The sequence below is a fragment of the Methanomethylovorans hollandica DSM 15978 genome, from assembly GCF_000328665.1.
In the GTDB taxonomy this organism is placed as follows: domain Archaea; phylum Halobacteriota; class Methanosarcinia; order Methanosarcinales; family Methanosarcinaceae; genus Methanomethylovorans; species Methanomethylovorans hollandica.
In genome coordinates, this window is record NC_019977.1 from 1840781 (window position 1) to 1898451 (window position 57671).

At 43.1% G+C, this 57671-nt stretch carries 56 protein-coding genes and 1 tRNA gene (2 of these 57 running past the window's edge); 42 read left to right on the top strand and 15 right to left on the bottom strand.

What is annotated here, in order from left to right; genetic code table 11:
- The 9 genes from glmM to hisS all read right to left on the bottom strand — a co-directional run.
- On the bottom strand, window positions 1–475 hold the beginning of the coding sequence (gene glmM, locus METHO_RS08860; RefSeq protein WP_015325193.1) for a phosphoglucosamine mutase. 824 nt of this gene lie to the left of the window's left edge; only the first 475 of its 1299 coding nucleotides appear in the window; the start codon lies at window positions 473–475; the stop codon falls past the left edge of the window.
- Window positions 476–493: 18 nt separating this feature from the next.
- Window positions 494–2323 (bottom strand): glutamine--fructose-6-phosphate transaminase (isomerizing), encoded by a 1830-nt coding sequence (gene glmS, locus METHO_RS08865; RefSeq protein ID WP_015325194.1) that lies wholly within the window; start codon window positions 2321–2323, stop codon window positions 494–496.
- 10 nt (window positions 2324–2333) lie between these two features.
- Window positions 2334–3548 (bottom strand): bifunctional sugar-1-phosphate nucleotidylyltransferase/acetyltransferase, encoded by a 1215-nt coding sequence (glmU, locus tag METHO_RS08870; RefSeq protein ID WP_015325195.1) that lies wholly within the window; start codon window positions 3546–3548, stop codon window positions 2334–2336.
- A gap of 224 nt (window positions 3549–3772) precedes the next feature.
- Window positions 3773–4231, bottom strand: coding sequence for a 30S ribosomal protein S15 (locus tag METHO_RS08875; RefSeq protein WP_015325196.1), 459 nt, complete (start codon window positions 4229–4231; stop codon window positions 3773–3775).
- 163 nt (window positions 4232–4394) lie between these two features.
- Entirely contained in the window at window positions 4395–5600 is a 1206-nt protein-coding gene (locus METHO_RS08880; RefSeq protein ID WP_015325197.1) for a DUF7284 family protein, read from the bottom strand.
- A gap of 1 nt (window position 5601) precedes the next feature.
- Window positions 5602–6102 carry a hypothetical protein gene (locus METHO_RS08885; protein ID WP_015325198.1) on the bottom strand — a complete coding sequence of 167 codons (501 nt, stop codon included), beginning with the start codon at window positions 6100–6102 and terminating at the stop codon, window positions 5602–5604.
- Window positions 6083–6682, bottom strand: a complete 600-nt coding sequence (locus METHO_RS08890) for a hypothetical protein (protein ID WP_015325199.1) — start codon at window positions 6680–6682, stop codon at window positions 6083–6085. The genes METHO_RS08885 and METHO_RS08890 overlap by 20 nt, the downstream gene beginning before the upstream one ends.
- Before the next feature lie 28 nt (window positions 6683–6710).
- Window positions 6711–7199, bottom strand: a complete 489-nt coding sequence (locus METHO_RS08895; protein ID WP_015325200.1) for a hypothetical protein — start codon at window positions 7197–7199, stop codon at window positions 6711–6713.
- The gene (gene hisS / locus METHO_RS08900; RefSeq protein ID WP_015325201.1) at window positions 7196–8437 is read right to left on the bottom strand and encodes a histidine--tRNA ligase; all 1242 of its coding nucleotides are present in this window, start codon (window positions 8435–8437) and stop codon (window positions 7196–7198) included. The genes METHO_RS08895 and hisS overlap by 4 nt, the downstream gene beginning before the upstream one ends.
- A 148-nt stretch (window positions 8438–8585) precedes the next feature.
- Between hisS and METHO_RS08905 the strand changes: the two genes are divergently transcribed.
- Complete coding sequence (locus METHO_RS08905; RefSeq protein ID WP_015325202.1) at window positions 8586–9890, top strand: TrpB-like pyridoxal phosphate-dependent enzyme; 1305 nt, start codon at window positions 8586–8588, stop codon at window positions 9888–9890.
- 81 nt (window positions 9891–9971) lie between these two features.
- On the opposite strand, the gene METHO_RS08910 is transcribed toward METHO_RS08905, so the two are convergent.
- The gene (locus METHO_RS08910) at window positions 9972–10943 is read right to left on the bottom strand and encodes a mechanosensitive ion channel family protein (protein ID WP_015325203.1); all 972 of its coding nucleotides are present in this window, start codon (window positions 10941–10943) and stop codon (window positions 9972–9974) included.
- A 138-nt stretch (window positions 10944–11081) separates the two neighbouring features.
- Between METHO_RS08910 and METHO_RS08915 the strand changes: the two genes are divergently transcribed.
- From METHO_RS08915 to ahbC, 6 genes are all read left to right on the top strand, one after another.
- Complete coding sequence (locus METHO_RS08915; RefSeq protein WP_015325204.1) at window positions 11082–13286, top strand: ATP-dependent DNA helicase; 2205 nt, start codon at window positions 11082–11084, stop codon at window positions 13284–13286.
- A 24-nt stretch (window positions 13287–13310) separates the two neighbouring features.
- A complete protein-coding gene (gene hisD, locus METHO_RS08920) occupies window positions 13311–14591 on the top strand; it encodes a histidinol dehydrogenase (protein ID WP_015325205.1) in 1281 nt (426 codons plus the stop codon).
- A gap of 101 nt (window positions 14592–14692) precedes the next feature.
- Entirely contained in the window at window positions 14693–15094 is a 402-nt protein-coding gene (locus METHO_RS08925) for a DUF1699 family protein (RefSeq protein ID WP_015325206.1), read from the top strand.
- 156 nt (window positions 15095–15250) lie between these two features.
- On the top strand, window positions 15251–16015 hold the full coding sequence (cobA, locus tag METHO_RS08930; RefSeq protein WP_048831132.1) for a uroporphyrinogen-III C-methyltransferase: 765 nt from the start codon (window positions 15251–15253) through the stop codon (window positions 16013–16015).
- Between the two features lie 5 nt (window positions 16016–16020).
- A complete protein-coding gene (locus METHO_RS08935) occupies window positions 16021–16824 on the top strand; it encodes a uroporphyrinogen-III synthase (protein WP_015325208.1) in 804 nt (267 codons plus the stop codon).
- Between the two features lie 115 nt (window positions 16825–16939).
- Window positions 16940–18139 (top strand): 12,18-didecarboxysiroheme deacetylase, encoded by a 1200-nt coding sequence (ahbC, locus tag METHO_RS08940; protein ID WP_015325209.1) that lies wholly within the window; start codon window positions 16940–16942, stop codon window positions 18137–18139.
- Between the two features lie 142 nt (window positions 18140–18281).
- Here the strand turns inward: ahbC and METHO_RS08945 are convergent, their stop codons facing one another.
- Window positions 18282–18632, bottom strand: coding sequence for a desulfoferrodoxin family protein (locus tag METHO_RS08945; RefSeq protein WP_015325210.1), 351 nt, complete (start codon window positions 18630–18632; stop codon window positions 18282–18284).
- A 540-nt stretch (window positions 18633–19172) separates the two neighbouring features.
- On the opposite strand from METHO_RS08945, the gene METHO_RS08950 reads away from it, so the two are divergent.
- The 31 genes from METHO_RS08950 to METHO_RS09090 all read left to right on the top strand — a co-directional run bounded on the left by METHO_RS08950 (window position 19173) and on the right by METHO_RS09090 (window position 45091).
- On the top strand, window positions 19173–21773 hold the full coding sequence (locus METHO_RS08950; RefSeq protein WP_015325211.1) for a valine--tRNA ligase: 2601 nt from the start codon (window positions 19173–19175) through the stop codon (window positions 21771–21773).
- Window positions 21774–21860: 87 nt separating this feature from the next.
- The gene (locus METHO_RS08955; protein WP_015325212.1) at window positions 21861–22346 is read left to right on the top strand and encodes an RNA-binding protein; all 486 of its coding nucleotides are present in this window, start codon (window positions 21861–21863) and stop codon (window positions 22344–22346) included.
- Window positions 22347–22478: 132 nt separating this feature from the next.
- Window positions 22479–22859 (top strand): cell division protein SepF, encoded by a 381-nt coding sequence (locus METHO_RS08960; RefSeq protein WP_015325213.1) that lies wholly within the window; start codon window positions 22479–22481, stop codon window positions 22857–22859.
- Entirely contained in the window at window positions 22856–23491 is a 636-nt protein-coding gene (locus tag METHO_RS08965) for a ZPR1 zinc finger domain-containing protein (RefSeq protein ID WP_015325214.1), read from the top strand. Before METHO_RS08960 ends, METHO_RS08965 begins: the two co-directional genes overlap by 4 nt.
- Before the next feature lie 75 nt (window positions 23492–23566).
- Window positions 23567–24292, top strand: coding sequence for a redoxin domain-containing protein (locus METHO_RS08970; RefSeq protein ID WP_048831306.1), 726 nt, complete (start codon window positions 23567–23569; stop codon window positions 24290–24292).
- A 106-nt stretch (window positions 24293–24398) separates the two neighbouring features.
- Entirely contained in the window at window positions 24399–25835 is a 1437-nt protein-coding gene (gene proS / locus METHO_RS08975; RefSeq protein WP_015325216.1) for a proline--tRNA ligase, read from the top strand.
- 39 nt (window positions 25836–25874) lie between these two features.
- The gene (gene cobT, locus METHO_RS08980; protein WP_015325217.1) at window positions 25875–26939 is read left to right on the top strand and encodes a nicotinate mononucleotide-dependent phosphoribosyltransferase CobT; all 1065 of its coding nucleotides are present in this window, start codon (window positions 25875–25877) and stop codon (window positions 26937–26939) included.
- 464 nt (window positions 26940–27403) lie between these two features.
- Window positions 27404–27591 (top strand) — tRNA-Trp (locus METHO_RS13745).
- A gap of 117 nt (window positions 27592–27708) precedes the next feature.
- Window positions 27709–27918 carry a hypothetical protein gene (locus METHO_RS08985; protein WP_015325218.1) on the top strand — a complete coding sequence of 70 codons (210 nt, stop codon included), beginning with the start codon at window positions 27709–27711 and terminating at the stop codon, window positions 27916–27918.
- Window positions 27905–28912, top strand: a complete 1008-nt coding sequence (locus METHO_RS13145) for a response regulator (protein WP_015325219.1) — start codon at window positions 27905–27907, stop codon at window positions 28910–28912. The genes METHO_RS08985 and METHO_RS13145 overlap by 14 nt, the downstream gene beginning before the upstream one ends.
- A 161-nt stretch (window positions 28913–29073) precedes the next feature.
- Entirely contained in the window at window positions 29074–29664 is a 591-nt protein-coding gene (locus tag METHO_RS08995) for a 50S ribosomal protein L15e (RefSeq protein WP_015325220.1), read from the top strand.
- Window positions 29665–29684: 20 nt separating this feature from the next.
- On the top strand, window positions 29685–30116 hold the full coding sequence (locus METHO_RS09000) for an RNA-binding protein (RefSeq protein ID WP_281162807.1): 432 nt from the start codon (window positions 29685–29687) through the stop codon (window positions 30114–30116).
- A complete protein-coding gene (gene rnp3 / locus METHO_RS09005; RefSeq protein WP_015325222.1) occupies window positions 30109–30846 on the top strand; it encodes a ribonuclease P protein component 3 in 738 nt (245 codons plus the stop codon). The genes METHO_RS09000 and rnp3 overlap by 8 nt, the downstream gene beginning before the upstream one ends.
- Window positions 30843–31211, top strand: coding sequence for an Rpp14/Pop5 family protein (locus METHO_RS09010; RefSeq protein ID WP_015325223.1), 369 nt, complete (start codon window positions 30843–30845; stop codon window positions 31209–31211). The genes rnp3 and METHO_RS09010 overlap by 4 nt, the downstream gene beginning before the upstream one ends.
- Window positions 31212–31274: 63 nt before the next feature.
- Window positions 31275–32060: an archaeal proteasome endopeptidase complex subunit alpha gene (psmA, locus tag METHO_RS09015; RefSeq protein WP_015325224.1), complete on the top strand. Its 786-nt coding sequence runs from the start codon at window positions 31275–31277 to the stop codon at window positions 32058–32060.
- 60 nt (window positions 32061–32120) lie between these two features.
- The gene (locus METHO_RS09020; RefSeq protein WP_015325225.1) at window positions 32121–32813 is read left to right on the top strand and encodes a ribosome assembly factor SBDS; all 693 of its coding nucleotides are present in this window, start codon (window positions 32121–32123) and stop codon (window positions 32811–32813) included.
- An 11-nt stretch (window positions 32814–32824) separates the two neighbouring features.
- Window positions 32825–33637, top strand: coding sequence for an exosome complex RNA-binding protein Rrp4 (rrp4, locus tag METHO_RS09025; protein ID WP_015325226.1), 813 nt, complete (start codon window positions 32825–32827; stop codon window positions 33635–33637).
- A gap of 64 nt (window positions 33638–33701) precedes the next feature.
- The gene (gene rrp41 / locus METHO_RS09030; RefSeq protein ID WP_015325227.1) at window positions 33702–34685 is read left to right on the top strand and encodes an exosome complex exonuclease Rrp41; all 984 of its coding nucleotides are present in this window, start codon (window positions 33702–33704) and stop codon (window positions 34683–34685) included.
- A complete protein-coding gene (rrp42, locus tag METHO_RS09035) occupies window positions 34666–35457 on the top strand; it encodes an exosome complex protein Rrp42 (protein WP_048831134.1) in 792 nt (263 codons plus the stop codon). The genes rrp41 and rrp42 overlap by 20 nt, the downstream gene beginning before the upstream one ends.
- 62 nt (window positions 35458–35519) lie before the next feature.
- Complete coding sequence (locus tag METHO_RS09040) at window positions 35520–35807, top strand: 50S ribosomal protein L37ae (RefSeq protein WP_015325229.1); 288 nt, start codon at window positions 35520–35522, stop codon at window positions 35805–35807.
- 12 nt (window positions 35808–35819) lie between these two features.
- On the top strand, window positions 35820–35957 hold the full coding sequence (locus tag METHO_RS13350) for a DNA-directed RNA polymerase subunit P (protein WP_015325230.1): 138 nt from the start codon (window positions 35820–35822) through the stop codon (window positions 35955–35957).
- 104 nt (window positions 35958–36061) lie between these two features.
- The gene (locus tag METHO_RS09045) at window positions 36062–36418 is read left to right on the top strand and encodes a hypothetical protein (RefSeq protein WP_172635195.1); all 357 of its coding nucleotides are present in this window, start codon (window positions 36062–36064) and stop codon (window positions 36416–36418) included.
- Window positions 36419–36426: 8 nt separating this feature from the next.
- Window positions 36427–36678, top strand: a complete 252-nt coding sequence (locus tag METHO_RS09050) for a KEOPS complex subunit Pcc1 (protein WP_015325232.1) — start codon at window positions 36427–36429, stop codon at window positions 36676–36678.
- Between the two features lie 48 nt (window positions 36679–36726).
- Entirely contained in the window at window positions 36727–37080 is a 354-nt protein-coding gene (locus METHO_RS09055) for a prefoldin subunit beta (protein ID WP_015325233.1), read from the top strand.
- Between the two features lie 85 nt (window positions 37081–37165).
- Window positions 37166–38140, top strand: a complete 975-nt coding sequence (locus METHO_RS09060) for a DHH family phosphoesterase (RefSeq protein WP_015325234.1) — start codon at window positions 37166–37168, stop codon at window positions 38138–38140.
- A gap of 28 nt (window positions 38141–38168) precedes the next feature.
- Window positions 38169–39473: a phenylacetate--CoA ligase family protein gene (locus tag METHO_RS09065; protein WP_015325235.1), complete on the top strand. Its 1305-nt coding sequence runs from the start codon at window positions 38169–38171 to the stop codon at window positions 39471–39473.
- A 41-nt stretch (window positions 39474–39514) separates the two neighbouring features.
- Window positions 39515–39952 (top strand): ACT domain-containing protein, encoded by a 438-nt coding sequence (locus METHO_RS09070; protein ID WP_015325236.1) that lies wholly within the window; start codon window positions 39515–39517, stop codon window positions 39950–39952.
- Window positions 39953–40044: 92 nt separating this feature from the next.
- A complete protein-coding gene (locus tag METHO_RS09075) occupies window positions 40045–40401 on the top strand; it encodes a DUF2103 domain-containing protein (protein ID WP_015325237.1) in 357 nt (118 codons plus the stop codon).
- 16 nt (window positions 40402–40417) lie between these two features.
- Window positions 40418–41404, top strand: a complete 987-nt coding sequence (locus tag METHO_RS09080) for a methanogenesis marker 12 protein (RefSeq protein ID WP_015325238.1) — start codon at window positions 40418–40420, stop codon at window positions 41402–41404.
- A 133-nt stretch (window positions 41405–41537) separates the two neighbouring features.
- Window positions 41538–43916, top strand: coding sequence for a glycosyltransferase family 4 protein (locus METHO_RS09085; RefSeq protein WP_015325239.1), 2379 nt, complete (start codon window positions 41538–41540; stop codon window positions 43914–43916).
- Complete coding sequence (locus METHO_RS09090; protein WP_015325240.1) at window positions 43913–45091, top strand: glycosyltransferase family 4 protein; 1179 nt, start codon at window positions 43913–43915, stop codon at window positions 45089–45091. Before METHO_RS09085 ends, METHO_RS09090 begins: the two co-directional genes overlap by 4 nt.
- A 106-nt stretch (window positions 45092–45197) precedes the next feature.
- Here the strand turns inward: METHO_RS09090 and METHO_RS09095 are convergent, their stop codons facing one another.
- Window positions 45198–47852, bottom strand: coding sequence for a hypothetical protein (locus tag METHO_RS09095; protein ID WP_015325241.1), 2655 nt, complete (start codon window positions 47850–47852; stop codon window positions 45198–45200).
- Window positions 47853–48373: 521 nt separating this feature from the next.
- On the opposite strand from METHO_RS09095, the gene METHO_RS09100 reads away from it, so the two are divergent.
- Genes METHO_RS09100 through METHO_RS09110 form a run of 3 tightly spaced genes read left to right on the top strand, consistent with a single transcriptional unit; the run spans window position 48374 to window position 51063 of the window.
- A complete protein-coding gene (locus tag METHO_RS09100; RefSeq protein ID WP_015325242.1) occupies window positions 48374–48952 on the top strand; it encodes a helix-turn-helix domain-containing protein in 579 nt (192 codons plus the stop codon).
- A gap of 15 nt (window positions 48953–48967) precedes the next feature.
- Entirely contained in the window at window positions 48968–49378 is a 411-nt protein-coding gene (locus tag METHO_RS09105; protein WP_015325243.1) for an acyl-CoA thioesterase, read from the top strand.
- Between the two features lie 32 nt (window positions 49379–49410).
- Window positions 49411–51063 carry an AMP-binding protein gene (locus tag METHO_RS09110; protein WP_015325244.1) on the top strand — a complete coding sequence of 551 codons (1653 nt, stop codon included), beginning with the start codon at window positions 49411–49413 and terminating at the stop codon, window positions 51061–51063.
- Between the two features lie 18 nt (window positions 51064–51081).
- Here METHO_RS09110 and METHO_RS09115 read toward each other — a convergent pair whose 3' ends face one another.
- From METHO_RS09115 to mprF, 3 genes are all read right to left on the bottom strand, one after another.
- Window positions 51082–53040, bottom strand: a complete 1959-nt coding sequence (locus METHO_RS09115; RefSeq protein ID WP_015325245.1) for a DUF2341 domain-containing protein — start codon at window positions 53038–53040, stop codon at window positions 51082–51084.
- Window positions 53041–53443: 403 nt separating this feature from the next.
- Entirely contained in the window at window positions 53444–53836 is a 393-nt protein-coding gene (locus METHO_RS09120; RefSeq protein WP_015325246.1) for a thioredoxin family protein, read from the bottom strand.
- A gap of 176 nt (window positions 53837–54012) precedes the next feature.
- The gene (gene mprF / locus METHO_RS09125; protein ID WP_015325247.1) at window positions 54013–56586 is read right to left on the bottom strand and encodes a bifunctional lysylphosphatidylglycerol flippase/synthetase MprF; all 2574 of its coding nucleotides are present in this window, start codon (window positions 56584–56586) and stop codon (window positions 54013–54015) included.
- Between the two features lie 189 nt (window positions 56587–56775).
- Between mprF and METHO_RS09130 the strand changes: the two genes are divergently transcribed.
- On the top strand, window positions 56776–57671 hold the beginning of the coding sequence (locus tag METHO_RS09130; RefSeq protein WP_015325248.1) for a DEAD/DEAH box helicase. It continues 1909 nt past the right edge of the window; 896 of the gene's 2805 nt are visible here — the first part of the coding sequence; the start codon lies at window positions 56776–56778; its stop codon lies beyond the right edge, outside the window.

Genomic DNA, 57671 nt, shown 5'->3' on the forward strand with positions numbered 1-57671 from the left:
CTGGCTTCACATTGCTCAGGATAAGTTCAACATGATCTTTTATGGCTGAACTGTCTGAAGTGATGTCACCTATTTCGTTCCATGGCACAGCCGCGAAATCTTTCTCCTCTATTATGCGTTCGATCTCTTCCTGCTGTACGGAATCAAATGCCATACCATCAGGGTTCCATAACTTGATGCCCACATACGGAGCAGGATTATGAGAAGCGGTGATCATTACCCCACAATCATATTTCCGTGAAGCGTAGGCAAGTGTGGGAGTTGTGACAACTCCGATCCTGACAACATCACAACCTGCAGACACAAGTCCCGAGATCAGTGCATGCTCGATCATTTCGCTGGATACTCTGGGATCCCTCCCGATAACTGCGGATCTGTTGGACTTGCCAAGTGCTAACCCAACTTCAAGGGCAAGATCAACTGTTATTTCTTTATTAGCAAGTCCCCTAATACCGGATGAACCAAATAACTTCATAATACAAACCTCTTAAGATCATTCTACTGTAACGCTTTTCGCAAGGTTCCTAGGCTTATCAATGGAGCAACCCCTCGCATAGGCTGTATAATATGCCAGCAACTGCAATACTACAGATGAAAGCACCGGAGCTAATAGTTCATGACAATCTGGGATCCTTAGTACTGTGTCAACATATTTATCGATCTCAGTATCACTCTGATTTGCCACAGCTATAACTTCAGCACTCCTTGCCTTAACCTCTTTTATATTGCTAAGCACTTTGTCATACGTGTGTCCTTTTGTTGCAATGGCCACTACGGGTGTTTCACTACTGAGAAGGGCCAGAGGCCCATGTTTAAGTTCACCCGCCGCATATCCTTCGGCATGTATATAAGAGATTTCCTTAAGTTTCAGGGCACCCTCCAGTGAAACTGGATAATTAAGATGCCTGCCGATGAAAAAATAGTCCTGGACATTTGCATAGTGTTCAGCACATGCCTTTATCGCATCCTTATTATTGAGGATCTTTTGTACCTGACCTGGTAATTGTTTGATACCCACTAATATCTCCCGCGCTGTTTCAGGAGACAAACGACCCCTCACAGTGCCCATATGGATTGCCATCAGATAGAGAACTATAAGCTGAGCTGTGAAGGTTTTTGTAGCAGCGACCCCGATCTCAGGGCCTGCACGTGTGAAGAGCACACTATCGGTTTCTCTGGTAATGGTACTTCCCACTACATTGGTTATAGCAGCTGCCTTGCATCCGTAGGACCTGGAACTCCTTATAGCTGCAAGTGTATCAGCTGTTTCTCCGGATTGGGTTATGGCAAGAGTGAATACCTGTCCACAAAGCACCGGTTCCCCATATCTGAATTCAGATGCCGTTTCAATATCAGTGTGTATACCTGCGAGGCGTTCGAACAGATATTTGCCAACACAGCCCGCATTCCATGATGTGCCACAGGCAATTATCGTCACCCTTTGCAAACTCCTGAGTTGGTCCTCATCCATCTTCAGTTCATCCAGTATGACCTTTCCTTCAAGTTCAAATATCTTGCCTGCATATGTATCCTGGATGGATGTGGGCTGCTCATGTATTTCCTTGAGCATGAAATGTTCATAACCTGCTTTTTCAGCAGCTTCTTCATTCCACTCAATAGTGTCAATTTGCTTTTCTATCTGCTGACCATCGTTATTATAGAACTTCACTCCTGCAGGACTGATCAGCACAAGTTCCTTATCATTGACATATACAGCGTTTCTTGTGTACCTGAGAAACGCAGTTACATCCGATGCTGCATAATAGCCGTGATCTCCAAGACCGATGACCAAAGGACTGTCCTTACGGGCAAGCACGATGTGTTCCGGCTCATCGGTACATAGAACTGCAACAGCATAAGATCCCTCCATTTCCGTCATAATATGCCTTACAGCATCCAGTAAACTGAGTTTAGCATCCTCCTTCATTGTTCTGTGCAGCAAATGCGCTATGACCTCAGTATCTGTTTCGGATAAGAACTCATAACCTTGCGTCAGCAGTTTTTCCTTCAGGTGCATATAGTTCTCAATGATACCGTTATGCACCACTGCGATATTTGATGAAAGATGAGGATGAGCATTCTTGGTGTCGGGCTTCCCGTGAGTGGCCCAGCGGGTATGACCGATCCCAATGTGTCCTGTAAAATCTACGGGAATTATTTTTTCCAGCTCAGAGATCTTACCCACGGTCTTGTATGTTTCCAGATCACTATTTAGGATGGTAACCCCTGCGGAGTCATAACCTCTGTATTCAAGTTTCTTGAGAGAATCAACAATAATTTCAACAGCATTCTCCGCACCCACATAACCTACTATACCACACATCACCATCACCTCAGAGCACCAGGGTACCCCGGTGCAACGCCTTATCCACCACATTACCTGATCCTATGTGACAGTTGATGGATATTATGACACCTGCTTTTACAAGGACTCTGTGGCCTACATCAGTATCATCACCGATGATCGTACCCAATTTTTCAGCCCGTTGTAATTCTCCGTTCATTATTATACTCAGATTTGTATCTGTCTCTGTAATGAAATACGGACCTATATGACAATTACTGCCAATGACAGAATCGGAGACATAACCGTGAGAACCCATACGTACATCATTCATTATAATACTGTTCCGTATATTCGTGAAAGCACCCACTGATACATTATTGCCGATGGAGGTAGAGGGCAATATAACAGCATTCGGTCCGATATCACAATTCTCTCCTATCAGAACAGGTCCTACTATATAACATCCTGACCTGACAATAGTATTCTTACCGATAGATACATTTCCTTTAATGTGGGCCCCATCTTCCATTGCACCGGATGGGACATTTTTTTCTATCTTTCCAAGGGTAACAGAATTAAGCCTCAGAAGATCCCATGCATACACTGCATCCAGCCACCACGATCTTGTCGTAGCCATGGATACTTCTGTTCCACTCTCAATCATCTTCTGGAGGGTATCGGTTATGGCATATTCACCTTTCAGAGAAAGAGGGGTGTCTCCAATGTAATCAAATACCTTGGAGCTGAAATAATAGATTCCGGTGTTTACAAGGTGAATGGCCTCAGCAACCGGGTTTTCCAGAATCTCCAATACCTTGTGATCTTCTGCCCTCAAAACCCCATACCCGCTCACGTGTTCTGTTTTAACGGCAAGTATGGTTGCATCTCCGCGTTTTGATCTTATCAGATCACTGATAACCTTCGGTTCTATGAAGTTATCACCATTCAGAGCAAGGAATTCATGTTCACCGGCAAGTTCGTTTTTTGCCTGTTCTATAGCATGTGCTGTACCAAGTTGTGTCTTTTGCTCAACATATCGGATGTTGACCCCGAAATCCACACCATCTCTGAAATAGTCCATTATGCGCTCTTTCTCATAACCAACTATCAACAGGATGTCCTTAATGTCGTTTTGTTCAAGGGAGCTGATAACATGTTCAAGAATTGGCCTGTCAGCAACAGGCAACATTACTTTTGAACGAGTAAGAGTAAGGGGGCGGCATCGAAGGCCTTCTCCCGCTGCAAGAATGACCGCTTTCATGCACTATAGTGGGCACTATAACAATTTATATTTTACCTTCGACATTATATTAAAAATAAGATATTTTTTAAAATTAATTAATTCTTTTGGACCTTTGACGACCTGAAATATAGCGGAATGAGAATGACATCAAAAATTTATTTTCTAAAGGATAGAAATGAAATAAAGACGGAAAATAAAAAAAATTACCGACAGGCTCCAGCCTATCGGAATGAGTTTGGTATTTATCTTGTGATAAGCATTTCTGCCGTTTCAGGCTTGTATTTCCAGTCATTTGGAAGTACCTTAGTGGACTGGTAGTACTTAACAAGTCTACGAATCTTGGATTCGACATTATGCAGGGAACGGGTGTTATGATTGTCCGAATGATTGTGGACCACATGTTTCCTCAGACCTATTGCTTTTACAACTAGATTGTACAGGTCTTCCGGAACTGGTGGTTCCTGATCATTTTCCCTGAGAATGGCAGTGATCTTTTTCCCAGTAGCAAGCTTGACATCTGGCATTCCATATTTGTCCCTAAGGACCATGCCAATGAGGCTTGTGCTCATACCCTGCTTCCACATTTCCAGCACAACTTTTGTAATCTCGTCTGTGCTCATAGTACACCATGCAGGTGCTTCAGAGCGCATTGGCCTTTTAGAACCGGATTGACCTTTTCTCCGGGTATGCATTTTTGCCATTGAATTCCTCCTAATAATTGCAAATGAGTATTTGATGTAAATTATGTAAATTTTGTTGATCTCAATAAAGGCTATTTGAACGTTATGGAGATATAGCCTATAATTGTCCTTGGCGAGGCGAGGTAAATGAAGCAGCATAGCATATAAGATTTGTGATAGGGATTTACCATATCACAAGGGTAACCTCAGCTGCCGGAGGTTGTACATGCATATAAATAGAATATAATTGCTTATCCCTAAGCTCAAGCAAAGTAATAAGATCGTCCGTTTGCATCATTACCTGTATAGTATCATTGATCTCCTCGGACATAGCGTCTGAAATATAAGAATATACATCATTTGTATGTTTTTCCTGAATCCGGCTTGCAGCCAAGTTCACATTTGCTTCCGTAAGCATTGTGATATTTGTTGAATTCAAACACATATTTCCGGTTAAATTTGCAGCGTTAATCAATATATCAGTAGCTATAGCCTTTCCAATAACTGTCCCACCAGAAGGCATTCCCATCAAAGAAGCACCCATTGATACAAAATTTATATGTCCTGTGCTTATTTTTTGCAGAGAATCTTCAGGAAAGTACATCTCTACAATCGAAGCAGAAGCATTTGACGCTGCGAAGTATATGCACTCCTCGAACATGGAACGCAACTCATACTCTTTATTAGAAGAATTGACTGCAAGTTCAAATTTAAGATCATCTGCAGGAGATGATATATCTGCTAAGCTCACGGAATGACCATATGGCACAGATATTAGCGCACTCTGCCTGAAGGACCTTCCAGGAGGAACAGCACCCACGGAAATCTGACCCGAAGGCCCGCACCCAGGAACCGGCTGCCAGTTAGCTTCCAGCTTGTAATTGTATCTGCCACCTATTCTTCTGTTCAGATGTTCTTCAAGTGCGTTTTCTATAGCTTGCGAGTATCCGGCACTGAACGAGTGTAGATAATAGTACTTCCCATTTGCCTCAGTACGCAGTGAGAACAACATACCTTCTGCGATCAGGTCGGCAAAGGTCCTAGAGGTATGTTCCTTTGCAAAGATATTATTGTACTTATAAAGATGCATTGTACTTTCAGCAGGTATGATAATAGTAGCCGTAAATGCAGATGGCATTATTGTGTACTCAAAACCTTCTACCCTGCTATCCAGAAGAGATTGCAGCAACTGTCCATCATATCTGTATGCTGCAACATCCTGTAAAGCCTCATTATGCCCCGAAGAAAGCATAACAGGCATCAGCACTACTGCTGAAAGGGATATCATCAAAAGGAAGACCATTACATCAATGGTTGATGAAATTGCACTTCTATCGGAAATCATTTGCCTGTGCACCGGGTTTTTACACTGCATTGATTTAGACTTCATATTAAACATCCCACCGCTCTTTGAACAGTTTCACCGTCAGTGTACCAGGAACCTGCTGCATTGGGTTAAGTTCCAGTGTGACGGGCACGGAAGCAGCTATCTGCCGCATGGAGGAAGAAGCTGATAAAGTCCTGCGGATATGCCAGACGTATTCACCGTCCTCAGTTGAAATATCTGCCTGGAAATGAACATTTGGAGAAAAACTATCAAAGAACAGTCTCAAAGTCTGCGGGTCAGATCGCGGACCACTCAGCTCATCCAGTTTCTCAGCAGACATGAGGTCCTGTCTGCTGCCCTGAAGCATCTGGGAGCGAGCAATGCTCTGTGCGATCAGAGAGGCCTGCCCATAGTTCTCCAGTGCGAAAGCACTGTCCTGTTGTGCAATGTATGTTTTCGATACCACACAAGCAAAAATCACAAAACCCAGTACCAATAACGCCGTAGCGAAAATATCGTTCTGTGGTTCAAGTATAGCCCTGTCGTCATTGATAAACCAGTACATATCCTATCTTTTCCACATTTATATTGTTATTAAAATATATAAATGTTTTTTGGATGTAGAACTGCTCACTGGCATTAAAAGTGACCTCATCGGCCCCCCTTGATGTTAAATATCTGACTATATCCATATGTTCTGAACTAATGGGTTCCATTATACTACCATTAGCACCATATTCTGATCTAAGATCATTGTACAGGATGGAAGGCGAATAAGGATATACTCTGAAAGCAGGGGTTCTTGCTGATATCATTGATCGGCCATCAATAATAGTATCAATGACCACATATTCACCGGATATTGAAATTTCAAATTGTTGTTCCTGAAGATGGGAAAAATGCCCTGCATTGAACGTATAGGTGATATTCGTCTCATAGGGACTGCTTCCAACCTTATCTATATAGGATAAGAATTCTGAAGAATGCATATCCAGCTCCTTCTGACGATCCATTTGTTCCATGCTTACTGCAAAATGATATACAGCAGCAATAACCACCACACTTGCAAGTATAAGTGCTGTTTTTGAAAGAACGAAATCCATCCATGCCCTATTATCATGGATAAAAACTGACAAAGCCTTCATTTTGATCCTTGACTAAAATTTTTGCCACCTATTCAGATATCCTCACAAAAAGCATCCCATCTGCAGGATTTACAATGGTTTCCATGAACAAAAAATGTTCACCCGGGGGAAGAACGATCACACCATCCATTAGATCATTGCTGTAAGCTGCCTTGGACTCCCTTACTATGAATTTCCCATCATGTTCCAGAAAATAGTTCTTTGCATCAAGAGGCCATGATGACTCACATCCGGGCATGGACCCCATGACCACCCGATATCCTGCCGGTACATTCACTTCCATTGTAACATTGCTACCCGGACCACCAAGGTACAAAATTGACGCAGTGGCATCCAGCTCGGATATCTCTGATCCCAGATCGCTTATTCTCATATGGGCCAGGAAACCTGAAGTTGCTGTAGCTAACAGTGCCATGACTACCATCATTATAATGGATGCTACCACAAACCGCATGGGTAAGGAGACAGCAGCAGTTCTATCCGCTGCCAGAACATGCAAAGTCCTTGAGTGCCTCAATTGCTTTCACCGGTCAGCTTTAAAATGATCTCATCCAGAGTAAGGGATTCCTGAACCCCGCTTTCCATATCTTTCAAAGTCAAAACACCCTGGGACACTTCCCTGTCACCTAATATGAGTGCATAGCGGGCACCTATATTGTTAGCATACGATAGCTGAGCCTTGAAATTCCTGTTCATGATATCCATATACACAGGCACATACTCCCTTAGCTTACATGCCACTGGGATAGCATTGATGCGTGTGCTTTGCGTGGTGATCATGACGACGGTCTTTTGCGATACAAGTTCAATGTTATATATTTCCATGATCCTGTCAAAACCCAGACCAAAACCGGTAGATGGAACATCGCCCCCTCCGAAAAGCTGGATCAGTTTATATGAACCGCCACCGCATACCTGCTTTTGTGCACCCAGGCCCTCGGCATATATCTCAAAGACCATACCTGTATAGTAATCAAGACCTCTGGAAATGCCGAAATCAATAGTGTAATCGATATCATACGCATCTAAAAGAGTAAGTATCTGCTGGAAAGTATCTATTTCAGGAATTGGACCGAGCAGGTTGCTGGCCTTGGAAATAGCTTCACTGCCGGTAAGGGAAATGAGTCCAAAGAGTTTCATGCGCAGGTCTGTCGGCGCATTGATCTCCTCCAGATAATAGTCCAGCCCCATATCATCTTTCTTGTCTACCAGACGCATTATCTTACCTTGCTTCTCAACTTCCAGAGAACTCAGTACATGACGTATGATCCCCAGATAGCCTACATGCAGATCACCCTTAATGCCAGCAACCTCAAGCATAGCAGTTGCCAGGGATATCACCTCTGCATCCGCATCAGGGCCTTCGGAACCGATAAGTTCCACACCGAACTGCCAGAACTCTCTGAACCTGCCTTTCTGCGGCCTCTCATATCTGAAACAATTTTCAAAATAGAACAGTTTCAAGGGACGCGGTAAGGCCTGCATCTCATTTACGAACATTCTCATCACAGGTGCCGTGAGTTCAGGGCGCAAGGTCATCTCACGATCCCCTTTATCCTTGAAATTGTAAAGTTCGCCTACCACACCTTCACCTGACTTCAGTGTAAAAAGCTCCAGGTGCTCAAAAGTGGGTGTAACTACCTCTTGGTAACCCCATCTGCCAACTACCTCCCTTAGCCGGTTTTCCAGATATCTTCTGCGGACCATTTCTTGCGGAAGGAAATCTCTTGTTCCTCTTGGTTTTTGTATCGTCATCGGATCAACCTGATGTTTTTACTGTTTCGATTAGTTATATATTTAAGGACATATTTGAGAACACTGGGAGTAAAACCAAAAATGATATATATATAATCATCGATATGCACATTATTGTACACACTAATACATTTTTCTGAGGATCACTATGGAACATACGAAGATACTACTTGACGAAAACGAGATGCCGACTCATTGGTATAATATACTTGCAGATTTTCCTGAACCCCTTGCACCCCCGCTTAACCCTGCAACCAGGGAACCCATCAAACCATCGGAACTTGAACCGATATTCGCAAAAGAGTTGATCAAACAGGAAATGAGCCCTGAAAGGTATATCGACATCCCGCAGGAAATACTTGAAATATACAAGCTCTGGAGACCATCACCCCTGCACAGGGCACACAGACTTGAAAAGGTGCTTGGTACACCTGCTAAGATATACTATAAGGATGAAAGTGTAAGCCCTGCGGGCAGCCACAAACCCAATACAGCCATTGCCCAGGCATACTACAATATGAAAGAAGGTACCGAAAAGATCACTACTGAGACCGGTGCCGGCCAGTGGGGTAGTGCATTATCCCTTTCGTGCAACTATTTTGACATTGAGTGTAAAGTTTTTATGGTACGTTCCAGCTTCTATCAGAAACCATATAGGAAATCCCTGATAAACCTCTGGGGTGCTAGCGTTATCCCTTCGCCAAGCCCTGAAACACAGTTCGGAAGAATGATCCTTGAAAAATATCCAGATACCAACGGAAGTCTGGGTATAGCCATAAGTGAAGCCATAGAAGTTGCAGCACTTAACGACAACACCAAATATGCCCTGGGAAGTGTCCTTAACCACACATGCCTTCACCAGACGATAGTAGGTCTTGAAACACAGAAGCAATTCGAAAAGACGGAAGACTATCCAGACATCGTCATAGGGTGCTGCGGTGGAGGAAGTAACCTGGCAGGAGTAAGTCTGCCTTACATCAGAGACAACATCGCCGGTAAAACAGATACAAGGATCATAGCAGTAGAACCATCGGCATGCCCCAGCCTGACAGAAGGCAGGTTCGATTATGATTTCGGTGACATGGCACAGATGACTCCACTGCTTAAGATGTACACTCTTGGCTCTGAGTTCATACCTCCTGCCATTCACGCTGGCGGTCTCAGATATCATGGCGCTTCACCAATTGTCAGCAAACTGGTCGCTGATGGCATGATGGAAGCAAGGTCCTATCATCAGGTAGAGATATTCGATGCAGCTGTAACCTTTGCACGCAGTGAAGGAATAGCTCCTGCTCCTGAATCAGCCCATGCGATAAAATGTGCAATAGATGAAGCCCTCAAATGTAAGGAAACCGGTGAAGAGAAAACCATACTGTTCAACCTGAGCGGTCATGGACACTTTGACATGGCATCTTACGATATGTATTTCAGTGGTAAGCTGACAAATGAATAAACATATAGCAGAAAAATGACCTGCCAGAAAGGCAGGCCCTGCTTTTTTAAGATACCGTTTTTTCAGCTACCGTTTAATTGTCTAATTGTCCTGAGAGGCGTGAAAAGAAGGATTTGTAGGAGTTTCGCTCTTAAGCCTTGCATTTTCACCCATGTCTTTCTTGTACACAATAGTGCGATATGGGAATGGTATTTCCACACCTTCTGCATCGAATCGCTTCTTAATGGATTCCCTGATCTCACACCCTGTAGTGTAGCACAATTTACGATCAGCACACCAGAATAGCAGACGCATGTTAACAGCATGCTCGCCTAGTTCGGTCACCAGCACCTGGATGGCTTCATTTTTCTGGATAGTTGGATCGTATTTCACAAGTTCGACATGCGTAAGTACATTGACATGCCTCCTTGCTTCCTCTGTAATGATCTTACGCGCAAGATCGATATCAGAGTCATAACTTATACCTATATCAACAGGCCAGTTCACTGTGGGATCCTCTATGGACCAGTTGATTATAGCTTCATCCCCAATGACACTGTTAGGAATTATCACACGCCTATTGTCCCACGTCCTTAGAACAGTATGACGAAGAGTGATATCTGTGATCTTGCCGTACTCGTGCATTACATTCACTCTGTCTCCAACCCTGAATGGACGGAATACAGCAAGAGAAATACCTGCTATAATATTGCCAAGAGTGCTCTGGGCTGCAAGACCCACAACGATACCTGCAAAACCTGCTCCTGCCAGCAGAGCCAGTGAAACCTTCTCCAAGAAAGGAATACTGGATACCACAATGATTAAACCTATCAAATAGACAACAGCCACACTGATGTGTCTTAAAAGGTTATAGGATGTCTGGTCTACGTTCATCTTTTTGTTCATTGCACGCAATTCTGCATCCATGAGCTTATCTACCAGCTTTGCGGCAACGAATGTAAAGACAGCAACCGCTAAAATAAAAATTATCTCGGCGAGGTTTACAGGTATTAACCCATTAAAATCTGATAACAACATAGAAGATGCAGATGAGATATTGCCTAAAGCAGACATGTGTATCTGGTTTCCCGTTAAATGTGAACGTTTCTTATATACTGATAACTGATCAATATAAGCTGATCCCTTGATTGACTAAAAAGCTTAAAAAAGCAACTTTTATTAGACATCAGACCATCTTTCAAGTGGTTCCTCATGCAGATCAAAGAAATAAGCCTGCCGGAAAAAGTCATCGGCTTTTACCTGGACTCCGGAATCGAACATTTGTATCCCCCTCAGGGAGAAGCTATTGATAAAGGCCTTCTTGAGGGAAAGAACATGGTAGCTGCAATACCCACAGCCTCCGGAAAAACCCTCATAGCTGAGCTTGCAATGCTGAGCTCCATCACAAAAGGGGGAAAAGCATTGTACATTGTGCCATTAAGGGCATTGGCATCCGAAAAGATGGACCGTTTTTTGAAGTTCAGACAGATCGGCATCCAAACCGGCATATCCACCGGGGATTTTGAAGCAAGGGATGAGTGGCTTGGTGCCAATGACATAATAATTGCAACCTCAGAGAAAGCAGATTCCCTGTTGCGCAACGAAACATCCTGGATGCAGGACATCACCGTAATAGTGGTGGATGAGGTACATCTGCTGGATTCACCCAATAGAGGCCCCACTCTGGAAGTCACTATTGCTAAATTGAGAAAACTTAATCCTAAAGCTCAGATAATTGCATTATCTGCAACAGTAGGTAATGCACAAGAGATAGCAGACTGGCTGAAAGGCGGGCTTGTATTGAGCGAATGGAGACCTACAGACCTGAGGGAAGGCGTGTACTATGCGGATACGATAAATTATATCGGTGCTCAGAAAGCTGTTGCTATCACATCCTCCGACGACGGGGTAAACATTGTCATAGATACACTGGAAGAAGGAGGGCAATGCCTTGTATTCGAAAGCAGCCGCAAGAATTGCGTGGGTTTTGCAAAGAAGCTGGACAGACACGTTGATAAATTGCTCAGCAAACAGGAGCGCAGTGTCCTTGACAAGATCGTAGACGCAGTAATCGAAACGTCAGAAACAGAAGCTTCCAAAGTACTTGCACAATGTATCAGAAATGGTGTGGCATTTCACCATGCGGGATTGAACTCAGCCCATCGCAGGCTTGTGGAGGACGGGTTCCGGGAAAACATGATCAAAGTTATATGCAGCACGCCTACCCTTGCAGCCGGGCTGAACCTGCCTGCACGCAGAGTTGTTATCCGCAGCTATAAGAGATATGATTCCAACTTTGGAATGCAGCCTATACCTGTCCTTGAATATAAACAAATGGCAGGCAGAGCGGGTAGACCTCATCTTGACCCTTACGGAGAATCTGTGCTTATAGCCCGTTCATATGATGAAATGGAAGCACTTTTTGGGAACTATGTCAATGCCAAGGCAGAAGATGTCTGGTCAAAACTTGGTACAGAGAATGCATTGCGTACCCATGTTCTTTCCACAATTGTCAATGGTTTCGCTTCCAGTGAAGAGGGACTTATGGAGTTCATGAGCGCAACATTTTTTGCACATCAGCAGGAGGCACGTAATCTGCAGGAACTGGTAGAACAAAGCATAGCATTCCTGCTTGAGCATGGTATGCTGCAGCAAGAAGGTCGCCTTCGGGCCACACGGCTTGGAAAACTGGTGTCCATGCTGTACATTGATCCACTATCAGCTGCCACCATACTGCAAGGTTTAGAGAAAGCTGGGAAACTCACAGACCTTACTTTGATGCATCTTGTATGTAGTACCCCCGACATGAAACAGCTTTACATGCGCAGCTCTGATTATACCATGATCAATGAATTTGCAACTGTCCATAAGGATGAGTTTGCCAGAATGCCCAGCCCTTTTAAGTCCATAGAATATGAATGGTTCCTGGGAGAAGTTAAAACTGCCTTGTTCATGATCAAATGGATAGATGAGATACCAATGGACGAGATCACAGCACAGTTCAACGTTGGTGAAGGAGATATACACGCTTTTGCCGATATAGCACAATGGCTCATGCATGCTACGGCCAAACTTGCGGAAACCATGGAATTTCCAGGAACAGAAAAAGCCTATGAATTGGAAAAACGTATCCAATATGGAGCTAATGCTCAATTACTCGAACTGGTAAGCATTCGTGATGTGGGCAGGGTGCGTGCCCGAAAGTTGTATAACGCCGGACTTACGTCAGTAGAAGCGCTAAAGAATGCTGGTGTTGAAAGAATAGGCCAACTGATAGGGCCAAAGACAGCAGAGAGGATAATGCACAATATCATGGGTTCATATCAGACGGGGAAAATAAAAGGGAATGGCTTTGCAGAAGCAGTGTACAGACCTATGGAAAGACTACAAAGAACCTTTAGTGATTTTGATGATTGAACTATAATTCTAAGGAGATGCAGCATGCTTTACGGTAGATTATCAGAGTTTAAAGAAAAGGAGATAAAGGCACTCATTGAACGCGGAGGCGAGCTGGCAAATGTAAGTGGCACTGTTTCCTCGATCCTTGCAGATGTGCTCAGCAAAGGAGATGTAGCTCTTCGCGAATATACTCAGCGTTTTGATGGTGCAATGATCGATGCCATCGAAGTATCCAGGGATGAGATAGAAAACGCATACAACAGTACAGATCAGGAACTTATTAAACATCTGGAAATAGCTGCAAACAATATCCGCAAGTTCCATGAAGCACAGATGCCTGAAAAGATGTGGTTCATGCAGCTTTCCCCTGGAATAGAGCTGGGACAAAAGGCAACTGCCCTTGCAAGTGTGGGAGCCTATGTTCCCGGAGGCAGGGCCTCATACCCATCCACCGCACTTATGACAATAATACCTGCAAAGGTTGCAGGCGTCAGAAAGGTTGTAATGTGTACGCCTCCGGGCCCTGATGGAAAGGTTAATCCCCTCACGCTGGCAGCAGCAAAAGTAGCAGGTGCGGATCATGTGTACCGCGTGGGAGGTGTGCAGGCTATTGCTGCAATGGCTTATGGGACAGATAGTGTGATGAAGGTGGATAAGATCGTGGGTCCCGGGAATGTGTATGTGACATCCGCCAAGATGCAGATCAGAGACAGGGCTGAAATAGATTTCCCTGCGGGGCCAAGTGAGGTGCTGATAATTGCTGATGAGTCTGCGTATCCTGCAATGGTCGCAGCGGACATGATAGCCCAGGCAGAGCATGACCCTCAGGCAGTATCTGTATTGGTGACAAACTCTGAAACCCTTGCCTCGAAGGTCAAAGAAGAAGTGCTGAAACAGGCACAAAGCACTATAAGAGGAGAGATAGTAGGTTCATCACTGAAGAATGCAGCAATACTGATAGCTGAATCCATTGAACAGTGCATAGATTTCTCAAACAGCTTCGCTCCTGAACATCTTGAAATAATCACTAATGACGATGAGACTGTACTTCAGAAGATAGAGCACGCAGGTTCGATCTTTATGGGCAACTATGCCCCTGTTCCTGTAGGTGATTATGCATCCGGTACGAATCATGTATTACCCACTGCAGGATATGCTAGAATGTACTCAGGCCTCAACATAATGCATTTTCTCAAGATTTCCAGTATCCAGCGCATCAACAAGGAAGGACTTGCAACGATCATGGACACCGTAATATCTCTTGCTGAGAAAGAAGGGCTGCAGGCCCATGCCGATGCCATACGTATACGCTTTTCCAGTTAAGGTCTAAAATAGGATATGTTTCAATCGACAATTATTTAATAGGTGACTACATAATTTGTTTAATAAGTTCTTTTTGAAATCAAATCGGTGGGGGGCCACCTATGAAAATAAGAGTCGTAAGTTCAAGAGAAGAGATAAATGAACTCAATCCGAATGAGAAAGTGATACACCTTGCTTTTCGCCCGTCGAACAAGGATATATTCAACCTTGTTCAAACCTGCACCAAAGTAGAGGTCATCCAGATACCAAGCTCTTACAGAAGAACAGTTTCCAAGTCCATAGAGATGTTCATGCAAATGCAGAACATTAAACTGGTGGAAGGAGATGTATGGGGTCACAGGAAGGATATCAACGAGTATTATAGCATATCACCTGCCATAATAGAGAAAATAAAAGAAATGAAGGCTGATGGCAGATCTGATGCCGAGATAGCCGATAAAATCGAAAGGGAAGGCAAACTTAACCGGGAAATGATATTCTACATACTCGGAAAGCAAAAGTAGACTTATTAGAAACAGCTCTATTAAGGCTATTGCGTGTCATCCTATTTTCGCAAATGCTACTTTTTTTCTTTTTGATGACAGTTTTAGGGCATCTCAACGATGCCTATAAATAACTTTATCACTTCATCTTTTGAAAACACGACAGGTTTTGCGATAATGACCGACAACTATGGAAAAGTATATCTTGTAGGTTCGGGTCCCGGAGATCCCGAACTGCTTACTCTGAAGGCAAGAAGGCTCATAGATAGTGCAGATGTGGTCATATATGACCAGCTTCCTGGTGAAGCGATACTGTCTTCGATTCCTCAAAAAGCCGAGAAGATTGATGCAGGAAAGTATGCCGGAGATCATACACTATCTCAGGACAGGATCAATGAACTTATAGTAGAGAAGGCAAAAGAAGGCAAAATGATTGTCCGCCTCAAGGGTGGAGATCCATATGTTTTCGGAAGAGGAGGAGAGGAGGGGCAGGAATTAGTGAAGGCAGGCATTGGTTTTGAGATCGTGCCTGGTATAACCTCTGCCATATCCGCACCTGCCTATGCGGGCATTCCTGTGACACACAGAGATCATGCCTCCATGGTTACGTTTATAACCGGTCATGAAGACCCCACCAAAGAAGAAAGCGGGCTGGACTGGGAAACACTTGCAAAGTTCCCTGGCACCATTGTTATCCTTATGGGTGTCAAAATGCTGGAACGCAATGTAAATGAACTTATGAGGCACGGTAAAGACCCATCCACACCAATTGCACTAATAGAGAGAGGAACCCGTCCTGACCAGAGAGTAACAGTGGGCACTCTTGAGAACATTGTTGCCCTCAAGAAAGAAAGGAAGGTAAAGACACCTGCGATCACTATAATAGGTGATGTGGTCAAATTGCACGATGAACTTGGAGAGCAGTTTCCGGGAAGGAGTTAATGGATATGGCTGACGAAAACAAACCTGTTCTGGCCATTATGCGGCCATCTGTATATAAGGAAGAATCAGTGAAGCTTGCAAGGTCCATGGGATTTGATGTAATGGCTGTTCCCATGATCGAGCTTACGGGAACGCAAGATTCTTCCTTCAAACCTTTTTTTGAGCAGATAGCAAAAAAAGAAGCCGACTACGTGATATTCACAAGTGCCAATGGGCTTGATTACACATTGCAGAAAATACCATACGTTATGCGTGATATGTTCATAGAAGCTTTGAATAATACCAATGTAGTAGCTATAGGACCTACTACAAAGAAATCTCTGGAAGAGAAAGGCATTAAGGTCATGGGCATGCCCGGAGTGTACAGTTCAAAGGGACTTATAGAATACCTTTGCAAGGATGTAAAGAATAAGAACATAGGCATGGCACGTAGTGTCTTTGGCTCAACTGTGCTCACAGAGGGACTTACCCGCTGTGGCGCAAATGTGCTGGAAACAAAAGTTTATAGCCTTTTTAGGCCTGATGGCGAGGAGCAAAAAGACCTGATAAGAACTGCTCTGGATGGCAAGATCACAGCTTTTGCCTTTACCAGTTCCATGATGGTGCATAATTTCTTTGAGGTGGCCAAAGAGCTCGAAGCCGGAGATGCGATCGTGCAGGCACTCAGTGAGTCAATCGTAGCAGCTATTGGCTTGCCTACAGCAGAAACATTGCGTGGCTACGATGTGAATGTTTCTGTTATCCCTGACGAGTATACGTTCGAAGAGATATTAAAGAAGATTAAGGACATGCTTTTGGCATGTTCCTGAAAAACCTATTTATATCATTTTTTCTTTTTCTCATGCAAATTTCGGATAAAACATAGAAATGCCCGGAAGGCAGCATTTGCGTACCTGATTCTACTTATTAAGCGGAACGATTATCATGATAGGTATTTCAAAACTATATTGTGGGACTGTGGAACCATCAGATGCTTTAAGATACGGCAGGGATTCTAAGAAACTCCCTTCTCATCTTTTGCAGTTCTCTATCGACAAAAAACCTGTTGTCGTCTGGAATGTGACCAGACGCTGCAACCTCAAATGTGTACACTGTTATGCACATTCTAAAAATATTGATTACAAGAACGAACTGACTACAGAAGAAGGTAAGGCACTCATAGATGACCTTGCGGATTTTGGCTCTCCCGTGATCTTATTTTCTGGAGGGGAACCCCTCATGCGCAAAGATCTGCCTGAGCTAGCCGCATACGCCAGGTCCAAAGGAAGAAGAGCAGTCATCTCCACGAATGGGACCCTCATCGATAAAGAAATGGCAAAGAAATTAAAAGAGATCGGTCTTTCTTATGTGGGTATCTCACTTGATGGTATGAGAGAAACGAATGATAAGTTCAGAGGACGTGCAGGCGCTTTTGATGCCGCTCTTGAAGGACTGCGCAACTGCAGGGCCGAAGGTATCAAGGTCGGCCTCAGGTTCACCATCAATAAGCATAATGTGAAGGATATCCCTGCCATATTCGACCTTATAGAAAAAGAGAACATACCTCGTATATGTTTCTACCATCTGGTATATGCAGGCAGGGGTTCGGATATGGTAGAAGAAGACCTTAGCCTTGAAGAGAGCCGGGAAGTAGTTGACCTTATAATGAAGAGGACCCGGCAGTTACATGAGAAGGGGTTGCCTGTGGAAGTGCTCACAGTTGACAATCACTGCGATGGGCCGTACATTTATCTGAAGATGCTTGAAGAAGATCCGGAGAGAGCTGCAGAAGTATACTCACTGCTACAGATGAACCAGGGGAACTCTACGGGCATAGGCATAGGTTGTGTTTCATGGGACGGATCGGTACATCCTGACCAGTTCTGGAGGCATTACACTTTTGGAAATGTCCGGGAAAGAAAGTTCAGTGAGATCTGGAGAGATACGACCGATGAGCTGATGGCAGGCCTTAAGGACCGCAAGCCTCTGATAAAACAACATGCAGATAGATGTGCAAAGTGCAAATGGCTGGATGTATGTAATGCTAATTTCAGGGTTAGAGCCGAAGCTGTGCACGACAATGTATGGGCAGATGACCCTGCCTGTTACCTCACAGACAAGGAAATAGGCTATCAGAGTCAATAAGAACACAATTGACCTTATTAATAACTTGCAGACAAAGGAATCACCTGTCTGCTTATCTTTAGATTATAATGAGTACTGACAGGCCTATAAAAGCATGGCCTCCGGAGAGGCCATAAGCATCTGAAAAAAGTTAATGAAAAATTTAAACTTCGATGCAGTTCTGCCAGACACCATGTATATTGCAGTATTCAAGAGCACAGAAGGCCTTGAAATTATCAATGTTGTTGATGTGGAAACTGGCTATTGGCTCTGAGTGCACGGGCTCGAAGTTCATCCGTCCAAAATCAATGGTCTTTCCATCTTTTGTGATGCCGAAAAGCTCCACCCATTCAATATGATGTTCCACTGTGTTGGGATGAGGTACTTCCTTACCCACAACAACCCTTACAAAATCAGCGCCTGTTGACCCGTGCCCTCTTATGAGCTCTATGGCCGGAACATGTTTCTCTTTGCCTTCTACTTCTTTTCCTTTAAGTATTTCTCCGAATTGCATTATTTCACCTCTATATTTATGCTGTTAATCATTATTCTGTCAAGCTCTTGTCTGCTGATGCTGTGAACACTGGAACAGAGAGAGATATTATCAAGCATGAAAGATTCGCTCCACTCAGAATACGATGATCTCATATCCTTGCTATACTTACCTGCTCATACTTGGATGCCCGAACATCTCATCACAAAGGCGAAGACCCTGTTCTTTGGCGCTTTCAAGGCTATCATCTTCTAGGTGCATGCACTGCAAACACAGTCATATCTATAGCATTCATCAGTGCGTGAGCAAAGCACATAGGCTCATCATTGAAAGCGAAAATTGCTATTTTTTTGCCCATATTGCTTCCTCCGATACAGTGTACTGGCCACCCCTGATGAGATTAAGCAGATTGATATAAAGGATTAACGGTGTTCCTGACCCCTATGCGGAATATAGAGCATGTTGCCAGGATGTTGCGTCAACCAGATATATTTAAATAATGAAAAACCCACTGTTACGGATACCGTACAATCACTACATCATATTTATCGGAGAGTTGCAATGACAGTTCCAAAGGAATATATCCCTCATGAGGTCGAACCAAAGTGGAAGGAAGCATGGGACATGTCCATGTACCATTTTGACTGGGAAGATCATAATAGACCACAGTTCATTATAGATACACCTCCGCCTTATCCCACTGGCAATTTCCATATAGGGAACTCTCTTAACTGGTGTTACATAGATTTTGTTGCCCGTTACAAGCGCATGTGCGGATACAATGTGATGTTCCCGCAGGGCTGGGACTGCCATGGACTTCCCACAGAAGTAAAGGTAGAAGAGATACATAATATCACAAAGAATCAAGTGCCAAGGGAAGAGTTCAGGAGAATGTGCCGTGAACTGACGACCAACAACATTGCAAAAATGCGCAATACAATGATGAACTTAGGTTTCTCCGTGGACTGGAGCAATGAGTTCGTTACAATGGAACCTGCATATTACTCCAAGACACAGCGGTCTTTCCGCAGGATGTATGACATGGGCAGGATATACCAGTCCGAGCATCCTGTTAACTGGTGCCCGAGATGTGAAACCGCCATTGCATTTGCAGAAGTGGAATATGAAGGCAGGAGCACACAGCTTAATTACCTTAATTTTGACAAATTAAAGATAGCCACCACAAGGCCTGAACTTATGGCAGCATGTGTAGCTGTTGCAATCAATCCTGAAGATGCACGCTACAATGCTCATATCGGAAGCAAGGTAAAGGTTCCCCTCTTCGGACATGAAGTTCCCGTAATAAGTGATAGTGTAGTAGATCCTGCATTTGGTACGGGTGTCGTGATGATCTGTACCTTCGGTGATAAGCAGGATGTACGCTGGTGGGTGGAACATAAACTTCCCCTGCGCAAGGCCATTGATAAGAACGGCCGTATGACAAAAATCGCAGGCAAATATGCAGACATGACTATTCCGGAATGTAAGGAAGCCGTCATAACGGATCTGAAAGCAGAAGGGTACCTATACGAGCAAAAGGAACTCGAACAGAATGTAGGAATGTGTTGGAGATGTGACACACCCATCGAAATCCTTTCTGAAAAGCAGTGGTTCGTTAAGATAGATACCAATGATGTCAAAAAAGCTGCCGATGAGATCAACTGGACACCTGAGCACATGAAGGTCAGGCTTGAGAACTGGCTGGGCACCATGGAGTGGGACTGGTGTATCTCCAGACAGCGTATATTTGCAACTCCTATACCTGTATGGTACTGTAAGGACTGTGGCGAGGTAATGGTGGCAAAAGAAGAGTGGATGCCCATTGATCCCACCCGGGAATCTCCAAAAGAACCATGCAGTAAATGCGGTAGCACTAATTTTGAGCCAGAGGAAGATGTACTGGACACATGGATGGATTCTTCCATTACAGTCCAGCATGTTACTGGCTGGCTCACTGATCATAAAAGCAGATTACCTGCCCAATTGAGACCACAGGGCCATGATATCATCCGGACATGGGCCTTCTATACGATCCTCCGTTCCATGGCACTTGCAGGCAAGCGCCCCTGGGATTCTATCCTTGTGAATGGCATGGTGCTGGGCGAGGATGGCCATAAGATGAGCAAATCCCTGGGCAATATAATCCCTCCTGAAGAGGTAATTGAGAAATACAGCGCAGATTCATTCAGACAGTGGGCAGCCATAGGAGGCGCTCCTGGTTCAGATGTGATGTTCCGCTGGAAAGATGTAGTATCTGCATCACGCTTCTTTGCTAAGATGTGGAGCATATACAGGTTCTCTGTTTCCCACTTCAATGACCGGGATACATCCTATGTGCCCACAAAAGAGGAACTTCATATTGTGGATAGATGGTTGCTCGACAAGTTGTACGAACTGATAACTTCAGTAACCTTGAACATGGATGCCTGTCAGTTCGATGAGGCTTTTAAATCCATCCGAGGTTTTGCCTGGGAAGTAGTGGCAGACAATTACATCGAACTTGTCAAATCCCGCCTGTATGGCACCAATGCAACGGATAGAAAAGCAGCACAATACACACTATACGCAACTATAGAAGTACTTGCAAAATTGCTTGCTCCGTTTGCACCCTTCTTTGCAGAGGAAATGTATTCAAGACTTGGAACCGGAAGTGTACATATGCAATCCTGGCCAAAGGCAGATGCCTTATGGAAGGATGAAGAGGCCGGTAAAGCCGGAGAACTTGTTAAAGAGATTGTGAGCAGCGTCAGGAGATATAAATCCGAGCATGGTATTGCCCTTAATGCTCCTTTGAAAGGTCTTGAAATATATGGAGCGCTCACCGACGTAATGGACATAACAGGTGCAACTAACACACCAGTAGAAGTGATGGTAGGCAACCCTGATTTTGAGCACGTGCCAGTGAATGTCAAGCCTAACATGGGAGTCATCGGCCCAAAATTCAAAGGCCAGGCAAAGGCTATAATCGATGCATTAACGGAAGCTAATCCGAAAAAACTGGTAAGCGAGATGGAACAGAATGGGAAGATAAGCCTGCAGACAAAGAGTGGCATTATAGATCTGGCTCCCGAAAGTGTGGAGATAGAAAAAGAAGTGATCTCTGCCGGCAGAGCAGTTGATGTGCTGGATGTAAAGGGCATTCCTGTTGTAGTGATCAGGTAAGAAGGGAGATCTTACTCCCTATACGTAATCTTTAATTGTGCTGTTGCGTTATGATATTAATCACTGGAGAATAAGCCAGGTGGTCCCTTGAAGATCAGAGGAAGGATACAACTCAGGAAATCTGCCAAAAATAAACTGCTCGATAACCTCATATCCATGTATGGGGACACAGTAGTGCAGAAGGTAGCATCGTACAAATTCGAGCATGCTGATGCAGGTGACACATCTGTGATCCTTATAGACGGGAAAGTGCTATTATTTGCAGTAGACGATATCTATTTCCCAACAGTGCGAGGTGTTATAGAGCTGGCCATTGAGAAGAATACAGTGGTAGTGGATTCTGGTGCCGTACGCTTTGTAGTGAATGGTGCAGACGTGATGAGCCCTGGAATTGTCCATGCAGATGAGAACATTCTGCAAGGGGATCCTGTGATCGTAAAAGAAGAGAAATATGGCAAGCCTCTTGCCATTGGCAAGGCACTGATCCCTGGAAAGGACATGATTTCAGATTCTGGGAAAGCTGTGAAATCTTTGCATCATGTAGGTGATGAGATATGGAATATCGAAATGTAATTTTAGAGGCACAATAATTAAAATATATGGTTGTTCTTATAAATAATGAAGATGCTAAATCAGTAGGAGATATTTTTAACTGGATCAGTCCAATAATAAAATAAGTACTGTAAAAGATAAAGGGTGCATGTTATGGCAAAATTAATGGATAAGTTTTTTGGCGTAAGTAAAAGATCGCCTACGGGTGAAGACGAGTTCACTGAGCTTGATCTGAGCAAATATGAAGAAGTAACAGGAGAGGAGCCTGCAGAAACATATGTAAGAGTGGCAGAACTTACAAACCTGAATGATCTGGCTTTGCTCAAGAAAGAAGTGTATGAGGGAAATATCCTAATGATAGACATATCCACCATCAAGAACGATAAACTTATGTTGGACAGGGCTCTGAAGGACCTGAAAGATGTTGTCGTGGATGTCCATGGAGATATAGCTGGGCTTAAAGAAGACCAGGTTCTGGTAACCCCTACCGGGATAAAGATCGATCGTTCAAAGATAGTTGGTGGAAGATATTGACAGGTGATGGTCCACAGGCAGCATTCGTTACCCGTACGCAGTGTCCTCTCTGCCACAAAGAAATCATAATGAATTGGGAGAGAGATGAGATCCCATATTTCGGGGATGTCATGTACATTACGGCGTGCTGCGACTGTAGTTTTCGTTTCACTGACACAATGATCCTGTCCCAGAAAGAACCTGTCCGATACGAATTTGTCGTTGAAGGGTCTGAAGACCTTTATGCTAAGGTCGTGCGTTCTACTTCAGGGACGATAAAGGTTCCTGAACTGGGAATAATTGTGGAGCCTGGTTCTATCTCGGAATCATACATAACTAACATCGAAGGTGTGCTTGACCGGATACTGGGGGTTGTGATCACTGCAACAAAATGGGTGGCAGATGAGCCGGAAAAATATGAGCGCGGCCTTCAGTTACAGGAAATGATACATGAAGCTGTAGATGGCAAAAGGAAACTTACCGTGATCATAGAGGATCCTTTGGGCAACAGTGCCATAATATCCGAAAAAGCCGTATCTTCCAAGCTTACTCAGGAACAGGCACGTAAGCTTAAAACTGGCATGATAGTTTTCGATGCAGAGAGTGCTGAGATCGAAATGGACGCATGTGATGAAGACATGATAGGAAATTGATTATCTATCAGTTCCATCACTACAATTAAAATTATGGGGATCAACATGGAAGGCGAAAGGACAGAGAGACCCACAATGCCTTTAATAGGCGATATAGCACCTGGCTTTCAGGCGAGGACAACAAAAGGAAGGATCAACTTCCCTGAAGACTACAAAGGAAAGTGGGTCATCCTCTTCAGTCATCCGGCAGACTTTACTCCTGTATGCACCACAGAGTTTATCAAATGTGCAACAATGCAGGAGGAGTTCAGGCAGCTTAATACTGAACTTATTGGTCTTTCCATTGATAGTTTATATTCTCACATCTCATGGCTCGCTGCTATCAAAGAAAAGATAGAGTACAAAGGGTTGAAAGGGATAGATATCGATTTTCCGATAATTGAAGATGTGAGCATGGAAATTGCGGGCAAATATGGTATGATCCATCCCCGAGCTTCCTATACGCCCGAGGAAATTCTTGAAAAATTGGAGACTACGAGTGGTTCTTTCCATTTCATGGAGTCTAGCACAGAAACGGTAAGAGCAGTATTTATCATCGACCCCAGGGCCAAGATAAGGGCAATGTTTTATTACCCATTCTCCAACGGCAGGAACATGGGAGAGATCAAGCGCCTGCTTGTAGCAATGCAGGTATCTGACAAACATAATGTACAAACCCCTGAGAACTGGCATCCCGGAGAAGATGTGATTCTTCCAAACCCAGTATCATGGGATATGGCAAAGGAAAGGCTTCAGAAGGGTGAAGATGGCACCAGGTGCGGAGATTGGTTCCTCTGCATGAAAAAAGATTCTGAAAAATGAACTGTGGTTTTTGCAGGTCCTCAACCGCCGGATGCGATCCTGAGAAGGAAATGCCTATAAACAATGCATCTGTTTATACCTGAAGATCAAGATAGCAGGTGACCTCATGACAGAAAAGGAGAAAGAAGCGACCCTTCCTTCAAAGAAGGATTTTAGTGAATGGTACAATGAACTCTTACGAATAGCTGAAATAATGGATGTGCGCTATCCTGTAAAAGGCCTTTACGTATGGTATCCGTTTGGTTTTACGATTCGGAAAAACGTTTATAACATAATAAGGGAACTATTGGACAAGGATCATATGGAAACAATGTTCCCGCTTCTTATACCTGAAAATGAGTTCATGAAAGAGGCGGAGCACATAAAGGGCTTTGAGGATGAAGTATATTGGGTCACTCACGGTGGTACATCTCCACTGGATGTGAAACTTGCCCTGCGGCCTACAAGCGAGACTGCTATTTATCCTATGTACAAATTGTGGGTGCGCTCCCATGCTGACCTGCCTCTGAAATTATATCAGATAGTTAACACTTTCAGATACGAGACAAAACATACCCGTCCTCTTATAAGGTTAAGGGAGATAACCTCTTTCAAAGAGGCGCACACCGTACATGCTACCTGGCAAGAGGCTGCTGAACAAGTAGATGAGGCTATAAAGATATATATAGAGTTCTATTATAGGCTGGCAGTGCCTGTGCTTGCTTCTAAGCGCCCGGACTGGGACAAGTTCCCGGGAGCTGATTATACCATAGCTGTAGATGCATTGATGCCTGACGGCAAGACCTTACAGGTAGGGACAGCTCATCATCTTGGCGATAACTTTGCCAGGACTTTCGACATAAAGTACGAGAATCCGGCAGGAGAACAGGTATATGCTCACCAGACATGTTATGGCGTTTCAGAGCGCTCTATAGCTGCACTGATATCCATACACGGTGATGATAAAGGACTTGTATTACCTCCTGAAGTGGCTCCTATACAGGTGGTGATCATACCTATAGTGTTCAAGGATTCATCTGATGTGATCCAGGCATGTGAAAAAGTACAGCAACTTCTGCAGGATGCAGGGATCCGTGTAAAAATTGATCTGAGTGACGATCGTCCCGGGGCTAAGTATTATAGATGGGAAATGAAAGGTGTGCCACTGAGACTGGAGATAGGCCCCCGAGATCTAAAGAATGGTGTTGCTGTGCTGGTTCGTAGAGATACCGGAGAAAAAAGACAGGTACCTCTGGAAAACATAAGCCATGAATCAAAAGAGACATTAAAGGTCATTCAGTCCACCCTCTTTGAGAAAGCGGTCGCAGATATGCAGGCACGCATATTTGTTTGCTCTACTCTTGAAGATGTCAATGAGAAATTATCTGAGGGTATAGCACTCCTTCCATGGTGTGGCGATAAGGCATGTGGTTTGCAGATAGAAGAGGAGATCGGTGCAGGCATTTTGGGCATACCCACCGATCAGGAAGAGGGCCATAAGGGGCATTGCCCCGTCTGTGGCAAAGATGCAAGTGTAAAAGTTTATGTAGCAAGGAAATATTGATCCCTGCAACTTACTTTTTACTGAAAAAGAGGGTGTATCATGGAAGGACCATCACCAGAAAATATAAAAATGCCTGAAAGGCCATTGTTCCTGTGCGTATTGGCAAATACTGAAACGGCTTACATTGAAGGCCTTTCTGCTGCCGGGAAGACAGCAAAACTAACAGACTATACACCGCCTGGGGATGCCGAGGTGCTGGAGACCGGCATGGTGGTGGATGTACCTATTCTGCCCATGACGCCGCCTTATGACACGCCTACACCTGCGCTTATTACCCGGGTTGCGCTGGATATGACCGGTGTGCCACACATGCTTGTAAATGCAGGACTGAAGACCCTGCCTGCTAAAACAGTGCCTCTGAGAGACATTGGAGGAGCACCTGGAAAAGATATACGGGAAGCTATAGCCGTCCCTGATGCACAGGGTATCTTCGAACGTGGTTTTATTCTGGGCAGGGAACTAAAGGATAAATATGACTTTGTCATGATCGGCGAAAGTATACCTGCGGGTACCACTACTGCCAATGCGGTCCTGGCAGCCCTTGGTTATGATGGAAATGTAAGCAGTAGTGCATCCACCAATCCCCTTGAACTTAAAAAACAGGTTATAAATGAAGCTCTGGCCTCTTCCGGCATAAAACCTGGCGATCTTCGTAACGATCCTATGGAAGCGATCAAATGCGTGGGCGATCCTATGATGGCAGCAGTTGCGGGGATAGCCACAGGGCTTGAAGATATGCCTGTGATCCTTGCAGGTGGCACTCAGATGGCAGCAGTTTTTGCCGTGATCAAACATCTTGGATATGAGACAGATAACATCACTATTGTAACAACTTGCTATGTCATGAATGACACTTCAGCTCACTTTGCCACAATTACGGACAAACTGGATGCAAAAGCATATGCAACTGACCCTGGATTTGGTCAATCACGCCTGCAGGGCCTCAGACAATATGAAGCCGGATTCGTAAAAGAAGGAGTTGGTGCAGGCGGAGCTATATACCTTACACAGATGTTCGGCATCCCTATAGAAAAGCTGAGAGCTGAGATAGAATTGCTCTGTGAGAAACTCTCAAAATATGGGGATATTGAGAGAGTAAAGTGAAGAAGATCAAAAATAGAGTTATGTGGACCTGATACATCCACATTTAATAGGGTATTTAAATACATTTGAGTATATAAAATGCTTGTTCATTACTGTTTGGAAAAATTGGTATAATTTGTTTTGTGAGCCTGTCTTGATCTTCAGACGCTCACAATTCAATAATGAGGGGATTTTGATTAACCTCCTTTTTAATCGATTACTTATATACATTATATAAGACATTTTTTAGAAAATGTAATCTCATTACACATCTTGTACCCTCCATCACACTTTATGGAATTATACTGGCTTTCTTGAATACTATTTAGTAAATTAGTGTTATTTTACACATATACCTTGATTTGAAAAATAAAGATCAAAAAAGAAAAAATAGATTATCTCTAACTATCAGTCAGATAAATCCGAATTTCCATCACCGATAGATATATCACTGATAAGATGTATTCTGGGGGATACACCTATCTGGGGTTGTGGCCTAGCCCGGCATGGCGACGGGCTCCAGCGGATAGATGATGAACAACGGGTCTACTGAGATCTGCCCGACGGGGCTGATTGGTGAGGAGCCGTTGGAGCACTGATATGTGCTCAGAATGCTGAAAAGCATTTGTTCGGAGAGACCCGTCGATCGTGAGTTCAAATCTCACCAACCCCACTTTTTATAAGATATACCGTTTAGAAAAGCTATTTATAGTTGCCATAAAATATTTATTGTTTTTGAGCTTGTAGATGACACGATGCTTATATACTTATTGAAATATATATTGAATTTATGAGGGAATTAGATGAACAAAGGATGGATAATGGCATGTATGAAAATAAAATGTCCAAAGAGACAGGTGTTAAGGTCTTTGAAAAAGAGGCATACAAACATAGTATGTGCTGCAAAGGGGATTTTACATTCGACAATGCAAATCCAAAAAGACTATATATTCTTCCCTTAATAACAAATTTTAGGATAGTATACCATGATAGGATCTGATCTTGACAGAGTACTGGTAGTTGATGATGAGCCAGCTATCGTAGATCTCATGGAACTTTATCTCAAGTCTCATTATGAAATAATCAGAGCTTATAACGGAAAGGAGGCTCTTAGAAAAGCCAGGTCCGAAAAGCCTTCTGTAATAATCCTTGATGTGATGATGCCCGACATGAACGGATATGAGGTCTGTAAGGTGCTTAAGACTTCAGTAGAAACCCAATTCACCCCCATTATAATGGTAACTGCTCTTTCAGGCAAAGATGAAAAGATAAAAGGTCTTGAGTCCGGTGCTGACGAATTTCTGAGTAAGCCTGTAAACAGACTTGAACTTGTGACCCGTGTTAAATCCCTTACAAGAATAAAACATCTTCAGGACAGGATCCTGGCAGAACGCAATTATGCATACCAATGCATCGATGTGGCCGGAGGTTTAATGCTGGTTGTGGACAGGGATCAAATGATCAATCTGATGAACCGCACAGGAAATGAATCACTTGGTTATGATGAGTTTGAACTTATCGGACAAAATGTGTTCGATGTGCTGTTCTTACCTGAAGATAGGGAAAAAGAAAAAGAAAATTTCAAAGAGATAATAACTAATATGAGTGATACTCCACTCTCCAGTGAGAAAAAGATCCTTAAGAAGAATGGAGAAGCTATAATTGTAAGCTGGAGCAAGTCACCCATTTACGACAGTAATGGAAATATAGAGGCATTGATATGTTCTGGAAAGGATATCACTGAACTCAAGATGAAAAATGAGTTATTGCTGAATCTGAACGAAATGAAAGATATCTTCACAGGCGTACTCAACCAGGGTCTGATGGGTCCTGTTACAGAGATACAGGATTATGTGCAGGCACTTCTAGAACAGGAAACTGAAACAGAGAATATAGCATATGTTGAAAAAATAATGCGAAATGTATCTAATATGACCGAAACTCTAAAGACTGCCTCAGCTTATCTGGATCAACAACCAGAAGAAAAAATATGATAGAATATCTGGAAACATATGGTTTAAGAGATACATTTGGCAAAAACATTTAAATCATATCATGTGTGTAGTAATGTCGTTTCATTCGGGAGGGATCCCGTGGGAATGTAGCCGGAAAAAGGCTGAACCGTGAAACTAAAAATGAAACAAGGTGAACACAATTGTCAAAATCTTTTTATGGATATATTAGAGATGCCTGGAAGAACCCTGATGCGACTTATGTCAAGGATCTTAGGTGGGAGAGACTCCAGGAATGGAGAGAACAGGGTTCCATCGTGAAGATCAGAAGACCCACTCGCATAGATCGTGCAAGGTCCCTTGGATACAAAGCTAAACAGGGAATAATAGTTGTGCGTGCAAAAGTAAGAAGAGGAAGCCGCAGAAATACAAGATATGTTCGCGGAAGACGCAGTCACAACATGGGTAAGAACAAGATAACTGCAGGCAAGAGTATACAGAGAATTGCAGAAGAGCGTGCGTCCAGAAAATACCCGAACATGGAAGTCCTCAACTCCTACTGGGTAGGCGAGGATGGCAAAGCCAAGTGGTACGAAGTGATCCTTGTGGACCCCAGTCACCCCGTGATCAAGAACGATAAAAATCTTAATTGGATCTGCAACAGCACCCAGAAGGGGCGTGTCTTCCGTGGAAAGACCAGTGCTGGTGTAAAGGGAAGAGGTATGGGTAAACGTGGTACTGGAACCGAAAAGAACAGACCCAGTATCAGGTCTAACATGAACAGGGGCAAGTGATCCATCATATAAATTTGCGAGTGATAGCGCACTCGACGGAAGAAAAATCCAGGGTAATGGATGCCCTGGGTTTATTTTTAAAGAATTCTTTAAAGAATAAGGATTCTGATTTATTGTCAGAGCTAGTTGATACTATTGAAGCTGAAGGGCACTATGGTAATCCGATAACGATCTTCAGCATACAATTGACCCGTAAGCACGATACAATGGCCTTCTCAAAGTTTGTCCATAATAATATGACATCGGAAGATCTTGAGACCCTTCAAAGTGAAATGCCTGACAGACTTGATGATGAACAAGTATTCCACCTGAGATTCGATAAACAAGAAGCTTATATGGGCCGTGTGAAAATTGTTTCATCCTCTGATGCTATAACTGCTAAAGTGAAGATAGAAACATACCCAAAGAACAGGGAAATGGCAGGGAAGATAGTGGAGGAGTTGTTTGGTTGAAGGGTATTATGATCTTTGCATCCGTTACCTTCCTGAAGATGACCAGGAAATGGAAAGATTCTTATCACTTGTAACACATTTTGGTTTTAAGGGTGCAGGAATAGCACAAGTACCAAATAGCAAATCAGTGGCATCATATATAGGCCCGCGTTATTCTTTTTTTGATCTTGTGCATGGAGTGGACATACATGAAGAGAATCCTTCTAAACTCCACTCCCAGATCAGCCGCTACGCTAAAAAAGTAGATTTTGTGATGGTAGAAGGGGGAGCGGATAAACTGAACCGTTCAGCTGTTGAAGCCGCAAATGTGAACATATTGTCTTTGCCTTTTGGTATCAAAGATGGGGGATTGGATCATGTGATCGCAAAATTTGCTGCTGACAGAAATATTGCCATTGAGTTTGATGTTGGGTCCCTAATACGATACAGAGGCGGGAAAAGAGTGCATGCTATGTCAGAACTCGGGCAGCGGCTGATGCTTGCAAGGAAGTTTGATGTGCATATGGTACTGACCAGTGGTGCGCGGTCCATTTATGATATACGGGGACCAAGAGAGCTTATTGCATTGGCAGGTTTGTTCGGGATGACAAAGGAAGAAGCAATAAGATCCATGACTGCTATACCTGCCGCCATCCTTAGAACAAAAAGAAAAACTCATGGCTTTATTATGGATGGTGTGGAACTTATAGAAGAACAGGCTCCTCCTGAAAAACAGGAGGAATTCTGTTGAAAACGCTTCCTTCCAGCTTAAGACAAAGGAAACGTTATCTTGCAATAGAGATAATTACTGAACTCGAAGTATCCAGAGAAGAACTTTTACGTGAAATTTTCTCTGCCATGGGCTCATTGTATGGTGATATAGGTTCCAGTGAATGCGCAATGAGATTGCTGGATTTTGGGAACCGGAAAGGGATACTGCGCTGTTCCCACATGATGGAAGAAAGATCTCGTGCAGCACTTGCAACAATAACCACCATTGGTGGACAGCGCGCAATAGTGCATGTACTTGGCATATCGGGAACTGTGAAGGGTGCAACACAAAAGTATATAAGTGTGCAGCAATATCAGAACCCGAACATATTAATATATAAGTAATAACAATGTTCATAGAACAGAGCCGAAGAATATACAGTTTATTAATATAGGAGATGATTAGATATGCAAATGACGCCACAGATGGGTTATGATCGTGCCATCACAGTATTCAGTCCGGATGGAAGGCTCTTTCAGGTGGAATATGCTAGAGAAGCCGTGAAAAGAGGAACAACTGCCGCAGGCATCAAGGCAAAGGAAGGAGTTGTACTTCTTGTCGATAAAAGAATTACCAGCAGGCTAATTGAAGCTGAATCCATTGAGAAGATATTCCAGATAGACAGTCACATAGGTGTTGCTACCTCTGGGCTGGTGGCCGATGCCCGTTCACTGGTTGACAGAGCCAGAGTTGAAGCACAGATCAACAAAGTATCCTATGATGAGAACATCGGTGTCGAAGTCCTTGCAAAGAAGATCTGCGACCATAAACAGAACTACACTCAGTTTGGAGGCGTCAGACCTTATGGTACTGCGCTCTTAATAGCAGGAGTGGATGACACCAGACCAAGACTATTTGAAAGTGACCCAAGTGGTGCTTTGCTGGAATATAAGGCCACAGCCATAGGTGCAGGCAGGAACACTTTCATGGAAGTTTTCGAAGCTCAGTATCGCGAGGATCTGAGCATTGATGAAGCAATTCTGCTTGGCATGACCGCCTTATACAAGTCCACCGAAGGAAAGATTGATGCTGCAACACTGGAAGTGGGAGTAGTTACACTACAAGATCGTACATTCCGCAAGCTTGCAGAAGAAGAAGTACAACAATATGTATCCAAAGTCATTGAAGAACAGAAGAAAGAAGTAAAAGAAGAAACTGAATCTGTTTCCGAAAATGGACCTGCAGGCGAGTGAAAGGCTTACATTACATAAAGTTATATAAAAATATACAGTATATAAAGTGGGGGATATGAAATGGTATCTCTTGATGAATCCGTAATTGCAAGGCTTAAGAAGGGTAAGAACCACTACGAGGTCTTTGTTGAGCCAGATGGAGCACTGGCATTGAAAAAAGGGGATGATGTAAAAATAGAAGAGATAATTGCAGTTGAATCCATTTTTACTGATGCTGGCCAGGGAGAACATGCTTCTGAATCTGATCTCCTCAATATATTTGGCACACTGGATGCCCTGGTAATTGCAAAGGAAATCATTTCACATGGAGAATTGCAGTTAACGAAGGAGCAGAGAAAGCAAATACTTGATGAGAAAACAAAGCGCATAATCAGTACGATTGCACAGAATGCAATAAATCCACAGACCAAAGCCCCACATCCCCCTTCAAGGATTGAGAAGGCCATGGAAGAGGCAAAAATCCATATAGACCCATTCAAATCTGTAGACGAGCAAGTAATGATAGTGATGAAGGCAATCCGCCCCATCATACCTATACGTTTTGAAGAAGTACAAATAGCAGTCAAAGTACCAGGGGAATATGCTCCAAAATCATATGGAGAGATTGCCAGGTTTGGTACGCTTGTGAGGGAAGAATGGCAGGCTAATGGCTCATGGGTAGGTGTTGTAAAAATGCCTGCGGGTATGCAGAACGATTTTTACGGTCTTGTGAACCATCTCACCAAGGGTGATGCTGAAACTAAACTATTATAAGAGGCTAGATAATGGATAGAGAAATTGTAGTTCCGGGTCAACTTCTTTCCGATAATACGAATGAGTCGGGCTCCGGAACCTATGTAAAGGAGGGAAAAGTATATTCTCTCCTTTATGGAGTAGCTAATGTAAAGAACAGGATATCTGTTATTCCATTTTCCGGAAAATATATTCCTTCCAGAAAGGATTTAGTCATAGGCACTGTTTTTGAGACAACTTCTTCAAACTGGATCTTTGATATCGGTTCTCCTTATGATGGCCTGCTGCATGTGTCAGAGTACCCAAGGCGTGTGGAATCATCCATGATGAGGGAGATATTTAACATAGGCGATTGTGCTATCCTCAGAATAAAAGATGTGGACGCCTCTATGAAAATAGAACTTACCCTCCGGGAGAAAGGGTTAAGGAAAATAAAAGGTGGCAGGCTGCTTGAAGTACCACCTACAAAGGTACCCCGTGTCATTGGGCACAACGGTTCCATGGTCTCCATGTTAAAAAAGGAGACAGACTGCGAGATCTTTGTCGGACAAAATGGAAGGATATGGATAAATGGCAAAGATGAGAATATGGATAAACTTTCAGAAGCTATTGATATGATCATCCGTGAATCTCATACTTCCGGTCTGACAGATAAGATCAGCCAATTCCTTCAGATAGAAGAAGAAGATACAAAGGTGGGGGAAGAAGTTGCAGACGTTGATATCGAGCAGGGAGAAGTTGTGGAAGATATAAACTCTGCTGATGAAGAAGACGGCGAAGACACGGATAAAGTTGACGAGACAAGCAGAAAGGTAGACCAGCTACTGGATGCAGAGGAAAACTGAAAGTTCCCTGTATGTTCTGCTTATGATCAGAAAATAGAGTTAGTATATATTTGGAGAAAGTATTATGGCTAATAAACCTGAGAAGTTCATTGATGAGAATGGCCTGCGCCTGGATGGACGGGCAGTTGATGAGATGAGGCCCATGACCATCGAGATCGGTGTCTTATCAAGGGCTGACGGTTCATGTTATTTAGAATGGGGAAAGAACAAGATACTGGCAGCAGTATATGGTCCAAGGGAACTGCATCCCCGCAGGATGCAGAAACCTGATGAGGCTATAGTCAGATACCGATACAATATGGCAGCTTTTTCTGTAGAGGACAGAGCAAGGCCAGGACCAAGCCGCAGAAGCATCGAGATCTCAAAGGTTAGCAGAGATGCCTTTGCCCCTATAATAATGACAAAGTATTACCCCAGTGCTGTAATAGATGTTTTTGCAGAGGTATTGCAAGCGGATGCAGGTACAAGGACAGCGGCTATTAACGCCGCCTCCATCGCCCTTGCTGACGCCGGTATCCCTATGAAGGGACTTATATCAGCATGCGCTGTGGGTAAAGTTGACGGACAACTGGTGCTGGACCTGAGCAAGGATGAGGACAATTATGGGAACGCAGACCTCCCTATTGCCATGACCCAGGATGGAGAAATATCCCTTCTGCAGATGGATGGCAATCTGACAAAGGAAGAGTTCAAAAAAGCATTAGAAATGGCAACTGAAGGCTGCAGACAGATCTTGGAGATCCAGAAAGAAGCTTTGAAAAAGAAGTTCGAATCCCATGAAGAGGTCGTGAAAAGTCTGGTAGAAGTTGCTGAAGAAAAATTCGATGACATTCAGAACGAGATAGAACTGATAGAAGATGACTTTGAAACATCTGACTTGGAAGAGGAAGAAGGCATCGAAGTTATAGTAATTAAAAATGATGTATCTGAGTCTGCTGATGAGATATCAGAAGATGAGTTCACAGAATTAACTGAAGATGAAGATTCAGAAACAGATAATACAGAAGATCCTGAAGCAGAGAAGGTAGGTGAAAAAGATGAGCAGTGAAGTAATGGCCTCACTGAAGAAAGATTACATCTACAACCTGATGCTCAAAGGAAAGCGTGAAGATGGTCGCGCGTTCGATGAGCACCGAAAAATTACCGTGCAGACAAACGTAATTGAGAAGGCAGAAGGTTCTGCAAAAGTGTGCATTGGAGATACCCAGGTACTAGTAGGTGTAAAACTACAGGTAGGGGCTCCGTTCCCCGATTCACCTGATGAAGGTGTGATCATCACAAATCTGGAGATGAACCCGCTTGCTTCACCTGACTTTGAGGCAGGACCTCCGAGAGAGGGTGCTATAGAGATGGCAAGGGTCACCGATAGGGGAATTCGGGAATCAGGCGCAATTGATTTAAAGGAGTTATGTATTACGGAAGGAGAAGAAGTCTGGATCGTATTCATAGATGTGCATGTACTGAATGACGATGGCAATCTTCAGGATGCTTCATGTCTTGGTGCCATAGCTGCCCTCATGACCTCAAAGATCCCTTCAGAAAGGGAAGGTAAGGGAGAAGATGTGAAGATGCCGATCAGGGATATACCCATAGGTGTTACACTGGTGGACATCGGTGGAGAATTGATGGTAGATCCGGGACTTGCAGAGGAAACTGTAGCAGATTCAAAATTGACCATAGCATCCAACAAGAATGGTTCGATCTCTGCGATGCAGAAAACAGGGGAAGGCATGCTGACACAAGAACAGTTGTTAAAAGCAGTGGATATGGCATGTGCTAAAGCTGAAGAGATCAGAGAGAAATATCTGCTGAACATCTGAGGGCAAATGGTCATTGATATAAAATATTAATTTTAGTATACTGAAGATCAAGGAGAATGCTCATGGCAAAGAAATATTCAAGGAAAGGACGTGTGACCAGATCTGCAGGGCGATTTGGTGTGAGATATGGTAGGAAAGATCGCAAACTGGTTGCAGATCTTGAAGAAAAGATGCGTATGCCCCACACCTGTGCAAAATGTGCACGTCCAAGCGTAAGGAGAATAGGAACAGGTATCTGGCAGTGTAGAAAATGCGGCTATACTTTTGCTGGCGGCACATTCCTGCCTCAGACACCTGTAGGCCTTACAGTTGCCCGCTCTGTAAAGAAGGCGACAGAGATCCTGGAGTGAGTGATAACAACTATGGGATACAAGTGCACGCGCTGCAAAAAAATAGTAGAGATAAATTATAGGGCTCTCGGTATACGCTGTGACTATTGTGGCCACCGTATACTTGTCAAAGAAAGGCCTACCTCTATTAAAAGAATAAAGGCTGAGTAAGAAGTATGCTAATTACTTCTTCTCGCAAACCTTCAATAAATACCAGGTCCCTATGCAAAAATCTTGCCTCATTTTTCCATTGTGAGAATATTAACCGTGGCAAGATGGGAATGGGCGAAGTGCTTTCCCTGGTAGAAGGTGATCCTGGACCATTATTGATAGTAGGGGAATACCACGGGAATCCTGGAAGTTTGATCTTCTATACACCAGATGGCAGAGAACTGCTTTCTATTAGGACAAGTGTAACTACTGTAAAGAAGCTTCAGAAAAAGGTGTCTCCCAAAATACTGCCTGTAGCAACCGGACATGGCGATATTGCACCTATCCTGGCGAAGATACTTGCAATACAATTAGTTGATGAACCTTCTTCTCCTTTAGTATTGGAAATATCAGATGATCAACTCGATTTTTTCTATGAAGGCCAGGAACTGTTCAGGTTGAACATTAAAACTATCCGTTAGGTGATCTATTGGAAGCAACTGCAGAATCCGTTTTTGAAACGGATAGAGCATTTCTCATTTACAGGTCTCTGATGCCCGAAATAGAAACAACGGTCACTGAGCGGTCAGAAATATCTTTGCAGGTAATGGGAGATAAACTTACATTGAAAGTGATCGCATCAGACCTGATATCTCTGCGTGCCACAATGAATACATGGCTGCGCCTGATACAGGTAGCATATGAAGTATTGCATACCAGTATGGAATTGCAGTCCAGTTAGAGAAACATTAAAATCATTTAAGGTTAATTCAGATTCAGGTGAAACCACATGAGTACACAAATACCCCCTCAAGTACAAAACCAGATTGCTCAGTTGCAGCAGGTTCAACAGCAAGCACAATCACTTTCCATTCAGAAATCTCAGATGGAAACCCTGCAGAAAGAATCTGAACTGGCTCTTGAGGAACTTGAAAAGCTTCCTGACGATGCTATAATATACAGGGCAGTAGGTGACCTGCAGATCAGATCTGAAAAACAGGAAACTGTTTTGAAGCTTAAAGAAAAAATAGAAACTTTATCTTTAAGGGTCCAATCCATTTCAAGACAGGAAGAGCGCATTTCAAAACGCTTTAGTCAACTGCAGGAACAAATACAGCAGGCAATGGGTCAGCAGGCACAGTAAGTGTCCTACCCTGTCCTCCTCTCTCTCCCCCCCCTCTCTGCTTTAATGCTAATACTAGTTATTTAAGTGATGAGTAGAGGTTTCGATGCAGGTTGATGAAGTAGAGTTCTATAATCGCCTTCTGGACTTCAATAAGATATTATATTTGTGCCACCGGAATGCTGATCCGGATGCAGTTAGCAGTGCATTTGCACTGGCTGAAGCACTTGGCGGAACTGTAGGGCTTGTAGATGGCTATAATAAAATGGCAGCATTGCTCATCGACAAACTGGGAATAGATGTTGTTGATAAGCCCGATCCTTCTGAATACGATATTACTCTGATTGTCGATACATCTACCAGTTCACAGCTTAATGATATCAAGCTTGGGAAGTATTGCGTGATAGATCATCACTCCACAACCGCCCTTACAGAGAATGCCGAATTCTATTTGCACCGCAATGCTACATCCACAGCTGAGATTGTCTTTGATATCCTCAGATGTATGGATGCTCCTATAATGAGGCGCACAGCACTGGGTCTGCTTACAGGCATAGTAACAGACACCGGGCATTTTAAACATGCAACCGCTGAAACTTTCCATAACGTGGCGGAGATCGTCATTACCAGCGGAGTGGAATATGCCGACGTGCTGGAAATGATGACTGCAACCCCCCAGGATATATCCATGAGGATAGCCATGCTTAAATGTGTCACCAGGGCCACGATCGAGAGGATAGATGATTGGCTTGTGGTTTGTTCACATGTGAACTCCTTTGGTGGTGCAGCATCTTCCATGTTCCTGAATATAGGTGCAGATGTGGCTTTCATTGGGACTGAAAGGGATAACACGATCCGGGTGAGCGGACGTGCCAAAAGGGAAGCTGTGAATGCAGGGGTCAACCTGGGAAAAATAATGGAAAATATAAGTCTCAGGTATGAAGGTACTGGTGGAGGCCATGCAGGAGCAGCCGGGATAGATGTAGTGGCAGATTTGAATGAAGTACTGAATGAATGCAAGGAGCGCGTCAGGATGATACTGGAAAATAAACCTAATCCGTCCATCAGCGAATTCTTCTGATACCCATATGTTATACAGAGGCGAATATATGATCGAATACTGGAATCCTCTTACCGAAAGAATGCCCACTGAGGAACTGAACAAACTACAGGAAGAGAAACTGAAAAGTATAGTAAGATACGTCTATCAGCATTCTGATTTTTACAGGAAGAGGTTCGATGAAGCGGGAATAAAACCCGATGATATCAAAACCCTTGCAGATGTCACAAAATTACCATTTACATATAAGAAGGACTTGAGAGACACTTATCCCACCGGGATGTTCTGTGTGCCGAATGAACAGCTTGTTCGTTTCCATGTATCTTCAGGTACAACGGGAAAACCTACTGTAGTAGGATACACTAAGAATGATGTAGACGAATGGGCTACATCGCTTGCAAGAGCTATGACCTCTATAGGCATCGGGCGCGGGGATATAATTCAGATAAGTTATGGTTATGGCCTCTTCACGGGAGGACTTGGCCTGCATTATGGTGCTGAAGAAGTGGGCTCTACAGTATTGCCTACAAGTTCCGGGAACACGGAAAAACAAATAGAGCTCATGCAGGACCTGGGTACTACAGCCATGGCATGTACTCCATCCTATTTCCTCTTTATGGCAGAGGTTGCCAGGAGTATGGGAGTGAGCATAAGGGATGACACTAAGCTCAAAATTGGGATATTTGGAGCTGAACCCTGGTCGCAGCAGATGCGTGCAAGGATCGAAGAAACTACGGGTATCAAAGCTTATGACGTATTTGGGACTTCGGAACTAAGTGGCCCTCTTTTCACTGAGTGTACCTATCAGGATGGTATCCATATTTGGGCTGACCAGTTCTTGGTAGAGGTAGTCGACCCCAAGACCGGGGAATCTTTGCCTGACGGAGAAAGAGGAGAACTGGTTATCACAACCCTTGCCAAGGAAGCACTTCCACTAATACGATATCGCATCGGGGACAACACTGTGCTTAACAGGGAACCCTGCGGGTGTGGCAGAACCCATCCACGTATCATGCGTATACTTGGCCGTGTGGACGATATGCTTATTATAAGAGGCATCAATGTTTTCCCTGGCCAGATAGAGTCTGTGCTCATGAACATTCCGGAAGTAGGAGAACACTTCCAGATCATAGTTGACAGAATAAATGAGCTTGATGTGATGAAAATACAGATAGAGATGACCGACGCTGCCTTCAGTGACAAGGTGAAAGATATAATAAAACTTGAAGACAAAGTTGCTTCAGCTTTACATAAAGTATTGAACCTTGCAGTGAAAGTCGAACTTGTGGAACACGGAAGTCTCCCAAGATCAATGGGGAAATCCAAGAAGGTCATCGACAACAGGAAATTATAACAACTGACACTACATTAAATAATTAAACAGATGGTGGTCCTATGGAAAACAGAATAATAAAGCAGATATCACTATTTTCAGAGAATAAGCCTGGAAGGCTTGCAAACATCGCAGATAAGTTCAGGGATGCGGGAGTGAACATCCGGGCTTTCACCATAGCTGAAGCTGGTGACTTTGGGATCATAAGGATGGTCGTAGACAAGCCAGACCTGGCACATGAGGTATTGCATGATACGGGTTTCACTGTCTCGGAAACTAATGTGCTTGGCGTAGCGATGGAAGATGTTCCCGGAGGGCTGGCTAAGATAGCTGATGTGCTGGGCAAGGAGAATATCAATATAGATTATGCCTATGCTTTTGTCACAAAGACAGAAAAAGCGCTGCTCATCCTGAGGGTCAACGATATAAAGGCAGCAATTAGTGTTCTGGAAAGAAATAGCATTAAGTTGATAGATATGCAGGATATAAAAGACATCTGAACCTATATCCGATTTCTTTTTTAGACTTCCTGATTTCACTATCGGAACAAAAACCACTACGATTTTATAGGATCTATTAGAATTTCCATGAGATGAAAGAGGAGATCAGGCAGTGTTCTACGGTTGCACAACCCCACAATAAAATCGGGGGCTCCCATACAACAATAATTGGAGGCCGGTACGGTAAAAAACTTGTGCGTCTCATAAGCCTTCATACAGAAGTTAAGAAAATAGTGCCTTCAGTGATCACTGTGAGAGGAAAGAACAATCCTGGTGGTCTTATCATTGGTAAAGTACTGCGACCGGATGATAGAGGCAACCTGAGGCTGCTTATATCCCACGGCACTTCTTCCCAGGAACTGAGGATAATCACGACTGTGGGAGATGTGCAAAGTGGGGAGCGCATAATGAATGAACTTAACCGGATGATAGAGGAACATACCAATTGAGCGGAGCTTGGTTAAAATGATCTATGTAGGAGTGGACCATGGCACGACAGCAATGAGATTTACTGCGTTATCAGAAGGAAAAAAAGAATATATTAATCTGGAAATTCCACGTACGAATGCAGCAGCCATGTCGGGAGAGCAGATAATAGCTGCTCTTGAAAAAAAGTTTAGGGTTAGCAGAGAAGATATAGGACTTATAGCGCTCACCTATTCCATGGGTGATGGCATTACTGCTATAGAAGATATCCATACAGTACAACATAGGGGTGTGCAGAGTATCGAAGGGGCCGGTCAGAAGACAGGAGGGGGATCAAAAGTATTTGATGCCATACTTAATTCCGGCATCCCTGCGGTAGTGATCCCGGGGATTCACGAAGATAGTAACACTGATCCCAGAATGAATATATTTTCTCATTCTACCAGCCCCGAAAAGATAGGGATTGCATACCATGCCCTTTGTAAGGGACATCAGGATTTTGTACTGTCTGACATCAGTTCGAACACAGTGACCCTTGGGGTGGCAAAAGGAAAGATAATAGGGGCTATAGATGCATGCATTTTTGCTCCCGGACTGCGTCATGGACCTTTGGATGTACGAGCTATCCGTGAAGTTGACCGGGGGCAGGTGAGTGCAAATGAGGCATTTACAAATACCGGTGTGCTTAAAAGAGCAGGCTATTCTAACAGAAAAGAGCTAATTGATGCTGCATCCGGGAAAGAACCACAGGCTTTACTGGCACTTGATACACTGGCATTGTTCGCTGCAATGGAAATTGCCAGCATACAGGTACTATTGAAGGATTACGGAGTACAGGGAGAGATATTCATCGAAGGTTCGGTAGCTGAGATACCCTATGTTGTTGAAAGGATAGAACATCATCTTGGTGTGCAAGGTCACGTGCTTGGCAGGTGGAGCGCAGCTATCGGCTGTGCGGAAATGGCCAGAGATATTGCAAAGGGTTCCAGGGAGATACTTGGTCTGCAAGTGAAGTTCGTACTTTGAATACATAAGAATTTGGCATCCTTTAGTGTCCAAATATGGGTTTCATTAATAAACCATCGGTATGTTCAAAGGACTACTTAATGTCAGACCGGATCGTTCAACTATACTTGATCAATAAAATAAGGGATGTAATATGAAGATTGCAATAGTTGCACCAAGTCCTGTACCTTTCACTATCGGAGGGGCTGAACTGCTGTTCAGTGGTATGCAGGATGCTATAAACAGTTATACTTCACATCAGTGTGAACTCATAAAACTGACAACTAAAGAAAATACCTTCTGGGATCTGATCGAATCATATTATAAATTCTATCAATTGGATCTGTCCCATTTTGATATGGTCATTTCCACCAAATATCCCTCATGGATGATCAGACATCACAACCATATCGTTTATATGCTCCATCCTTTAAGGGGATTGTACGATACATATAAATTATGTACTGGCAATCTGGAGATGCCTGAGGAGTTCAAAAACGGACTTGTTAAAGAGATACTTGATATAACTGATGCCCGGATCAAAAAGAAAAAAGATGTAGATGACCTGTTCCAAAAACTTTTCCAGCTGCAAGCCGAACAGGAAAGATATGCAAAGGAGATATTCATATTTCCAGGACCATTTATAAGAAAGATCATACATTTCTTTGATCACTGGGCATTGTCATACGAAAATACCAGAAAATATCATGCCATTTCAGAGAATGTAAGAACTCGCGAGGACTACTTTCCTCCCTCTGCGCGGGTCAATGTCCTATATCCTCCTTCAAAGATAGAAGATTTCGAGTGCAGGGATTTTAAGTACCTTTTTACTGCGAGTAGACTGGACAGCCCCAAGCGTATAGATATGCTTATTGAGGCTATGAAATTTGTCCCGCATAACGTCAGATTGAAGATCGCAGGTGAGGGACCTGAAAAGGACAGGCTCATGGAACTGGCTCATGGAGACGAGAGGATAGAGTTCCTTGGGTTCGTTACAGAAAATGAGCTTGTCGATCTATATGCAGATGCACTTGCAATACTGTTCGTGCCCCGGGATGAAGACTATGGCTACATCACCATTGAAGGGATGATGAGTGCCAAACCTGTCATAACCACATCAGACAGTGGTGGGCCCCTGGAATTCATATCAGATTCATATACAGGATTTATAGTGGCCCCTGATCCTGAACAGATCGCGGAAAAAATAAATTATCTAGTCGAAAACATAGGAGAAGCCAAAAAAATGGGACTTCTTGCACATAAAGAAGTAAAGAAGATCTCATGGAGCAACTTTGCAGCAAAACTCATCGGAAAAAGAGATGTTAAGTTGCGCCGGAAAAAGAAGATCCTTGTATTAGCTACTTATTCCTGCTACCCCACGAGAGGAGGAGGGCAGCAGAGAATATATAATATTTACTCAAGACTTGCAAAGAAGTTCGATGTGACTATTTGCTCTTTAGTTGAGAGTGATAAGGAATATGAGAGTTTTATCCTGAAGAACGGATTAAAACAAATCTGCATTCCTCAAGGTATCGAACATGCGAGATGCCAGTGGGAAATTGAAGGTAAGACCGGTCTGAATCTATATGATGTTCTTATGATCGATCTTGTTGAAAGATCAACGGATTACATAGGAGAAGTAAAAAGATTAGCTGATGAAGCTGACATAATTATGTTACCGCACCCCTACCTATATGTAGTGAAAGACTTCATCGACCTATCCGGAAAAAAGATAATATACGATTCACAGAATGTAGAATACCTTCTTAAAAAAGACTATGTTGGTGCTGAATTAGCACAGAAGGTATTCGATGTCGAGAAAGAGACTGCTGAAAAAGCTGATCTCATTTTTGCAACTTCTGATGAAGATAAGGAACAAATGGTGCAAGTGTATGGCATTGATGCGAATAAAGTACTTGTGGCTCCAAATGGAGTGGATACATCAAGGATCCAACTGATAAGCCTGGAAGAGAAGGAACGCTTGAAAAAAGAACTTGGTCTCTCAGGTTATCATACTATTTTATTTATTGCCAGCTGGCATCCTCCAAATCTGGAGGCTTTTAAATTCATTTTAGATGAAATAGTGGATAAGTTCAATGATTGTATTTTTTTGGTTGTCGGCAGTATAAAGCATTATTATGTCAATGAGTGCAGCAAATCTCCGAAGAATGTTCTGGCTTTTGGTGTTGTTGATGAAGATGAGAAATACGAGCTGTATAAATTAGCTGATCTTGCCATTAATCCCATGTTCAGCGGATCGGGAACTAATTTAAAGATGCTGGATTATATGAGTGCAGGTATTCCCACCGTCAGCACTCCTACCGGTGCAAGAGGGCTGGAAATTGAAAATGGAAAACATGCCCTGATCTGTTCAGAACAACAGATGTATGAAAAAATGACGGAACTGATAAACACGGAATCATTACGAAACAGTTTGAGGCTGCATGCAAGGGATCATGTTGAATCCAGATATTCATGGGATATAATTGCAGAATCAATAATATTGAAATTAAAGGAGATCGTTTACACTTGAAAATTGCTTTTGTTATCCAGCGTTATGGAGAAAATATTGTAGGGGGTGCCGAATACTTTACCAGGCTAGTAGCAGAGAGAATGGGACAATACCATGAGATAGAAATTCTTACTACCTGTGCGGCAGAATATCATTTCTGGAAAAATGAATATCCTGAGGGGTCTGATATACTAAACGGGATTCGCATACATAGGTTCGCTAATGCGACAAAAAGGAATCCCAATAAGCATACTCAGATTCAGGAAACGGTCTTTTATGCAGATCATACAGTAAATGATGAGGAAGCCTGGGTTACCGAGCAAGGACCAAATTGTCCTGAGATGATAAAGTATATTTCACATAATAAAAACAAATATGATTGTTTTGTCTTCTTTACATTCCGATATTATCCAACATATTATGGAATAAAGGAAGTCACAAGCAAGTCACTAGTCGTTCCTTTTGCTGAAAACGACCCTGCTCTTGACCTTAGCACAACAAAGGAAATCTTTGAAAGAGCAAAGGGTATTGTGTATTGTACACCCGAGGAAAAAACACTGGTCGAAAGAAAAGTCGGCATCACTAAAGGGAAAGTATCGGATATAGCAGGGTGCGGGATCGAGGTACCGAAAAGCATACCTCGTACTGAAAATGAAGAACTGCAAGATAAGCAATATGTGCTATATATTGGCAGGATCGAGGGCTCTAAAGGCTGTTATCAGTTGTTCGAATACTACATGAGATTGGTGAACGAATTTCCAGACCTTCCCAACCTGGTACTTGCGGGTCTGGATGCAATCGAAATACCAAAGCATGATAAAATAAAATACCTTGGTTTTATCTCTGAAGAAGAAAAGTATTCTCTACTGAGCGGGGCACAATTCCTGATCATGCCGTCACCTTACGAAAGCTTATCACTGGTCACCCTGGAAGCAATGTGTTGTGGTACAGCAGTGCTGGCTAATGGTGAATGTGATGTTTTGAAAGGTCATTGCCTCAGAAGCAATGCAGGTCTTTGGTACCAAAACTACGATGAGTTCAGTGAATGCTTCAGATTTTTGTGCTCCAATGATCACCTGAGATCAAAAATGGGAGATAATGGAAAAACATATGTGAAAAAGAATTATTCATGGGACGTAATTGAAAAGAAATATATGGAGTTGTTCAGCCTGTTCGACCATGGTCAAAAAAGCTGATCCAGCGAGGATATAAAATCCCTTCTTAACTTCTACATCTGTGCAAAAGCACACTATGGTTTTCAAGTTTTTTAGGTTATGCAACTCCTTTTTTAAAAAAAGGAGATCATGCCCAGGCACCTACAACCGGGGTCACGCCTGCCCATCCAAGACCGATCACATCGTATCCGGAATCTGTCTGGACAAGGAAATTGTCGCCTGCTGTGTTGTAGATACCAAGTTCAGTGGTGTTATCTCCATTCCAGTCACCTACAACAGGCCTGGTGTTCACCCAGCCAAATACAGTGACAATAGCAGAGTTGGTACCCTGGTCCCAGAGAGCCCAGTTACCAGCGTTGTCGTAAACACCTACTTCTTCAGTACCATTACCATTCCAGTCGCCAACTACAGGTGTTACACCTGACCAGCCAAGACCGATCACTTGCGGTCCGAATGTACCCTGAATGACGAAATTGTTACCTGCTGTGTTGTATATACCAAGTTCAGTGATATTATCTCCGTCCCAGTCACCTACAACAGGCCTGGTATTTGCCCAGCCGAATCCAGCAATATCGACAGAATCAGCACTGTTGGTGGTTGTGTTCCACAGAGCCCACGTACCTGCATTGTCGTAAACACCGACTTCCTCTGCACCGTCACCGTTCCAGTCACCTACAACGGGTGTTGCACCGGTCCAGCCAAGACCAAGGAGATCATAGCCTGCTTCGTTCGTCTCATTTCGGATCAGGAAATTGTTTCCAGCAGTGTTGTAGATACCTACTTCTCTAATGCCGTCTCCGTCCCAGTCACCGACAATTGGTTGAGTGTTTGCACAGCCGAATCCAACTTCCTCTGGATAGTCGAACGTTTCACTCCACAGAACCCAGGTACCCTCATTGTTGTAGACACCTACGCTTTCATTGACGACTTCAGGCTGCAATCTTAAAATAACGAGACCGTTGTTATGATCGGCTACATATGCATCGTTGCCTGAAACCGCAACACCGTAGGAAGTTCCTGCAGTATTAAAATCACCCGCATGGGTCACTGAAGAAACATTTGATATATTCAGAACAGCAACTCCACGAGTATCATCAGCCACAAAGGAATAATCTCCCTGGACAGCAACTGTGATTGCAGAACCAGCAGTGTCATAGGTGCTTATGAGCTCTGGTGCAGAAACATCAGTAATATTAAAGATCAAAAGACCAGTGCTTCCATCGGCTACATAGGCATAATTACCTGCAACAGTAATGCCATATGCATGCCCAGGTGTATCATAGCTGCCTGCAATGGTAGGTGAGGCAGGAGTACTGACATCCACGATCACAAGACCATTGAGACCATCAGCCACATAGGCGTAATTATCTGAAACAGCAACATCCTCTGAACGACCGTTGGTGTTATATGTGCCTACACGGCGTATGCTGGTCTTGGAAGTTGCATCAAATATCACAAGACCGGTTGCATTAGCTGCTACATAGGCATGATTGCCTGAAACCGCAACATCGTATGCATAGTCACCTATTTCTTCCCTGTCGCTGACAAGTGGTGAAAGACCCGTTAGTGGCGAAAGAACTGAAGCATCAAATACTATTAAACCACCTTCAGCAGCAGCTAAATACACATAATTGTCTGATGTAGTCACACCTGAACAAAAAGAAGTTGTCGTAAACCTGCTTTGGATCTCCGGAGAAGAAGGATTTGCAACATCCACTGTTAGAAGCCCGCCATGACCATAGGCCACATAGGCTTTATCATTCGAGAAAGTAACATCACGTGCATAACCTGAACCATCATAACTGCCTACATCACCTACAGATGCAGGATCACTGACATCCACAATGGTAAAACCGCTGTATCCGGATGCTACATAAGCAATATCATCTGCCACTACGACATTATATGAATATCCAGTTATAGCATGTGTACTCTCAAGAGATGGGAACTGGGGCTCAGTGACATTCACAACTACAAGACCATTGAGACCATCGGCTATGAAACATAAATTGGCTGCAACAGCAATATTCTGTGTGTATCCTGCTGTGTCAAGTGTACTTGCAGAAGTAAGAGACGTAGGAGTACTGATATCCGCGATCGCAAGACCTGCAGCACCACATGCAATATAAGTATAGTTTCCTGCAACAGTGACATCTATTGCACCGGTAGTTGAGAGATTATCTGCGAATGTCGGGGAAGCAGGAGTACCTACATTGATCACAGTAAGGTTCGAGCCATCTGCCACATATGCATAGTCTCCTGATACATCGACACCCTGTGCATCTCCGGTTGTGTCATAGCGACCTGTGCGGGTCATAGATAATGAAGGGTTTGTGATATCTACAATGTAAAGTCCCTCGCTGGCACAGCTCAGGTAGGCATAAGTGTCTGAAACAGTAACACCCATTACGTTACCAGGATCACTGAATTTGCCAATCAGATTTGGAGAAGAAGGATCAGTAAGATCAAATATCAAAAACCCTCCAGTGTTGTCTGCCACATAGGCAGTGGTCCCTGATATTACAATATCTTTCACAAGACCATCGGTGGTTATGGCTGTTACTTTTGTCGGATTGGTATTATTAGTGATATCCATCACAACAATGTCCTGCCCCTGTCCAAGATATGCATAGTTGCCGGATATAGCATCCTCGGTAATCCCTCCGCCTAACTTACTTATGAAATCTATATTGATTTCATCTGCCCTACATACCCCTGAGATCAGTACCAGAAGTAATAAAAAAATTCCACATTTTATCTGTCTGTTTAACTTTGTTTGCATGTTATATCACCAGTCCTTAAATTGAAGGACTTAGAACTATTTTCTAAAAATATTCCATACAATATATTAAATCAATTATATTTATTATTTTTGATAATCTCTTTTGGAAACAAACAGTTTGCATATGTTTAACAGATGCACAACAGCGTGTCACATGGATCAAGACCGATTATTCTAAAAAGATGAAGTCTAACAGAAACCCGGCCCTTATACAATTGGCATAAATACAATGCATCGGCCGAAAAAGCTGTACCTGTGATTTGCGGTGCTTGCTGGTGGATCTGAGCTCAAGGATCTTTAGTATCGCAATTCAATAGAACATCGGAACTGCTGGGTATCTGCAGCAGAGATCAGTCTAACAAGTCTCTATTTACACTCTACCTATATTGCTATATATTTTAAAATTACTTAGTCATTTAATGAAAGGAATGCACCGCAAACGCTGCTCAAATGGATAATTTTTTAACTCACCATTGCGTATGCTTCCAAACCAGTACATTCTAACAAGAAGAGGTAGGAACATGTCAGAGAAGAACCTAGTCGGTAACAAAATCCGTCAGTTGCGCGAAGCACGGGAAATGTCAGTAGAAGAGCTGGCGCAAGCAAGTCACAGCAGTGTGGAACTTATACAGCAGCTTGAGAATGGTGCCCTTATACCCTCATTGACACCCCTGTTACAAATAGCCCGTGCACTTGGAGTGCGCCTGGGCACTTTCCTTGATGATGCAACACAAAATACACCTGTTGTTGTAAAAGCCGGCAAGTCCGAACAAATTGTAAGGTTCTCAGGTAACTGTAAAACTCCAAAGGAAAGCCTACTGGAGTTTTCTTCCCTGGCATCTAACAAGGTAGACAGGCACATGGAACCATTCATTATAGATGTGCACCCCCTCGGATGTGCGGAGATCAATCTTTCAGCCCACGAAGGAGAGGAATTCATCTACGTGCTTAAAGGCCAGATAGAGGTCATGTACGGAAAGGAGCAGTATAATCTCAATGCTGGCGACAGCATCTATTATGATTCCGTGATACCGCATCATGTACATGCAGTAGGGAATCATGAGGCACAAATCCTTGCAGTGGTGTATACCCCCCTCTAAAAGAAGGTAATCCAGATGTTCACAACAACAGTCACCCCCAGGTTCGGAGATGCCGATGGGCTGAAACACATAAATAACATTGCTATTTCCGAATGGTTTGAAGAGGCCCGCAACCCGGTATTCCGTATCTTTACACCCGACCTAAACCTTAGTTATGAGAAATGGAAGCTTATACTTGCCAGGACAGAGTTCGATTACCTCGCCGAAATGTACTACGGAGAGGATGTGGAGATACGTACCTACGTTATAAGGATAGGTAATTCTTCTTTCACAATAGGGCAAGAAGCCCGGCAAAATGGAGGCCTGAAAGCAAAGGGCCAGGCTGTGACAGTTCATTATGATTTTCTGAACAAGCGATCTGTCCCGATACCAGATGATATAAGAAAAAAACTCCAGGAACATCTTATCACTGAAGACCAGAAGTGAACAATCACATCAGAAGTTGAGAGGGATATGAGATGCCATTTATTGAAGATACCATAGGTACAGTTTTAGAGAAAGTGGTGGCTAATGATCCTGACAGGGAATTTATGGTATATCCAGACAGAGACCTGAGATTCACCTACAAGGAATTCGATGAGCGTGTGAATACATTTGCTAAAGGATTGCTAGCTATAGGCATTGGAAAAGGCGATCATGTTGGAATATGGGCTAAAAATGTCCCTGACTGGCTGACCTTCATGTTCGCAGCTGCCAAGATCGGTGCTGTGCTCGTAACTGTTAACACAGCATACAAAAGCCACGAAGTGGAATATGTCATAAAGCAGTCAGACATGAAAGCTATAGCCATCATTGATGGATTCAGAGATGTGAACTATATCGATATCATGTACGAACTCGTACCTGAACTTAAAACACAGCAGCGTGGTAAACTGCACAGTGATAGGTTCCCGTTCCTGAAGAGTGTTATATTCATAGGACAAGAGAAACACCGGGGCATGTATAATAGTGCTGAGATCCTGCTACTCGGAAAACATGGAGATGAAGATAGTTTTCAAAGGATAAAACAGTCACTTGACTGCAACGATGTAGTGAATATGCAATACACATCAGGTACAACAGGTTTTCCAAAGGGTGTCATGCTGACACACCGAAATATCCTGAACAATGGACTTTCCATCGGAGATCGGCAGAAGTTTACTTCTGATGACCGTGTATGCCTTCCGGTACCGCTGTTCCACTGCTTTGGGATCGTCTTGGGAGTAATGGCCGTCCTTACCCACGGTGCAACTCACGTGATGCTTGAACTTTATGATCCACTTATGGTACTGGCAGCTGTTCAGAAAGAAAAGTGTACTGCTTTGTATGGAGTTCCCACGATGTTCATCGCGGAATACACTCATCCTATGTTCAAGATGTTCGACCTTTCTTCCTTGCGCACGGGAATAATGGCTGGTTCAACCTGTCCAATTGACTCCATGAAAAAGGTAATAAATGAAATGAACTGCAAGGAAATAACTATTGTGTATGGCCTGACAGAATCCTCTCCCGGGATCACTCAGACTACAACCGATGATCCAATAGAACTGAGGGTATCTACCGTAGGGACAGTGTTCCCTCATGTGGAAGCCGCTGTGCTGGATCCGGAAACGCATGAGCCGCTCCCTCCAAACACCATAGGAGAGATATGCTGCCGCGGCTATAATGTGATGAAAGGCTACTACAAAATGACTGAAGAAACAAAGAAAGCTATCGATGAGAAAGGTTGGCTGCACAGTGGAGATCTGGGAACATGTGACGAGAATGGCTACTATCGTATCACAGGCCGTATAAAAGACATGATCATCCGTGGTGGCGAGAACATTTATCCAAGAGAGATAGAGGAATTTCTGTACACTGTGAATGGGGTAAAGGATGCACAGGTCGTGGGCATCCCTGACAAGAAATACGGAGAGATAGCAGGTGCTTTCGTCATGCTGAACGACGGAATTCAGCTTGCGGAAGAGGACATCCAAGACTACGCCCGCACAAAGATAGCCAGATACAAAGTTCCAAAGCACATATTCTTTGTGAAGGAATATCCGCTTACAGCAAGCGGAAAGGTTCAAAAGTTCAAGTTAAGGGAACTTGCAATACAATTACTGGAAAATAAAAAGAGAGAAGAGGCTTAAGCCTCTTTTTTGTATTTTTTATCTTCTCCCCTTTTTAAGATGTGACACCAAAGAAAATCCTATGATCACAGAAACAATTCCAAATCCTGGGATCCCCTTACTTTGAGATTCGTCTTCATTCTCCTCTTCCGTGGGGACCACCTGAGAATAATCACTTTCTAGTGTCATGACAATACCTGAAAATGCCGGGTCATTGCTATAGTAATCGTAGAGACCTCCTATAAGTTCAGATGTAGTTGCATTCTCTGAAGGCAGATATGTGACCATGAGATCTATCATTGCCTTGCTGTCGTCAACCCTTGCCTGCCCCATCTTCGAAGCCAGAGCATCTACAACAGCACTGGTGGAACCGAGCTGTTCCTCAGCATCATATGCAAGGAACACAAAGAGATCAACATTATCCGAAAAACCGGCAAGTTCTGTCAGATCATAGGATGCAGGCACATCCACTGCCAGAGGTATCTTATCAGTTGTAACGTTCCTTACTTCTTCAAGTAGCAAAATATTATCCTGGCATGCCTGTTCAGTGTCCTTTGTACAGGGGTCGAGCGTAATGTCTATACCATCGAAATCGGCCAATGATTTTGTGTTATAATCCAGAATAGCATTCACTGTAGATAGGAATTGGTCTTTTCCTGATGTTGCATTGATCCCTTCTGGAATAAACAGCATAGCATACACCTTTATGCCATTTTCATGTGCAGTCTTGATGAACCTTTCCGATTTCCAGATAGAATCTTCTGTAGTCCTCAGGAAAACCATATTCACACCTGTTGAATTGAATCGGCTGAGGATAGTATCATCATAGTCCTCCACATCAAAGTACCTTATGGACAGCACTTTTCCTTCAGGAAGGACTAATTCAGGAACCTCTGGCTCTTCAACTATTTCTTCTGCAGGCTGCTCTTCAGTTTGCATCGCTGAGAAACTGACAGTTGGTTTTTGTGAAGTGTATTTACGGACAAAAAGATAATCAATGGACATAGAACCAGTATTAGGCGAACCATCCACATAAGTATTGGATTTCAGGAACACCTTCATATTGGCTCCAGGAACGTAGGGATTCTCCTCAGTGGAAACTACATCCATTCTTGGATCCCTTACTCCATTCTTGAACCAGGATACTTTATTGATCTCATCTCCTTCCTGATACCAGGCAGTTTCCGATACGTACCAGACATCATGCTGTACATTCACATCGGAAAGGTCCCATGGATTATATCTAATGTTGTCTTTATCATTCTTCATAGTCCATGTGACAAAGGCTTCGTTATTCAGCTCTGTTTGCATCAGTACCCAGCTGCGGGTTTCACTTCGAGCGTCCACAAAACCTTGTTCCAGGATAGGACCCCTTGTATCTTCACCAGTAGTTACCTTCTTTCTTTTAACGACAAGACTTGAATTTATCGGGAAGTCTTTCTTTGACTTGATAACTGCAAAACCGTTCGGGTGCTTTGCGGGAACGAGGAGGTTGCACACACCTGAACTGAAGACAATTTGCCCACCCCCGTTGGTATTGGTATCCCATGCACCAAAGGCAAGGCGGGATTCACTGAAATCATCAAAAAGTTCAAAGGTAGAAGCTCCGCTGCTCACATCCTCTGCCAGAGGATTCCCATAATATAACTTGATCTCTGATCGGTCATTGGCCTTTAGAGAAGGAACCTTTACCCAGACAGATGCTGTAGCAGTGCCAGCATCCCAAAACTCTGTCCAATGACTAAGCTGCATGCCAGCGAATTCCAGCCTTATGTCTTTACCTCTGGAGTCGGCTTGTGTAAAGTCGAAGTTAGAACTGTCAAGTAGTATATTCACCTGATATCCGGAAAGATCAGCACCTGAATTCTCCTGAATATATAGTGTAGAACTGTAATTCCATTCTCCTCCACCTGCTTCTGTTAATGCATGCGCTGACCCTGCCATTAGCAGAAGAACAGTAGAAACATACAATAATTTTATGAGAGATCGTTCCATCATTTCATTCACCTTTTGAACATTGGCTTTATGCTGAACATAAAAGATAAGTAAAGAGAGCTATTAAACACTCGCAATTCCTATTGTAAAATAAGATCATTACTTATTAAATAGATTACTTTTACTCCTGGTATTTTGCATGTTGATATCATTTAAAAATAGAGCATACATTTATTAGCATATAATTAACGGTATATTTATAAATGATATTTTTTAAACACAGTAAGTCTTCATGAAATGTGAAATCAATATATTAGTAGACACGCTTTCCGATGGATATGAGAGAATGAGGGCATATATGAGGAGATTCCTAAATTCGAGTCAAATAAATGAGACACCGTAATATGTGATTACAAAGCAGGTAGATTTAAGAAAAGAAAGAGATGGAAATCAAAAATTTTCATTCTTACTCATAAGGTGAGATCTCATCGGGCATCGGGGTACTATGCAGTACGCATTCATTGCCATGCTCAATGAGCTCCTGGATGGCATTTTTAAGCAGTGAAGGAGATACCAATCCTACTGCTTCCTTGATGGCTTTGCCTGTACAGAAGAACTTGAACGTAGGAGCAGACCTGACACCGTATTTCATGGCCGTTACCTGGCTCTCTACACCGTTCATCCTGATAAAGGTACATGAATCCCCAAATTCATCTGCATATTCCCTGAAATAAGGTTCGATCTGTTTACAATGCGAACATTCGGGAAGATAGAACATAACAACCATGGGCTTTTCCTGGTTTGCCAGCATTTCCTCCCAGTTAGAATCATTTAGCTCGATAATATTTCCATTTACCATAAGACCACTCTCAAACACTTTTTTACCGAGATGATATTAATAAGTATTCCTCACAGTATTCCTTCAGAGCAAAATATGCATAAATAAAAAATAAATAATATAGGATTTTTATAACATTGCGTGGGTAAGTGAATATGTTTTTTCACCCAAATTCTGTGTGATGGAAGGCCGACCCCTCATTTAGCAAATAGTTCTTTTGTCCCGCTTGATATCAATAAGGCAATATCCTTCAGGACGAACATCTGCCTGATCCCTTTTGGCAAAGCTATATACCGGGGTTCCCATATGGGATTGAACTTTTCTTTATAGGCCCTAAGGCCCTTGAAGTTGTAGAAGTAATCCCCATGCGTGAAAATAGTTGAACCTATTTTGTTCCACAGTGGTGCAAGTGTCCTGTTCTCAAGACCTGAAAGCGGAGACATCCCCAATGAAAAATAATTGAACCCTTTTTCCTTTCCCCATAGCATGAGCTTGGTGAAAAGATATTCCATGGTGGAATTAGAGATATTGGGATCATAACGCATAAGGTCAATAGCCATCTCTTCTTTATCGGCTGTCACCCAGATATTGGCAAAAGCAGCTATCTGATCACCCTTTTTTATGATAGCAAGAGGGAAATTAGCCAGATACTCTTTTTTAAAGGATCCCATAGAAAAACTCTTCTCTTTAGTGTTCTTGATCTCCAGCCAGGCGTCAGATATACGTTTAAGCTCCTGGGCGTGCGCGGGAATATCCTCGGACTGCATGACCTCAAAATGAAAACCATCTTTTTCCATACGCTTCACAGAATACCGGAAATCTTTTCCGGCACTGCCCTCAAGGCTGAACTCCGAAAGCTGGACCCGTGCTTCCTCTCCTATTTTGATCAAGGTCAGGCCAATATCGAGGTAATAAGGAATGTATTTCTCGCTTACTTCATAAAAAACGGTCCATCCCTGGTGAAGGTTTGTCATTTCATGGAAATCCCATATCATTTCTTTGATGTTTTTACAATTTCCTATTGGGTCTCCCATACAGACCCAGCTTTTACCAGAGATCCCATACGCCAGGAATGAAGTTTTCTGCTCATCGAACAATACATACTTATCTTCGAGCAGAGCTAGATTTCCATTAGTATCAGTACTTTCTCTGATGATCTCCTTCACTGTATTAATTTCGTGGTTATTGGGAAGTTTGAGATCCTTACTGGAACCGCTAAGCAGTCTCATGACCCCAAAAACAGCTAAAATAATAGATATCCCTACAATCGACCTGAAGAACCTGGATACATACATATTGGTTCCAAACTGCCATAAAAGTTCTTCAGAGTATTCCATAGGTTCATGGGCAAAGAGTCCAAGCCATATGAAGCTAAGAACAACAACGGCAATGGCAATAATATTGTCCCTGCTGAAGGACTGGTTCAGGAGGGATGACTTCCTGTAAAAATGCTTCCTCTGAGGCAATAGTAATAAGAATATTGAAAAAAGGATAGCTGATTCTATATAATTCAAACCTTTCAGGATGGAAAAGATACTTCCCAGCAAAAGTACGATCATTGATAGCATATAAGCTCCATCGACCCTTTTCCATAATCCATTGGCCAGAATAAGAAGCATGACACCTATAATACTGCTGAGGAGGCTGGAATACTCTATTAATGATAAAGGAACCAGCGTTTCTACAACACGCATACCCTCTATCTGAGGAGGTAAGGCTTCTGAGAAAAGCAGCACTGCCCCTGCAAAGAAAATGAGTGTAGCGGACAGCTGAGGTGTAAATGCAGAAACTGTAAGATATGTTTTTTTGTGTAAATTTATTAATATCTCTTTTCTTGTATTGAACTCGCTGTATGACAGAACGATCAGCCCCACCAGGAAGGGTGTGAAATAATATACTATCCTGAACATCACAAGAGCAACGATCACTTCTTCAAGAGCTAAATGAGGAGCAAGTGCAAGGAGCATGATAGCTTCGAAAACTCCCAGTCCGCCGGAAATGGTAGTTATGTAGGCAAGGGTCTGTGCCACTAGGAACATTGCCATGAAATATGGGAAAGAGATCTCACCACTATGAGAAAGAAGGAAATAGAGGGCACTGCCTGCAAAAACAGAATCTATAGATGAAATGAGGATCTGTAGAAGAGCAGTCCGTAAGTAAGGGAACCGGACCTCATAACTTTTTATAATAAAAGCTCTATGCTGCACACACAGCAACAGGTACACAATAAGGAAGAGCAATAGACAGGCACCTAAAACCTTGAAAAAGATCTCATAGAAGGAAAGAGATGCAGGCAGCTCAATGGGATAAAAAGTTAATAAAGATCCTCCGACAAAGCATATACCAAGCCAGAAAGTTATACTGCAGAATGTGATCACTTTGCCTATTTGCAGCAGTGTCAGACCATAGGCAGAATATGATCTGTAACGCAGTGAGCCACCGGTAAGAGGATTAAAACCTATGCTGTAACTGATGGAAGTACTTGTAAAAGAAGAACGGAGAATTTCCTTAAAAGATATAGATTGACCTATGTAGCGCATGGCCAGGAAATCATAACTGATAAGGGCAATATAACTCAAAAAAGTAAACATAGAAGCAAGTACCACACTTAATGACCCAATGTCCGTGAAACTTGCCGGTATCTGATCTAATTGCAGGGGCTGAAGCTCCCTGTCTAAGACCCATAGTGCCAGCGCAAAAATAGCAATTGGTAACAAATAGCTTATTTTTTTTATGATTTTCTGAGCGTGGTAATTCTTTTTTTGGATCAATATAATTCCTCTTATATTAAATTCACTATATTGATCATGCTATTTGATATTTACTCTGGTTTTGGGTGCAATGGAATTTTTCAAAAGTTCCTGAAGAAACCGAATATAAATAATGGAAAAGCATTTTATCAAAAAGGGTGTTTAGCCTAACACGCAAATTCTTCTTTTGCAAATTACGGGGCTATTTTAATGGATGTTTCTGAACTTATTGAGAGAATAAAGTCTTCAAGAAGATATGAAGGCCAGATCGTACACATTGAAGACATACCTGCAAAGGACCCTTTCTATAGCTCTGTTGAACTGAAACCAATTATACACTATGCTCTGGATGAGACAGGTATCAAGCAGCTTTACGTCCATCAGGTAGAAGCTGTAGAAAAGGCCAGGGAAGGGAAGAACATCGTCCTGTCAACCAGCACTGCCAGTGGCAAATCCCTTTGCTACATGCTACCTATATTTGAAACCATCCTGGAAGATCCAGCGGCAACAGCACTTTACATCTCTCCTTTGAATGCGCTGGTGAACGATCAGCTCCAGACCTTCAGGAACTTCAGCCAGCTGATGGGCCTGGATATCAATATAAACAAGTTCATTGGAGCTATGTCAAAAAATGAAAAGGATGCAGTTAAGTATAACGATCCACGGATAGTATTCTCCAACCCGGATATGCTGCATCTGAGCTTTCTGCAATGGAAACATCAGTGGAAACGTTTTCTATCGAATCTTAGGTTTATCGTCCTTGATGAAAGTCATACATACAGCGGTGTCATGGGTAGCCACATGGCAAACCTGCTTCGAAGACTTAACAGAGTATGTGATCACTATGGTGCACATCCTCAATACATCTGCTGCACTGCCACGATCGGTAACCCTGTGGAGCACACTACCGCTTTGATAGGCAAAGATGCGGTTTTGATAGATAATGATAGTTCAGGAAGCGGACCACAGAAATTCGTATTCTGGAATCCACCCTTGTATGCAAAATATGGGAACTTCACCATAAGGAAAGCCAGTTTCGGGGAAACGATAGACCTGTTCACAACGTTTGTTCAGAGCGGATCTCAGACAATTGCTTTTGCAAGATC

Bases quoted from the DNA above. Each gene is read 5' to 3' on its own strand.
- METHO_RS09095 (WP_015325241.1), bottom strand. From the start codon at position 47,852: ATGCAAACAAAGTTAAACAGACAGATAAAATGTGGAATTTTTTTATTA.
- METHO_RS08925 (WP_015325206.1), top strand. From the start codon at position 14,693: ATGAAAATAAGAGTCGTAAGTTCAAGAGAAGAGATAAATGAACTCAAT.
- METHO_RS09100 (WP_015325242.1), top strand. From the start codon at position 48,374: ATGTCAGAGAAGAACCTAGTCGGTAACAAAATCCGTCAGTTGCGCGAA.
- METHO_RS09020 (WP_015325225.1), top strand. From the start codon at position 32,121: ATGGTATCTCTTGATGAATCCGTAATTGCAAGGCTTAAGAAGGGTAAG.
- METHO_RS09080 (WP_015325238.1), top strand. From the start codon at position 40,418: ATGATCTATGTAGGAGTGGACCATGGCACGACAGCAATGAGATTTACT.
- METHO_RS08905 (WP_015325202.1), top strand. From the start codon at position 8,586: ATGGAACATACGAAGATACTACTTGACGAAAACGAGATGCCGACTCAT.
- METHO_RS08950 (WP_015325211.1), top strand. From the start codon at position 19,173: ATGACAGTTCCAAAGGAATATATCCCTCATGAGGTCGAACCAAAGTGG.
- METHO_RS09070 (WP_015325236.1), top strand. From the start codon at position 39,515: ATGGAAAACAGAATAATAAAGCAGATATCACTATTTTCAGAGAATAAG.
- glmU (WP_015325195.1), bottom strand. From the start codon at position 3,548: ATGAAAGCGGTCATTCTTGCAGCGGGAGAAGGCCTTCGATGCCGCCCC.
- psmA (WP_015325224.1), top strand. From the start codon at position 31,275: ATGCAAATGACGCCACAGATGGGTTATGATCGTGCCATCACAGTATTC.
- METHO_RS13350 (WP_015325230.1), top strand. From the start codon at position 35,820: ATGGGATACAAGTGCACGCGCTGCAAAAAAATAGTAGAGATAAATTAT.
- METHO_RS08945 (WP_015325210.1), bottom strand. From the start codon at position 18,632: ATGCAATTCGGAGAAATACTTAAAGGAAAAGAAGTAGAAGGCAAAGAG.
- METHO_RS09115 (WP_015325245.1), bottom strand. From the start codon at position 53,040: ATGATGGAACGATCTCTCATAAAATTATTGTATGTTTCTACTGTTCTT.
- METHO_RS09085 (WP_015325239.1), top strand. From the start codon at position 41,538: ATGAAGATTGCAATAGTTGCACCAAGTCCTGTACCTTTCACTATCGGA.
- cobA (WP_048831132.1), top strand. From the start codon at position 15,251: ATGACCGACAACTATGGAAAAGTATATCTTGTAGGTTCGGGTCCCGGA.
- METHO_RS09120 (WP_015325246.1), bottom strand. From the start codon at position 53,836: ATGGTAAATGGAAATATTATCGAGCTAAATGATTCTAACTGGGAGGAA.
- METHO_RS09065 (WP_015325235.1), top strand. From the start codon at position 38,169: ATGATCGAATACTGGAATCCTCTTACCGAAAGAATGCCCACTGAGGAA.
- METHO_RS08935 (WP_015325208.1), top strand. From the start codon at position 16,021: ATGGCTGACGAAAACAAACCTGTTCTGGCCATTATGCGGCCATCTGTA.
- METHO_RS08875 (WP_015325196.1), bottom strand. From the start codon at position 4,231: ATGGCAAAAATGCATACCCGGAGAAAAGGTCAATCCGGTTCTAAAAGG.
- rrp4 (WP_015325226.1), top strand. From the start codon at position 32,825: ATGGATAGAGAAATTGTAGTTCCGGGTCAACTTCTTTCCGATAATACG.
- METHO_RS08985 (WP_015325218.1), top strand. From the start codon at position 27,709: ATGAGGGAATTAGATGAACAAAGGATGGATAATGGCATGTATGAAAAT.
- METHO_RS09075 (WP_015325237.1), top strand. From the start codon at position 40,045: ATGAAAGAGGAGATCAGGCAGTGTTCTACGGTTGCACAACCCCACAAT.
- glmS (WP_015325194.1), bottom strand. From the start codon at position 2,323: ATGTGTGGTATAGTAGGTTATGTGGGTGCGGAGAATGCTGTTGAAATT.
- METHO_RS08910 (WP_015325203.1), bottom strand. From the start codon at position 10,943: ATGTCTGCTTTAGGCAATATCTCATCTGCATCTTCTATGTTGTTATCA.
- proS (WP_015325216.1), top strand. From the start codon at position 24,399: ATGACAGAAAAGGAGAAAGAAGCGACCCTTCCTTCAAAGAAGGATTTT.
- METHO_RS08960 (WP_015325213.1), top strand. From the start codon at position 22,479: ATGGCAAAATTAATGGATAAGTTTTTTGGCGTAAGTAAAAGATCGCCT.
- hisS (WP_015325201.1), bottom strand. From the start codon at position 8,437: ATGACGATACAAAAACCAAGAGGAACAAGAGATTTCCTTCCGCAAGAA.
- METHO_RS08915 (WP_015325204.1), top strand. From the start codon at position 11,082: ATGCAGATCAAAGAAATAAGCCTGCCGGAAAAAGTCATCGGCTTTTAC.
- METHO_RS08890 (WP_015325199.1), bottom strand. From the start codon at position 6,682: ATGAAGGCTTTGTCAGTTTTTATCCATGATAATAGGGCATGGATGGAT.
- METHO_RS09045 (WP_172635195.1), top strand. From the start codon at position 36,062: ATGGGAATGGGCGAAGTGCTTTCCCTGGTAGAAGGTGATCCTGGACCA.
- rrp41 (WP_015325227.1), top strand. From the start codon at position 33,702: ATGGCTAATAAACCTGAGAAGTTCATTGATGAGAATGGCCTGCGCCTG.
- hisD (WP_015325205.1), top strand. From the start codon at position 13,311: ATGCTTTACGGTAGATTATCAGAGTTTAAAGAAAAGGAGATAAAGGCA.
- ahbC (WP_015325209.1), top strand. From the start codon at position 16,940: ATGATAGGTATTTCAAAACTATATTGTGGGACTGTGGAACCATCAGAT.
- cobT (WP_015325217.1), top strand. From the start codon at position 25,875: ATGGAAGGACCATCACCAGAAAATATAAAAATGCCTGAAAGGCCATTG.
- METHO_RS08880 (WP_015325197.1), bottom strand. From the start codon at position 5,600: ATGAAGTCTAAATCAATGCAGTGTAAAAACCCGGTGCACAGGCAAATG.
- METHO_RS09055 (WP_015325233.1), top strand. From the start codon at position 36,727: ATGAGTACACAAATACCCCCTCAAGTACAAAACCAGATTGCTCAGTTG.
- METHO_RS08885 (WP_015325198.1), bottom strand. From the start codon at position 6,102: ATGTACTGGTTTATCAATGACGACAGGGCTATACTTGAACCACAGAAC.
- METHO_RS09110 (WP_015325244.1), top strand. From the start codon at position 49,411: ATGCCATTTATTGAAGATACCATAGGTACAGTTTTAGAGAAAGTGGTG.
- METHO_RS09060 (WP_015325234.1), top strand. From the start codon at position 37,166: ATGCAGGTTGATGAAGTAGAGTTCTATAATCGCCTTCTGGACTTCAAT.
- METHO_RS09105 (WP_015325243.1), top strand. From the start codon at position 48,968: ATGTTCACAACAACAGTCACCCCCAGGTTCGGAGATGCCGATGGGCTG.
- METHO_RS08970 (WP_048831306.1), top strand. From the start codon at position 23,567: ATGCCTTTAATAGGCGATATAGCACCTGGCTTTCAGGCGAGGACAACA.
- METHO_RS09040 (WP_015325229.1), top strand. From the start codon at position 35,520: ATGGCAAAGAAATATTCAAGGAAAGGACGTGTGACCAGATCTGCAGGG.
- METHO_RS13145 (WP_015325219.1), top strand. From the start codon at position 27,905: ATGATAGGATCTGATCTTGACAGAGTACTGGTAGTTGATGATGAGCCA.